The 57,671-nt window shown below is 64.4% G+C and carries 47 protein-coding genes and 1 riboswitch (1 of these 48 running past the window's edge); of the genes, 15 read left to right on the top strand and 32 right to left on the bottom strand.

Features of this window, described 5'->3' with window-relative positions; translation table 11 throughout:
• The 3 genes from AC1ECK_RS29375 to AC1ECK_RS29365 all read right to left on the bottom strand — a co-directional run.
• Positions 1-426, bottom strand: partial view of a phospholipase D-like domain-containing protein gene (locus tag AC1ECK_RS29375; RefSeq protein ID WP_480325505.1) — the beginning only. 1,620 nt of this gene lie to the left of the window's left edge; the window shows 426 of its 2,046 coding nt (coding positions 1-426); it begins with the start codon at positions 424-426; the stop codon falls past the left edge of the window.
• Positions 427-429: 3 nt separating this feature from the next.
• Positions 430-3,276 (bottom strand): type VI secretion system Vgr family protein, encoded by a 2,847-nt coding sequence (locus AC1ECK_RS29370; protein ID WP_480325503.1) that lies wholly within the window; start codon positions 3,274-3,276, stop codon positions 430-432.
• 165 nt (positions 3,277-3,441) lie between these two features.
• Positions 3,442-3,909 carry an Lrp/AsnC family transcriptional regulator gene (locus tag AC1ECK_RS29365; RefSeq protein ID WP_480325501.1) on the bottom strand — a complete coding sequence of 156 codons (468 nt, stop codon included), beginning with the start codon at positions 3,907-3,909 and terminating at the stop codon, positions 3,442-3,444.
• A gap of 193 nt (positions 3,910-4,102) precedes the next feature.
• On the opposite strand from AC1ECK_RS29365, the gene AC1ECK_RS29360 reads away from it, so the two are divergent.
• Positions 4,103-4,705: a cysteine dioxygenase family protein gene (locus tag AC1ECK_RS29360; RefSeq protein WP_480325499.1), complete on the top strand. Its 603-nt coding sequence runs from the start codon at positions 4,103-4,105 to the stop codon at positions 4,703-4,705.
• Here AC1ECK_RS29360 and AC1ECK_RS29355 read toward each other — a convergent pair.
• The 4 genes from AC1ECK_RS29355 to AC1ECK_RS29340 all read right to left on the bottom strand — a co-directional run bounded on the left by AC1ECK_RS29355 (position 4,702) and on the right by AC1ECK_RS29340 (position 9,302).
• A complete protein-coding gene (locus AC1ECK_RS29355; protein ID WP_480325497.1) occupies positions 4,702-7,323 on the bottom strand; it encodes a mechanosensitive ion channel family protein in 2,622 nt (873 codons plus the stop codon). The genes AC1ECK_RS29360 and AC1ECK_RS29355 overlap by 4 nt on opposite strands.
• A 105-nt stretch (positions 7,324-7,428) precedes the next feature.
• Positions 7,429-8,076 (bottom strand): NAD(P)-dependent oxidoreductase, encoded by a 648-nt coding sequence (locus AC1ECK_RS29350; protein ID WP_480325495.1) that lies wholly within the window; start codon positions 8,074-8,076, stop codon positions 7,429-7,431.
• Between the two features lie 190 nt (positions 8,077-8,266).
• Positions 8,267-8,722: an Rrf2 family transcriptional regulator gene (locus AC1ECK_RS29345; RefSeq protein ID WP_480325493.1), complete on the bottom strand. Its 456-nt coding sequence runs from the start codon at positions 8,720-8,722 to the stop codon at positions 8,267-8,269.
• A gap of 133 nt (positions 8,723-8,855) precedes the next feature.
• A complete protein-coding gene (locus AC1ECK_RS29340; protein WP_480325491.1) occupies positions 8,856-9,302 on the bottom strand; it encodes a BCAL1086 family glycoprotein in 447 nt (148 codons plus the stop codon).
• A gap of 214 nt (positions 9,303-9,516) precedes the next feature.
• Between AC1ECK_RS29340 and AC1ECK_RS29335 the strand changes: the two genes are divergently transcribed.
• The gene (locus tag AC1ECK_RS29335; RefSeq protein WP_480325489.1) at positions 9,517-10,098 is read left to right on the top strand and encodes a DJ-1/PfpI family protein; all 582 of its coding nucleotides are present in this window, start codon (positions 9,517-9,519) and stop codon (positions 10,096-10,098) included.
• 211 nt (positions 10,099-10,309) lie between these two features.
• Positions 10,310-10,633 carry a hypothetical protein gene (locus AC1ECK_RS29330; protein WP_480325487.1) on the top strand — a complete coding sequence of 108 codons (324 nt, stop codon included), beginning with the start codon at positions 10,310-10,312 and terminating at the stop codon, positions 10,631-10,633.
• Here the strand turns inward: AC1ECK_RS29330 and AC1ECK_RS29325 are convergent.
• The gene (locus AC1ECK_RS29325) at positions 10,623-12,266 is read right to left on the bottom strand and encodes a sensor histidine kinase (RefSeq protein WP_480325486.1); all 1,644 of its coding nucleotides are present in this window, start codon (positions 12,264-12,266) and stop codon (positions 10,623-10,625) included. The two genes, AC1ECK_RS29330 and AC1ECK_RS29325, sit on opposite strands and share 11 nt — an antisense overlap.
• A 328-nt stretch (positions 12,267-12,594) precedes the next feature.
• A riboswitch (Fluoride riboswitch) is annotated at positions 12,595-12,658 on the top strand.
• Between the two features lie 74 nt (positions 12,659-12,732).
• Between AC1ECK_RS29325 and crcB the strand changes: the two genes are divergently transcribed.
• The 5 genes from crcB to AC1ECK_RS29300 all read left to right on the top strand — a co-directional run bounded on the left by crcB (position 12,733) and on the right by AC1ECK_RS29300 (position 22,793).
• The gene (crcB, locus tag AC1ECK_RS29320) at positions 12,733-13,113 is read left to right on the top strand and encodes a fluoride efflux transporter CrcB (RefSeq protein WP_480325484.1); all 381 of its coding nucleotides are present in this window, start codon (positions 12,733-12,735) and stop codon (positions 13,111-13,113) included.
• Positions 13,114-13,665: 552 nt separating this feature from the next.
• Entirely contained in the window at positions 13,666-14,502 is an 837-nt protein-coding gene (locus AC1ECK_RS29315) for an IclR family transcriptional regulator (protein WP_480325620.1), read from the top strand.
• 510 nt (positions 14,503-15,012) lie between these two features.
• Complete coding sequence (locus AC1ECK_RS29310; protein WP_480325617.1) at positions 15,013-16,320, top strand: MdtA/MuxA family multidrug efflux RND transporter periplasmic adaptor subunit; 1,308 nt, start codon at positions 15,013-15,015, stop codon at positions 16,318-16,320.
• A 17-nt stretch (positions 16,321-16,337) separates the two neighbouring features.
• The gene (locus tag AC1ECK_RS29305; RefSeq protein WP_480325482.1) at positions 16,338-19,472 is read left to right on the top strand and encodes an MdtB/MuxB family multidrug efflux RND transporter permease subunit; all 3,135 of its coding nucleotides are present in this window, start codon (positions 16,338-16,340) and stop codon (positions 19,470-19,472) included.
• A gap of 3 nt (positions 19,473-19,475) precedes the next feature.
• The gene (locus AC1ECK_RS29300) at positions 19,476-22,793 is read left to right on the top strand and encodes an efflux RND transporter permease subunit (RefSeq protein ID WP_480325480.1); all 3,318 of its coding nucleotides are present in this window, start codon (positions 19,476-19,478) and stop codon (positions 22,791-22,793) included.
• A gap of 801 nt (positions 22,794-23,594) precedes the next feature.
• On the opposite strand, the gene AC1ECK_RS29295 is transcribed toward AC1ECK_RS29300, so the two are convergent.
• The 3 genes from AC1ECK_RS29295 to AC1ECK_RS29285 all read right to left on the bottom strand — a co-directional run bounded on the left by AC1ECK_RS29295 (position 23,595) and on the right by AC1ECK_RS29285 (position 26,280).
• Positions 23,595-24,059, bottom strand: coding sequence for a hypothetical protein (locus AC1ECK_RS29295; protein WP_480325478.1), 465 nt, complete (start codon positions 24,057-24,059; stop codon positions 23,595-23,597).
• 162 nt (positions 24,060-24,221) lie between these two features.
• Positions 24,222-24,785, bottom strand: coding sequence for a peroxiredoxin (locus AC1ECK_RS29290; protein ID WP_480325476.1), 564 nt, complete (start codon positions 24,783-24,785; stop codon positions 24,222-24,224).
• Positions 24,786-24,939: 154 nt separating this feature from the next.
• Positions 24,940-26,280, bottom strand: coding sequence for an EAL and HDOD domain-containing protein (locus AC1ECK_RS29285; RefSeq protein WP_480325474.1), 1,341 nt, complete (start codon positions 26,278-26,280; stop codon positions 24,940-24,942).
• 319 nt (positions 26,281-26,599) lie between these two features.
• Here AC1ECK_RS29285 and AC1ECK_RS29280 point away from each other — a divergent pair, with 319 nt between their 5' ends.
• Together AC1ECK_RS29280 and AC1ECK_RS29275 are read left to right on the top strand one after the other, a co-directional pair.
• Positions 26,600-28,414, top strand: coding sequence for a putative bifunctional diguanylate cyclase/phosphodiesterase (locus AC1ECK_RS29280; RefSeq protein WP_480325472.1), 1,815 nt, complete (start codon positions 26,600-26,602; stop codon positions 28,412-28,414).
• A 94-nt stretch (positions 28,415-28,508) separates the two neighbouring features.
• Complete coding sequence (locus tag AC1ECK_RS29275) at positions 28,509-29,966, top strand: HDOD domain-containing protein (protein ID WP_480325470.1); 1,458 nt, start codon at positions 28,509-28,511, stop codon at positions 29,964-29,966.
• Between the two features lie 80 nt (positions 29,967-30,046).
• Here AC1ECK_RS29275 and AC1ECK_RS29270 read toward each other — a convergent pair whose 3' ends face one another.
• Complete coding sequence (locus AC1ECK_RS29270) at positions 30,047-31,456, bottom strand: EAL and HDOD domain-containing protein (protein WP_480325469.1); 1,410 nt, start codon at positions 31,454-31,456, stop codon at positions 30,047-30,049.
• Between the two features lie 274 nt (positions 31,457-31,730).
• Between AC1ECK_RS29270 and AC1ECK_RS29265 the strand changes: the two genes are divergently transcribed.
• Positions 31,731-32,468, top strand: a complete 738-nt coding sequence (locus AC1ECK_RS29265; protein ID WP_480325467.1) for an acetoacetate decarboxylase — start codon at positions 31,731-31,733, stop codon at positions 32,466-32,468.
• A gap of 90 nt (positions 32,469-32,558) precedes the next feature.
• On the opposite strand, the gene AC1ECK_RS29260 is transcribed toward AC1ECK_RS29265, so the two are convergent.
• Positions 32,559-33,353, bottom strand: a complete 795-nt coding sequence (locus AC1ECK_RS29260) for an ABC transporter substrate-binding protein (protein WP_480325465.1) — start codon at positions 33,351-33,353, stop codon at positions 32,559-32,561.
• A gap of 454 nt (positions 33,354-33,807) precedes the next feature.
• On the opposite strand from AC1ECK_RS29260, the gene AC1ECK_RS29255 reads away from it, so the two are divergent.
• Positions 33,808-34,167, top strand: coding sequence for a hypothetical protein (locus AC1ECK_RS29255; protein ID WP_480325463.1), 360 nt, complete (start codon positions 33,808-33,810; stop codon positions 34,165-34,167).
• 13 nt (positions 34,168-34,180) lie between these two features.
• On the opposite strand, the gene astE is transcribed toward AC1ECK_RS29255, so the two are convergent.
• The 10 genes from astE to AC1ECK_RS29205 all read right to left on the bottom strand — a co-directional run bounded on the left by astE (position 34,181) and on the right by AC1ECK_RS29205 (position 44,921).
• On the bottom strand, positions 34,181-35,233 hold the full coding sequence (gene astE / locus AC1ECK_RS29250; protein ID WP_480325461.1) for a succinylglutamate desuccinylase: 1,053 nt from the start codon (positions 35,231-35,233) through the stop codon (positions 34,181-34,183).
• Positions 35,217-36,557 (bottom strand): N-succinylarginine dihydrolase, encoded by a 1,341-nt coding sequence (astB, locus tag AC1ECK_RS29245; RefSeq protein ID WP_480325459.1) that lies wholly within the window; start codon positions 36,555-36,557, stop codon positions 35,217-35,219. Before astB ends, astE begins: the two co-directional genes overlap by 17 nt.
• Before the next feature lie 9 nt (positions 36,558-36,566).
• Positions 36,567-38,030: a succinylglutamate-semialdehyde dehydrogenase gene (astD, locus tag AC1ECK_RS29240; RefSeq protein ID WP_480325457.1), complete on the bottom strand. Its 1,464-nt coding sequence runs from the start codon at positions 38,028-38,030 to the stop codon at positions 36,567-36,569.
• Between the two features lie 2 nt (positions 38,031-38,032).
• Complete coding sequence (astA, locus tag AC1ECK_RS29235) at positions 38,033-39,073, bottom strand: arginine N-succinyltransferase (RefSeq protein WP_480325455.1); 1,041 nt, start codon at positions 39,071-39,073, stop codon at positions 38,033-38,035.
• On the bottom strand, positions 39,070-40,134 hold the full coding sequence (gene aruF, locus AC1ECK_RS29230; RefSeq protein ID WP_480325453.1) for an arginine/ornithine succinyltransferase subunit alpha: 1,065 nt from the start codon (positions 40,132-40,134) through the stop codon (positions 39,070-39,072). The genes astA and aruF overlap by 4 nt, the downstream gene beginning before the upstream one ends.
• Before the next feature lie 45 nt (positions 40,135-40,179).
• Positions 40,180-41,415 carry an aspartate aminotransferase family protein gene (locus AC1ECK_RS29225; RefSeq protein ID WP_480325451.1) on the bottom strand — a complete coding sequence of 412 codons (1,236 nt, stop codon included), beginning with the start codon at positions 41,413-41,415 and terminating at the stop codon, positions 40,180-40,182.
• A gap of 130 nt (positions 41,416-41,545) precedes the next feature.
• Entirely contained in the window at positions 41,546-42,598 is a 1,053-nt protein-coding gene (locus AC1ECK_RS29220) for a GlxA family transcriptional regulator (protein ID WP_480325449.1), read from the bottom strand.
• A gap of 24 nt (positions 42,599-42,622) precedes the next feature.
• Positions 42,623-43,414 (bottom strand): ABC transporter ATP-binding protein, encoded by a 792-nt coding sequence (locus AC1ECK_RS29215; RefSeq protein ID WP_480325447.1) that lies wholly within the window; start codon positions 43,412-43,414, stop codon positions 42,623-42,625.
• 96 nt (positions 43,415-43,510) lie between these two features.
• The gene (locus AC1ECK_RS29210; protein ID WP_137959556.1) at positions 43,511-44,224 is read right to left on the bottom strand and encodes an ABC transporter permease; all 714 of its coding nucleotides are present in this window, start codon (positions 44,222-44,224) and stop codon (positions 43,511-43,513) included.
• Between the two features lie 7 nt (positions 44,225-44,231).
• On the bottom strand, positions 44,232-44,921 hold the full coding sequence (locus tag AC1ECK_RS29205; protein WP_480325615.1) for an ABC transporter permease: 690 nt from the start codon (positions 44,919-44,921) through the stop codon (positions 44,232-44,234).
• 369 nt (positions 44,922-45,290) lie between these two features.
• On the opposite strand from AC1ECK_RS29205, the gene AC1ECK_RS29200 reads away from it, so the two are divergent.
• Positions 45,291-45,911 carry a class I SAM-dependent methyltransferase gene (locus AC1ECK_RS29200; protein ID WP_480325445.1) on the top strand — a complete coding sequence of 207 codons (621 nt, stop codon included), beginning with the start codon at positions 45,291-45,293 and terminating at the stop codon, positions 45,909-45,911.
• Here AC1ECK_RS29200 and AC1ECK_RS29195 read toward each other — a convergent pair.
• The 4 genes from AC1ECK_RS29195 to AC1ECK_RS29180 form a co-directional block, all read right to left on the bottom strand.
• Positions 45,897-46,850: a patatin-like phospholipase family protein gene (locus AC1ECK_RS29195; protein ID WP_480325443.1), complete on the bottom strand. Its 954-nt coding sequence runs from the start codon at positions 46,848-46,850 to the stop codon at positions 45,897-45,899. The two genes, AC1ECK_RS29200 and AC1ECK_RS29195, sit on opposite strands and share 15 nt — an antisense overlap.
• Positions 46,851-46,860: 10 nt before the next feature.
• Positions 46,861-47,418 (bottom strand): hypothetical protein, encoded by a 558-nt coding sequence (locus tag AC1ECK_RS29190; RefSeq protein WP_480325441.1) that lies wholly within the window; start codon positions 47,416-47,418, stop codon positions 46,861-46,863.
• 478 nt (positions 47,419-47,896) lie between these two features.
• Complete coding sequence (locus AC1ECK_RS29185; protein ID WP_480325439.1) at positions 47,897-49,135, bottom strand: acyl-CoA dehydrogenase family protein; 1,239 nt, start codon at positions 49,133-49,135, stop codon at positions 47,897-47,899.
• 52 nt (positions 49,136-49,187) lie between these two features.
• Positions 49,188-50,168, bottom strand: a complete 981-nt coding sequence (locus AC1ECK_RS29180; protein WP_480325437.1) for an ABC transporter substrate-binding protein — start codon at positions 50,166-50,168, stop codon at positions 49,188-49,190.
• A 187-nt stretch (positions 50,169-50,355) separates the two neighbouring features.
• Here AC1ECK_RS29180 and AC1ECK_RS29175 point away from each other — a divergent pair, with 187 nt between their 5' ends.
• On the top strand, positions 50,356-51,363 hold the full coding sequence (locus AC1ECK_RS29175) for a LysR family transcriptional regulator (RefSeq protein WP_480325435.1): 1,008 nt from the start codon (positions 50,356-50,358) through the stop codon (positions 51,361-51,363).
• A gap of 42 nt (positions 51,364-51,405) precedes the next feature.
• On the opposite strand, the gene AC1ECK_RS29170 is transcribed toward AC1ECK_RS29175, so the two are convergent.
• The 5 genes from AC1ECK_RS29170 to AC1ECK_RS29150 form a co-directional block, all read right to left on the bottom strand.
• Positions 51,406-53,007: a rhodanese-related sulfurtransferase gene (locus tag AC1ECK_RS29170; RefSeq protein WP_480325433.1), complete on the bottom strand. Its 1,602-nt coding sequence runs from the start codon at positions 53,005-53,007 to the stop codon at positions 51,406-51,408.
• Positions 53,004-53,612: a cysteine dioxygenase family protein gene (locus tag AC1ECK_RS29165; RefSeq protein WP_480325431.1), complete on the bottom strand. Its 609-nt coding sequence runs from the start codon at positions 53,610-53,612 to the stop codon at positions 53,004-53,006. Before AC1ECK_RS29165 ends, AC1ECK_RS29170 begins: the two co-directional genes overlap by 4 nt.
• A 76-nt stretch (positions 53,613-53,688) precedes the next feature.
• Positions 53,689-53,856, bottom strand: coding sequence for a hypothetical protein (locus tag AC1ECK_RS29160; protein ID WP_480325429.1), 168 nt, complete (start codon positions 53,854-53,856; stop codon positions 53,689-53,691).
• 14 nt (positions 53,857-53,870) lie between these two features.
• Positions 53,871-54,698: a class II aldolase/adducin family protein gene (locus AC1ECK_RS29155; protein ID WP_480325427.1), complete on the bottom strand. Its 828-nt coding sequence runs from the start codon at positions 54,696-54,698 to the stop codon at positions 53,871-53,873.
• A gap of 11 nt (positions 54,699-54,709) precedes the next feature.
• Complete coding sequence (locus AC1ECK_RS29150) at positions 54,710-55,789, bottom strand: LLM class flavin-dependent oxidoreductase (protein ID WP_480325426.1); 1,080 nt, start codon at positions 55,787-55,789, stop codon at positions 54,710-54,712.
• A gap of 274 nt (positions 55,790-56,063) precedes the next feature.
• Here AC1ECK_RS29150 and AC1ECK_RS29145 point away from each other — a divergent pair, with 274 nt between their 5' ends.
• The gene (locus AC1ECK_RS29145) at positions 56,064-57,032 is read left to right on the top strand and encodes an ABC transporter substrate-binding protein (RefSeq protein WP_480325424.1); all 969 of its coding nucleotides are present in this window, start codon (positions 56,064-56,066) and stop codon (positions 57,030-57,032) included.
• Positions 57,033-57,671 lie beyond the last annotated feature (639 nt).

Below are 57,671 nucleotides of genomic sequence, written 5' to 3'. Positions count from 1 at the left end.
TGGGATCTTCTTGTAAAGCCAGTCAGGAATGACCGTCTTGAACCAAGTCTCAAAATTTTCGCCGGGCATGTTGGTCTCGCCCAACTGGGACAAATAAAAGTCGTCATGCCAGCACAACAGGCGAACCTTCACGTTCTGCTTGCCCATGTGCACAAGAAGACTGCCGATAGTCCTCGTACCACCAGTGCCACGCCTGAAATACATCGACGGCTGGAAACCCCAGCAGATTATATCGACGGAGTGCTTCGCCGCTAAGATCGCGTCGTATACGGCAGCAAATGCCTCTTCTCCGTTTACCAGTGGCCGGTACGTGCACCATGCAGGAAGGTATTCGGTCTTCTGCACAAACCAGGGCAGACTGGCATTGCATGTGTTCGTCTGGTTCAGCGCAATCGGTGTCGTAATCGTCGTGTTCGGTGTTGCCATGGCCTATACGTCCGAAGGAGGATTGAGAAGATCGCTGTAGTATTGCCGGTGCACGGCGCGGTCGGGGGCAGGAGTATCGCCACCGGGCAGACCCTCATGAAACGGGAACCCCTGATTTGCGAGCGCCCCATTGACCGGGTCCTTGTACTCTCCCGGCACCGGAATCTCATGCTTCACGCCGTTGGCCAGTTCAACCGTGTACTTCTGCGTCGTCACATGATGATCAATCGGCAACTGCCCCGTCTTGTCGAACACCCCCTGCTTCACCAGCGCACCGTCCGCAAACAGCTTGTACGGCATCCCCGCAGGAACGACATTGGTCGCAGATGGCGAAGCCATCGTATTCAGCATCAACCGCCGCGTCGGCATGTCCTTGAACGCGGGATTCGTGACATCCATCCGCGTCGGCCCGCTGAACGAATGTTGTGCACCTTTGATATCGATCTTCTCCGGCGCATGGATTTCGATGTTGCCATCCTTGATGCGGATATACCCGCCACCGGAAGTCAGCAGGATCTCCTGTTGCGCCGCCACCTGGATCTGCTCCGTCGCCGAGATCAGCAACACCGACTTCTGTGCAGTCAGCTCGACGTTGTCCGCATGCGCCTGTACCTCCACCTTCCCCTTCGCCGCGAACAGCTTCATGCCGGCGTTCTGCACGAACAGGCTCAACCGGTTCGTAATGCTCGCGATCAGCGACTTACCGGTCGCGATATGCGTGCTCTGCCCGCTCACCAGATTGATATGCTGGTCCGTCGAGATGTGCACTGACTTCTGCGTCGACAGCGCGATGCCCGCCGGCGCAGCAAACAGCATTACCGGTTGCGAAAACGCATTGGCATTGCCCGTGCCACCGCCGGCCGTTAAACCTCCCCCGCCCGTTGTCCCCGAGATACTGTGCTGTGTCGCATCGGTGAAGGTCTTCAGCGCATCCTGCCCGTCCTTCAGGCTTTCGGCCTGCGCGGCTTCGCTCGCCTGCGATGCCGCTTCGAGCACACCCTCCGAACTGACGAGCTGGTTGCTGGCCTCACGCGCATCGAGCGGCTGGCTGGCGACGGGATGCGTCGACACGAACAGCCCTCGGCCCGCGCGCAAGGCGCCATACGCATCCGAACTCAGGTCGAAGCCGCTGCCGAGATAGCCGCCGCGTGTATTACCGGTATGGTTGACCAGATACCCAAGATGCAATTGAGCATTCGTACTGGAACTGTATAGCTGGAGGCGATTCTGCGACGTCGAGTCGTCCATGACCATCTGATTGAAGCCATCGCCCGAGAACTCTTTCGATCGATAGCCCGAGAGCAGCCCGTTCGAATGCCACTGCGGTTGCGCCGCGCCGTTGTAGACACGGTGCAGGGCAATCGGCCTGTCGATGTCATTGCCGACGTAGCCGATCAGCAGTTCCTCGCCTGCGCGCGGCATGTGCACCGAACCGTAGCCGTCACCCGTATCCGACTGCACTACGCGCACCCAGCATGACGCGCGCTCATCGCCCGGATTGATCCGGTCCCATACGAACATCACCTTGATCCGGTTCAGTTCGTCGGTGTATGCCTCGGCCCCCTTGGGGCCAACCACGATTGCCGTTTCCAGCTTCGCGTCCGGCTTGTGATGTTCGAACGGGCTGCGGTACGGCACCGTGGTGCGCTGCGCCTCGATCCCGACCCGGTAGAAGCCCGTAGAGCCGTCGGCATGGGACACGTTGAACGTACCCGCATCGGCGGCCTGTGCCTGTTTCAGCTCGCTGGACAGGCTGTACGGAAAGTTGGCTTCATGCCCGGACAGCGGCAGGTTGTTCCCGATAGTCCACTCGACCTCGATGGCCGCGAATTCCCGCTGAGCTGCCGGATCACGATCATGTTCCGGATGGCCGGCAATCGTGAAGCGCAACCCTGCGTCGATCGCACGCAGCCCGCCTTCGCCGTGAAAGCGTTTGGCCCGCGATTCCCACTCCTCCATGCGGATTTTTGAAAGATGGTCGCCGCGTGCCTGCTCCGGATAGGTATAGCCGCCCGTGTATTCGTATACCTCCATCTGAGGCGGCAACGAGCCCTGGTTCGCTACGGTGGGAACGCTTGTCGCCTTCGGATTAAATGGCGTCGATGGGTTTTTATAATCGAAGGTGCGCGTCGACAGTAATGCCGATTGCAGCGTGCGAGTACCCGACCACTGCACCAGCGCATCCGTTTCGCTGCCAGTTCCGGCGCGATAGAAATTCACCTGCTCCGGCGACAGCGGCACCAGCGTTTCAAGACGGTCGGTAACCACGAGCGTGTGCGATTTACCATCTTCGGCCTGCTGCCAGAAGCCATAAAGTCCTTCGGACTCCATCAACCGGTGCACGAAGTTCCAGTCGGTTTCATTCTGGCGGCAATACGAGCGGGATGGCAGCGGCTGCGAGAGCACGAAGCGGAACATCCCCTGCGCCTGTGGATGCTGGTTGAAAACGTCCGAGATGATCTCGTCGGCTGCTTTGTCCTGCCAGTATTTCTGGTCACGGCGGAAACGCAGGAAATGCATCCACGACGAGTAGCCGAGCTGGTAAGAAGTCAGTCCGCCGTCCGCGCCGAGACGGCGGGCAGTATGCACGTAACCGTGATGCGGGTGATAGGAGCGATCCGACTGCTGGATCCACAGGGTCACCGGCTGGGCGATCAGCGTCTTCAGCGCGACATCGCCGGAAGTGGACACGACATCGATCGTCCACGTGAAGTCGCGCCCGATCCGTGACCGACCGATGGCCCGCTGCGGAAGCAGGACATTGTTTCCTGCCGGGGTGTCCAGTTTAAGCAGGCGGTCCTGCTGTGAAAGGCCGCCGCTTATCGCCCCGATTATGTTCTGGGTATCCATGCCGCCTGCCTCTCCCACACTTTATTTTCGGTCTGAATCCTTCGATTCTACAGACCATTTGTCGGCGGATAAATCAATCAACTCCAAATAAATGTCAAACGGATGAAGCCCAGAATATTTATATGCGCAACGAATCAGATAGGACCTTCCCCATAAAATCAGCGACTACCCCTTATCCCTCACCGGCAACGCCGTCGAATACTTGATCTGCTCCATCGCAAAACTCGAGCTCACGTCATAAAGCGGCACAGCAGCAATCAACAGCTTGTACACCCGATCGTAATCGTCGATATCCGACACCACCACGCGCAGCAGGTAATCGGTCTCGCCGCTCATCCGGTACACCTCGACCACCTCGGGAATGTCCAGCACGGCCCGCGTAAATGTCGCCGCCCACGCTTCGGTGTGCTGATTGGTCCGCACCGCGACGAACACGGTCGTGCCTACCCCGAGCTTGCGCGCATCGCACAGCGCCACCTGAGCCCGGATCACCCCCGCTTCCTTGAGCCGCTGCAGCCGTTTCCAGCACGGCGTCTGCGACAGGTTTACGCGCTCCGCCAGTTCGGCGATCGGCATGGTCGCGTCTTCCTGAAGCAGTTCGAGCAGCTTGCGATCGATGATATCCATTCTCATACCCACCTCAAGATAGAAAATTATTCTACTTTTACACGCCAGAGGGGAATTATATGAAAACTCTTTCTCCGCGCAAACCGGTATAAATATCCCTACCCGATAACCGAATTCAAGCGCTGCCACCGCCCTTATGAGCCACGAAACCTCCCTCTCGTCCCTCGACCGCTCCAGCGCCTCGCATCCGCCTTTTTCCATGCGAAGCGAAGCCCGGCCGCCGGCGCCGTCAGCGGCCTCGCCGGTGGTCCGTCTGTGCGAGGCGCTCGACGCCGCTTTCGAGCACGCATCCGGCGCAGCCGACCCGTCGCAACGCCCAGGTTTTGCGGTCCGCATCAGGACCGCGCTCGCCGAGGCCGCCGCGAATCCGGCGCTGCTCGCGCCGTCGCAGCGTGAAGGGTCACCCGAATCGTACCGGCGTCATCTGCTCGCCGCGGATCCCCACGGCCGCTATGCCATCGCCGCGCTGGTCTGGATGCCGGGACAGGCAAGCCCCGTCCACGGCCACCAGACGTGGTGCGGCTACGTCGTGCTGGACGGCAGCCTCTCGGAAACGGTATATGACTGGGATGAATCGCGGCAGCTTGCCAGCGAAATCCGCACGCACCCGCGCGCAAGCGGCGCCGTGTCGTTCGTGCGTGCCGGTCGCGGTGGCGTGCACCGGCTCGGCAACACGAGCGATGCACCTGCCATCTCGCTGCATATCTATGGCGTCGAAGGCTCGCAGATCGCCACCCACGTGAACGATCTGCTGCAGGTCGCCGAGCCCGCGCAGCCTGCATTGGAACAGGCTATCGTCTAGGTTTTCCCCGCCTCACCCGCGGTAGGAATCTGCGGCGGCACCGGCGCGGTGCCGGTTGACGGCGGTGCCGGCCGCGGCTCGTGGGAGACGTCACGCGCCGCCGCCAGATTCGCCGCACGCGCGCCGCCGGCAGCAGGCCCGCCGTGCGGCCCGGCATGGTGAGCGGCGTTCGGCGCCCCATGAGCCGGCTCGACGCTATGCGCATGCAGCGGCGCTTCATCCTCCGCCAGCGGCTGCCCCTCGTTATCCTTCGACGACGTATAGATCCGCATCTGCGGCACCGGAATCTCGATGCCCGCCTCGTCCATTTTGCGCTTCAGACGCAGGTTAAAAGCTCTCGCCACACTCCATTGCTGCAGCGGCCGCGTCTTGATCTGCCCTTTCACGACCATCCAGTTCGGGTCGAACCGGTCGAGCCCCCACACCTCGATCGGCCCCAGCATTTCACGCCGGTAGCGGAAATCGGCCATCAGCTCCGCGCCCACTTCGCGGATCAGTTGCGTCACCTGATCCACATCGGCAGAAAAACCCATGCGCACTTCGAACACCGCATAGGCAAAATCGCGCGACAGGTTCTTCACGATCTTGATCTGCGAAAACGGAATCGCATGGATCGCGCCCTGCCCGTCGCGCAGCCGCACGGTGCGAATCGACAGATGCTCGACCGTGCCCGCGTGGCCACCGTCGACATCGATCCAGTCGCCCACCGAGATGGTGTCCTCGATGATGATGAACAGGCCCGTGATCAGGTCGGTGACCAGCGACTGGGCGCCGAAGCCGATCGCGAGGCCAATCACGCCCGCGCCGGCGAGCAGCGGCGTCACGTTGATACCCAGATTCGCCGCCGTCACAATGCCGGCGATCGTCACGATGGTGACGAACAACGCATTGCGCACCAGCGGCAACATGGTGCGGGCACGCGTGCTGGCGTTGCGCGATTTGTTGCGCGGGCCGCCGGGGCTCAGTGCTTCGGTAATGGCCGTATCGATCAGGATCCACAACAGCCAGGCAATGAACAAGGTGGCGAAAATCGCCATCACGGCATGCGCGATGCCACGCGCCGCGACGTTCTCTTCGATGACGCTCGCAAGCGACACACCCCACAGCCGCGCCGCCAGTTCGAAGAACACTAGCCAGATAACCAGCGTCAGCAGCGTGCCCGCGAAACGCAGCATTCGCGACAGATACGGGGAGCGGCGGCGTCTACGGGGATCGTGCGGCCGCGTCATGCGCAACACGATGGCCGAGAGGAAGAACGCCAGCACCAGCAGCAGTGCGGTCACCACGGAGATCTGCAGCACGTTCTCATTCGTGCCCGCGCCGCCGATCACCGCGACCACCGACGCACTCGCGAGCACCAGCACCGGCACATGCCAGAGCGAAGCGAGCACATCGAATGCGTCGGTTGCGGCCTTATGGTCATGACGCGGCTCATAAGCCCGATTGCGGATCAGGTGCGCCACCGGCCGGCGAAACGCCAGCGCGAAATAGCCGGTCAGCACGGCCGCGGTCATGTTCGCCGCTGTCGACACCAGTTCGGCGAGATTCGTTCCGAGTTGATGGGCGACGTCGTAGTTCACCGCGGCATCGCCCAGTGCGCCACACACGCCGATCATAAACAGCAGGCGGCGCGCATGCTCGAGCAGCACGCGCACGGCGACGCGCCGGTGACCCGAGCCGAACAGCGAAAACATGATCAGACAGATCGCGGAAAACACCGCGCCGGCGACGATCGCATAGGCCACCACCATCCCCAGCGTGCGGCCGAGCGCATCGGGCATGGCCCGCGCGAACACCAGCGCCGCGACGAACGCGACGATCCACGGACCGACTCGCCGCAGCGTGAAGATCAGCAGTTCGCCGGTCGAGGGATTCGGCTTGAGGCTGGCATCCACGCCGTAGTGTGTATGCAGCCGGCGTTGCAGGTAGATCAGGAGCCACGCACAGGCGCCCCAGCCGGCCAGCATCGCCACCATGTCGAGCACGATTTTGCCGAGGCTCTCGTGGCCCTGGCTCGCAACGATCGCGTAGAACTCGTTGCCGGCAGCGTTGACGCGCCCAACCCAGTAACGCAAAGGCGTGCGCCCTTGATGCACGCCGGTCTCGAACGAAGCGATGCCGGAGGCGATTGCGCCCAGCAAGCCGGGGCTCGGCTGCGCCGCCGACGCGGGCGCGACGGTACGGCTGACGTCGCGCAGCTTCTTGAGCTGGGCGACAAGCGCGGTGCGCTGGCGATCGTTGTCGAGGGTCGAGATGACGCTATCGAGCGAGCGGGCCAGTTCGGCCTGGCTGGCCGGCGATGGCGCGGACGCGGCCTCGGCCGCCGAAGCCGACGAGGCAGGTGTGGCCGTCGCGCTGTTGATGAGACTCTGCAACGCCGGAATCACCGGTGCGGCGGCGGCCTGCGCAACTGCCGGCGCCCACGCGAAACAGGTGACGCATACGAGCAGGCACATCCACAGATAAAGCGGCCACGCGAACGACCGCGCCAACCCGGCGCAGCCACAGCGAGCGCGGAAATCCAGGCTGCGGGAAAAATAGGAGGCAGTGCGAAACGCCCGTTGCCCGCCGGTAAACAGCGCAGCCTCGGGCTCACACCGCTGTTGGCATGACTTCATGGCAATCCGTGACAAAACGGCAGACGCCAAGTGTAGCCTCAGTTGCCGCGGTAGCGCATTTGCATGCGTAACTGAATGTTAGGGCGCTTGCGCGCCCAGGTATTATCAATAAGCGACGGTCGCGATCTGGCGCACGAAACGGCCCTGCTCCAGCTCGTCCACAAACGCCACGGCATAGTCTTCCGCCGAGATGCGGCTGTTGCCTTCGGCGTCGACGATCAGCGTATTGGCGCCGGTGCGGAATGCGCCGGTCCGCTCGCCGGGGGCGATCAAGGCGGCCGGCGAGAAGAAGGTCCAGTCGAGATCGGTCAGCGTGCGGAGGTAATTGAACCCGTCGCGGTGCGCCAGCGCTACCGCCTTATAGGCGTCCGGAAAGCCTTCCGTGTCGACTAGCTGCTTGCCCGGCGCCACTTCCAGCGAACCCGCTCCGCCCACTATCACTAGACGCTTCAAACCTGCCGCACGCACGCCTTCGACGAGCACGTGAGTCGCCTTCGTGAGGGTCGCTGCGTCATCGCGCGGCGGCGCATAGGCGCTCGCCACCACGTCGTGTCCGCGCACCGCCGCCGCGACGCTTGCGGCGTCCAGCAGATCGACCTGCGCCGCCTTCAGATTGGCGACGCCAGCCGGCACCCGCTCCGGATTGCGCACGAGCGCCGTCACCTGATGGCCGCGGCGCGCCGCTTCCGCAGCGATCCGCGATCCGATCATGCCGGTTGCGCCAATCAGTGCGATCTTCAATGCCTTGCTCATGGATATTCTCCTGTAATTAGCTTATATGTAACTATATTGATTACATATAACGCCGAAAAAAGAGGGGCTCCGCCCCCGCTTGTATCTTGCCTGCAGCCTGTCACCGGCATTGCTGCCTTGTGTGCTTCCATCCGAAACGATCCGGCGCCTCTGCTCACGCAGCACGCGCCGGCTGTTCCGTTCCAAAGCCCTATCCTGCCGGCCGCCGCTTGCGTTCGCGCAGGCGTTCGGCCTTGACCAGGTCCGTGGACGCGTCCGCCAGCGTACGCGACGCCAGTGACGCCTCCATGGCCTGCTGCGCTTCGCTAATGATGCCGCGCAGCACAGTTTGAATATTGCGCCCCACCATGCAAGCCGGATTCGGCTCCTCGCGGTGCAGCGCGATCAATTGCCCGTCGTCAACCGCGCGGTAAACCTCCAGCAGCGTGATTTCCTCGGGCGGCCGCGCTAACAGCGCGCCGCCGCCCGCGCCGAGCTGTGAGGTGGTGAGTCCGGCGTCGGCCAGCATCGTCAGCAGACGCCGGATCAGCGCAGGATTGGTATTCACGCTGCCTGCGATCATGTCCGACGAAAGCGGCACGCCTTCCTGAAACGCCAACAGTGCGAGCACATGAACCGCAAAGGCAAACCGGCTACTCGTATTCAAAACGCACCTGCCTGGCTACGACAATGTGTAACCATAGTAATTACATTTAACCTCGCTGTCAAATCCAATCCTCCGGCCACCCGCAGCCACTTTGTCGCGACGCCCTTGCACGCCTGCTGCCGCCATCGCGTCGTCATTTGTCCATCTGCTTCTGCGCATCGTTGTTGCCGTTATTGCTCGACGCGGACGACGCCGCGGCGCTGTCGGACCACTGCTGCAGCTTGCGGCCGGCGTTCTGCAGACCGGCGCCGGTCAGCGAGGCCGCCTTGCTGAGTTCGGCGCTCGCCGCGCTGGCCGCGCCCTGCAAATTGGCCTGCGCGCCCGATGCGAGCGCCGACGGATCGACAGTGATGGTAGGCGCCGATGCGGACTCGAGGTTCTGTTTCGCCGTATCGACCTGCTGGCCGACATAGCTCGCGGCCTGATCGAGCTTCTGCCCGGCTTGCTGCGCGGCATCATCCATCTTGCCGGCGAGTTGCCCAGCCGAGGCGTCGTGTTTCTGGCATGCGGTTAATGCGCTGAGCATGCTCACGGCAAAGACCGCGCGGCACACCCGTGGATGGCGGAAGAATAAAGTCATTGTGGCGTCTGAGCCGCGGCAAGCGGCTTCGGCATACGGAAACGCATCAATCATACGCCCTGGCGTTGCCCACACTGCACTCCGCTCTCGCGACGGGCTGTGCCTTCGACACCGCAGGCGCACCGTCAGCGGCGTACGTCGCGGTTCTGTCAAAGACGATGGAGTAGACTGGTTGAAGATTCGATGTGTTCCGCAGTTCAACTGGAGGCATACGATGGCAGCAAAGAAGATTCTGTTCCTCACTGGCGATTTCGCCGAGGATTACGAAACAATGGTGCCGTTCCAGGCATTGCAGGCAGTCGGCCATGTGGTCGACGCCGTGTGCCCGGGCAAGTCGGCAGGCGACCGCATCAAGACGGCCATTCACGATTTCGAAGGCGACCAGACCTATACCGAGAAGCCGGGTCATCAGTTCACGCTGAACGCGAGCTTCGACGACGTCGATCCGGGCCAGTACGACGCGCTCGCCATTGCCGGCGGCCGCGCCCCCGAGTATCTGCGCCTGAACCAGAAAGTGATCGATATCGTCCGCCAGTTCGCGGAGCAGCGTAAGCCGATCGCCGCGATCTGCCACGCCGCGCAACTGCTGGCGGCCGCCGACGTGATCCGCGGCAAGCGGATCTCCGCCTATCCGGCCTGCGCGCCCGAAGTGAAACTGGCGGGCGCCGATTTCGCCGACATTCCGGTCGACGCAGCCATCACCGACGCCAACTTTGTCACGGCGCCCGCCTGGCCTGCGCATCCCGAATGGCTGGCGCAATTCCTCGTGCTGCTCGGCACGCGTATCGAACTCTGAGATCCGCCCCTGCGTCGGGTTGCCGCTAGCGGCGCCCGACGCCCTCCGTACAAGCATGCATGCTCGGGAACACGGCCGCATGCATGCAAACTCTCCTACGGCCGATTCCCCGCACCTCGCCTCACCCAGTATCGAAGCTTTTAAGACTTTTGCGATATTCCTCCGCGAAAGGGCTTCCTATAGTCGACGATTGACTTTGGAATGCCTTTCGATGGAATTGACAGAATGGATCGTCATGCTCGCGGTCGCCCTGATGGCGATCGTTTTCTTTTGTGGCCGGGCAACCGCGCACAGGTCGCTCGAGAACCGCACCCGCCGCATCACCGCGACCCGCTTGCTGGTGCAGGCCGCGCTCTCGCTGTGGGGCGCCCTGCTGCTTTTGGTACGCGGCCTGTTCGTGCTGGACGGCCTGCCGGGTATGGATGCGGCGCCGCACACAGTCATCGCGGGCGCCGCCGTGCTGGCGGCATTCGGCTGCTACTGGTCGATTCGTGGCAGCAGGCTGCTCAAGCCACGGCGGCTCTTCACCGCGTGAGCCCCTGCGCACCCGCCGCCAGCATCTCCGGCTCGGCGCGCGGCGTCTTTATCTCCGCTTCCGGCAGCGAAAGATAGAAGGTTGTCCCAGCGCCTTCGGTCGACTCCGCCCAGACACGGCCGCCATGCCGCTCCACCACCCGGCGCACCAGCGCCAGTCCGATCCCCTCGCCGGCGACCACGTTGCCGTGCAAACGCTGGAACGCGCTGAACAGGCGCGGCAAAGCCACGGCCGGAATGCCCAGCCCGTTGTCCTTCACATAGAAAATCCGCAGCGAGTGCACGCCGGGCGGCGCCGGCGTGATACCGATCTCGACCCGTCCTTCGCGCGCCGGATCGAGATAGTTGATGGCATTGCCGACGAGATTGGCGAACACCTGCTCGAGCGCGGTCGGATCGCCCCACACCGAGGGCAATTCCTGCACCACCACGCGCGCGCGGCGCGCGCGGATCGAGACCTGCATCGCATCGACGACGCGCTGCACGATATCGCGCACATGCACCTGCTGGCGCCGGTATTCGACCCGGCCGACACGCGAGAGCCGCAGCAGCGCGTCGATGATATGCGAGGCGCGCAACACCGCGGTCTGCAGGTAATGCAAGGCCTCGCCGATGTCTTCGTCGACGAGCTGTTCGATATGCTGGCGCCGCGCCGGTGTGAGGGACGACTGCTGCACCGCCGCGCGCAGATCGTCGCACGCATGGATCAATTCTTTTGAAAAGCCCTGCAGATTGACGAGCGGCGCGCGCAGATCGTGCGAGACGCTATAGATAAACATCTCGTTTTCCTGCGTCTGCTGCCGCAGCGTCTCGTTGATGGCCGCGAGCTCGTTGGCACGGCGCGCGAGATCGGCCTGGAAGCGCGCCTGGATGCGCTCGGCCTCGAGCAGGCGCCGGCCGGTTTCATGCAGCGTCTGATCGAGCCGGGCGATTTCATCGGAGCCGGGGTCGATCGGCGCGAGCGGCTCGTTGCTGGCGAGCCGCCCGGCATTGTCGGAGAGGAGCGCCAGCCGGCCCCGCACGCCGCGCGTGAAAAGCCACACGGCCAGCGCGACGAACAGGATCGAGCCGAACACCGCGGCGACCAGCAAAACCTGCTGGCGCTCGTGCGCGGCATCGGCTTCGATGGAGCGCTGCGCGTCGATACGGCGCTCCTCGTTCTGGAATGCCGTCACCTGAGCCCGGAAGCGGTCGAGCACATCGGTAGTCGAAAGCTGGTCGAAGCGCTCGACGACGTCGCGCCGCCGCCCCGAATGCAACAGATCCTGCACGCGGTCCGACCACTGCCGGTAAGCCTGCACCGACTGGCGAATCTGCACCGCACGCTCGACCTGCGCAGGGTTGTCGGCGACCAGATCGGCCAGTTGGTCGATGCGCCGGTCGACGTCCATCCACAGCGCCACCGGCGTGGTGACATCTGCGTTGTCACTGAGAACCGCGCCACGCAGGCGCACCGAGTCGAGCAACACGGGCTCCAGGATCGCCGTGGTCTGGCGCAGCACATCCTCGCTGTGGGTTGCCCAGCGCTCGGCGTCGGCAGCATCGACCTGCGCCTTCACGAGCCCCGACAGGAGCGCGAGCTCGAAGACCGCCGGAATCGCGATTAGCAGCAGCCCTTTGGTTGTCAGTCTCATGCGTACGCGAAATAGTTCGGGAGCCCGGCAGGCCACGCAGGGGGACGTTACATTATGTCGGCGTTTGCACAGGATGACAAAGGGCGTCGATAGTCTATGCGGACTGGTTGCGCCGCGGCGCGGCGGCGCTGCAGGCAGGCGTCGCATGCGCTATGCGCGCTGAATGGATAGCGTAGCGATCAGCTAGATGATTGCCATGCAAAGCGCATCCCTGTGCGCGAGCGGCACAGATCGCGCCATATTGTCATAGCACGCACATCCGGTGCCTGCCAACCTCGCCGCCCGCCCCGTGCCCACCTGTCCCCACATGTATGCGTCGATGATAAAATCGCCCGCTGGAGATGGCATTCTCCGTTAACCGCCCAAGTGGGGCTGATGATGCCTGATAGCCCGGCCGATTGCGGACGCAAGCTCGTCTGCGCTCAGTCCGGTTTGTCGATTTTGCGACTTTGCCAGGCGTCTTTCCATGTATCTATCTATTCTCGCAGTGGGTATCGGCGGTGCATTGGGTTCGTTGTTCCGCTGGTTTCTCGGTATCCGCCTGAACGCGTTGTTCCCCGCCCTGCCGCTCGGCACCCTTGCCGCCAACGTGATTGCCGGGTATGTAATCGGCGTCGCCGTAGCCTTCTTTGCCCGCTTGCCCGAACTGGCGCCCGAGTGGCGTCTGTTCGTCATTACGGGGTTGATGGGCGGCCTGTCCACCTTCTCGACCTTCTCCGCCGAAGTGGTGCAACGTCTGCAGGACGGCCGCTTCGGTTGGGCCGCCGGTGAAATCGCCATTCACGTCTCGACCTCGCTGGTGATGACTGTGCTCGGCATCGCAACCGTGTCGCTCGCGGCACGGTAAGCAAACCGATCTGCATCGGCTTCAAACTGTCGGCATCGCGCAAAGCGATGCAAAATACATAATCGCATCCAGATGCGGTAACGCTGCGGCGCTCTTTCCGCACGACATTTCCAGTTAATGAGCAAAAAGGACGAAAAAAAAGGCGTCACGTGACCGTGACGCCTTAAAAAGTTCTAGCCATTCCGAGGGCCGTGCTAGAACCTGAGAGAGGGGATTCGAAAGTTTCGCCTGATAACGCCGCTCGCATGATCTGTGCTGCTGGCGCCTTGCTGGTCCGGGCTTGGCAGCCTGCCGGACAGGGCTTAGGCCACCGTGCAGACTCACACGCAAGCCTTTCTTTCGAAATGAGATTCCATTTTTTACGGTTATGCTGACTAAGTCAAGCAAAATCTAATGGACGGATGCACTGTCGGCCAGCCCCTTCTACTACAATGAAATGTCATATGAAAAAGGGGCGGAATGCGTCATTATGGTGCGGGTTCGGCACTGCCGTTCCAGGTTCGGCGGAACAGCACAAATGCAGAAACTGAAATGAAGTTCCATAAAAACGAAATGAACCACGAATCCATGCCCCCTCGCAACACCGAACCTGTCAAGGAGAAAGACGGCTCCGGCGACGAAGTCACCGCGCTGGCGCGCGGCCTGACCGTGCTGCGATGTATCGCAGCGGCCGATGCGCCGCTCAGCAACCGCGAACTCACCGAACTGACCGGCATCCCGAAACCGACGGTCTCGCGCATCACCGCCACCCTCGTCAGCGCGGGCTTCCTGTTCCGTCTTCCGGACAGCGAACGGTTCGTGCTGACCTCGTCGGTGCTGGAACTGAGCAACGGTTTTCTGCGCAACTTCGACATTCGCGCCCGCGCCCGGCCGTTCCTGATCGAACTCGCCGAACGCACCTCGCTGTCGGTACATCTGGCCGTGCGCGACCGGCTCGACATGGTGGTCATCGACGCCATCAAACCCCGCTCCGCCGTGCTCGTGTCGCGGCTCGATGTCGGCTCGCGGATGAACCTGAGCCGCACGGCCGTCGGCCGCGCCTATCTGGCCGTCCTCGATGAACCCGAACGGCAGAAGCTGCTGCTCGGACTGCAGGCCGCCGAGGGCGACGACTGGGGCCACATCAGCAACCGGCTCGAGAGCGCGCTGCATGAAACCACCGCACAAGGTTTCGCAATCGCCACCAGCGAATGGCACGACGGCCTGAATGCCATCGCGGCGGGCTTCATCGGCCCCTCGGGTGAGCGCTACGCGGTCAATTGCGGCGGCTCGGCGCACCAGTGCCCGCGCGACTGGCTGATCACGCGCGCGGCGCCCCTGCTGCTCGAGTGCATCTCCCGCATCACGCTCGAAATCGGCGGCACACCAGGCCGGCGGCTCGACAACTAGGCGAGAGCGACATCTTATGCGCCCGCATCCGCAACCCGCTCAGAGGGTCGTGGCAGGCATGCACCTCACCGAGTGTAACGCGCGTAACTAACCGAAAAATACGCCACTGGACGTCAGCAAAGCCGGCGACGTACGATCATGCTTTCGCGCAGCTTGCTGTGCCTGACCGCACGTCAGGTTTGCGCCGCTCGCTTGCACCGCTTGCCTGCAACTTACAGTCAACCCGGGGCGAGTGAAAAGTGATCAGCCACGCAGTCGGCCCGACTGCGGCGCCGGCACTTTCCGTTAAGCTCCTTTTCCTGCGTCTCGCGTCGCCACGCGCTGAACATCTGCGCTGGGTACGCTGTCGAAGCGGCCGGCGCCTGCGCGTCGACCCGGCATTGCGCACGTCTCTTCCAATTCCAAGCCAGCCACCTGACCGAACCGATGGACGAACAACAACAGCACCCCGAAACCACACGCCCCCCCGCCCCGACTCAGGCCGGCCAACCGTCCAGCGGGACCACCCAGATGCGCAGCGGTGGCCAACGGCATCGGGGACGCACCATCGGCCTGATCGTAGCCGCGCTCGTGGTGGCGGGGGTCGTGCTATGGCGCTGGCACCCGTGGGGCAGCCCCGCGGCCGGCGCGAGCGCGCAAGCCCCGGGCGGCGAACGGCATGGCCGCGGCGGCCCGCCGGGGTTCGCCAACCTGCCGCAGCCGGTCCACGTGGCCACCGCGACGCAAGGCGACATGCCGATCGTGCTGACGGCGCTGGGCACCGTCACGCCGCTCGCTACCGTCACCGTGCAGAGCCAGTTGAGCGGCACGCTGCAGACGGTCGCGTTCCAGGAAGGCCAGATGGTCAAGAAGGGTGACCTGCTCGCGCAGATCGACCCGCGCCCGTATCAGATCTCGCTCGAAAACGCCGAGGGCGCGCTTGCGCGCGACAAGGCGCTGCTGCAGACCGCGCGTCTGGACCTGAAGCGCTATCAGACCCTGCTCGCCCAGGATTCGATCGCCAGCCAGCAGGTCGACACGCAGGCTTCGCTCGTCCAGCAGTACGAGGGCACCGTCAAGTCGGACCAGGCGAACATCGACACCTACAAGCTCGACCTGATCTACGCGCGCATCACTGCGCCGGTCGCCGGCCGCGTGGGTCTGCGCCAGGTCGATCCGGGCAACTATGTGACGCCCAGCCTGACCAACGGCATCGTCGTGATTACGCAATTGCAGCCCATCAGCGTGATCTTCACGACCTCCGAAGACAACCTGCCGCGGATCATGAAGCAGGTCCAAACGGGCGCGAAGCTCTCGGTCACCGCCTACGACCGCAGCAACACCACCTCGCTCGCCGGCGGCACGCTCGAAACGCTCGACAACCAGATCGACACGACCACCGGCACGCTCAAGCTGCGCGCCATGTTCAACAACGAGGACAACCTGCTGTTCCCGAATCAGTTCGTCAACGCGCGGCTTCTCGTGGATACGATTCACGACGCGGTGATCGTGCCGACCCCGGCGGTGCTGAACGGTTCGATGGGCCAGTTCGTGTATGTGGTGAAGCCCGACAACACGGTGACCGTGCGGCCCATCAAGATCGGCCCGGTGGACGGCGAGCGCACCAGCATCGCCTCCGGCCTGCAGGCGGGCGAACGGGTCGTGATCGACGGCTCCGACCGCCTGAAAGAAGGCGCGAAGATCACCATTCCGGCCGAGCATCCGGGCGGCGCCTCGGGTGCGCACGGTGGGCGCGGCGCATCCGGCGCATCGGGTCCGTGGGGCGCATCCGGCGCACGCCTGCACCACCACAAACCTCCGGCGCAAGCTTCGGAATAAAGGCTGACTGAACCCGCATGAATCCATCCCGCGCTTTTATTCTGCGCCCGGTCGGCACCGCCCTGCTGATGGCGGCGATCATGCTGGTCGGGCTCGTCGCGCTGCGCTTCCTGCCGCTCTCGGCGTTGCCCGAAGTCGACTACCCGACCATCCAGGTGCAGACCTTCTATCCGGGCGCGAGCCCGGACGTGATGACCTCGTCCGTCACCGCGCCGCTCGAGCGGCAGTTCGGCCAGATGCCGTCGTTGAACCAGATGTCGTCGCAAAGCTCGGCCGGCTCGTCGATCATCACGCTGCAGTTCAGCCTCGACCTGCCGCTCGATATCGCCGAGCAGGAAGTGCAGGCGGCCATCAACGCGGCGGGCAACCTTCTGCCTTCCGACTTGCCGGCCCCGCCGATCTACGCCAAGGTCAATCCGGCCGACGCGCCGATCCTCACGCTCGCGCTCACTTCGAAGACGATGCCGCTGACCGAGGTGCAGGACCTGGCCGATACGCGTCTCGCGCAGAAGATCTCGCAGGTGGCGGGCGTGGGCCTCGTCAGCCTCTCGGGAGGCCAACGCCCGGCCGTGCGGATTCAGGCCAATCCGCGCGCCTTGGCGGCATACGGCCTGAATCTGGACGACCTGCGCACCACCATCTCGAACCTGAACGTCAACACGCCGAAGGGTAACTTCGACGGCCCGACGCGCGCCTACACGATCAACGCGAACGACCAGTTGACCGATGCCGACGCGTACAAGAGCGCGGTGATCGCCTACAAGAACGGCCGGCCGGTGATGCTGACGGACGTCGCCAGCATCGTGCAGGGTGCGGAGAACACCAAGCTCGGCGCCTGGGTCGACTCAACCCCTGCCATCATCCTGAACGTGCAACGCCAGCCGGGCGCAAACGTGATTCAGGTGGTGGACAGTATCAAGGCCGTGCTGCCGCAACTGCAGCAGTCGCTGCCCGCCTCGCTGGATGTGCAGATCGTCACCGACCGGACCACCACGATCCGCGCCTCGGTGCGCGACGTGCAGTTCGAACTGCTGATGTCTGTGGTGCTGGTGGTGCTGGTGATGTACCTGTTCCTCGCCAATCTTTACGCGACCATCATTCCGAGCCTGTCGGTGCCGCTCTCGCTGATCGGCACGCTGGCCGTGATGTATCTGTGCGGCTTCTCGCTCGACAACCTTTCGCTGATGGCGCTGACCATCGCCACCGGTTTCGTGGTGGATGATGCGATCGTGATGATCGAGAACATCGCGCGCTACGTCGAAGACGGCGAGACGCCGCTCGAAGCGGCGCTCAAAGGCTCGAAGCAGATTGGCTTCACCATCATCTCGCTGACGGTCTCGCTGATCGCCGTGCTGATCCCGCTGCTCTTCATGGGCGACGTGGTGGGGCGCCTGTTCCACGAATTCGCGATCACGCTCGCCGTGACCATCGTGATTTCGGCGGTGGTCTCGCTCACGCTGGTGCCGATGATGTGCGCGAAGCTGCTGCGTCACACGCCGCCGAAGGAAGCGCATCGCTTCGAAACCAAAGCGCACGCGTTTATCGACTACGTCATCGCCCGTTATGCGGTCGCGCTAACCTGGGTGCTGAACCGCCAGCGCGCCACGCTGGTCGTCGCGATCCTGACGCTGGTGCTGACCGGCGTGCTATATGTGTTCATTCCGAAGGGCTTTTTCCCGGTGCAGGACACCGGCGTGATCCAGGCGATCACCCAGGCGCCGCAGTCGGTGTCGTATGCGTCGATGGCAGAGCGCCAGCAGGAACTGGCCGCGCAGATCCTGAAGAATCCGGATGTGGAGAGCCTGACCTCGTTCATCGGCGTGGACGGCAACAACATCACGCTGAACAGCGGCCGGATGCTGATCAACCTGAAACCGCGCGACGACCGCAGCAACACCGCGAGCGACGTGATCCGCCAACTGCAAAAGGACGTCGCCCACATTCCGGGCGCGTCGCTGTATATGCAGCCGGTGCAGGACTTGACGATCGATGCGACTGTCAGCCCGACGCAGTATCAGTTCATGCTGACCGATCCGAACATCACCGAATTCGCGACCTGGGTGCCCAAGCTGATCGAGCGTCTGAAGCAGGCGCCGGAACTGGCCGACGTCGCTACCGACCTGCAGGAAAACGGCCAGTCGGTCTATGTGGAAATCGACCGCGCCACCGCGTCGCGTTACGGCATCACGCCCGCCACCGTCGATAACGCGCTGTACGACGCATTCGGCCAGCGGATCGTCTCGACCATCTTCACGCAGTCGAACCAGTACCGCGTGATCCTCGAAGCGCAGCCGCAGGTGCAGCACTACACCGAGTCGTTGAACGCGATCTTCCTGCCCTCCTCCACCGCGTCGGGCGGCCAGGTGCCCCTGTCGTCGATTGCGAAGTTCGTCGAACAACCCGCGCCCTTGCTCGTCACCCACCTGAGCCAGTTCCCGGCCACCACGGTGTCGTTCAACCTTGCACCGGGTGCGTCGCTCGGCGCCGCGGTCAAGGCCATCAATCAGGCGGAGAAGGACATCGGCCTGCCGGCCTCGTTCCAGACCCGCTTCCAGGGTGCAGCGCTGGCGTTCCAGGCATCGCTGTCGAACGAACTGTTCCTGATCCTCGCCGCGATCGTCACGATGTATATCGTGCTCGGCGTGCTCTACGAGAGCTTCATTCACCCGATCACGATTCTCTCGACGCTGCCGTCGGCGGGCGTGGGCGCGTTGCTGGCGCTCCTGATCACCGGGCACGATCTCGACATCATCGGCATCATCGGCATCGTGCTGCTGATCGGTATTGTGAAGAAGAACGCGATCATGATGATCGACTTCGCGCTCGAAGCCGAACGCGACCAGGGCAAGCCGCCGCGCGAGGCGATTTACCAGGCGTGTCTGCTGCGCTTCAGGCCCATCCTGATGACCACCATGGCGGCGCTGCTCGGCGCGCTGCCGCTGATGCTCGGCACCGGCGCGGGTTCGGAATTGCGCCGCCCGCTCGGCATCGCGATTGCGGGCGGCCTGATCGTGAGCCAGTTGCTGACGCTGTTCACGACGCCGGTGATCTATCTGGCGTTCGATTCGGTGGCGCGGCGCGTGCGGGCGCGTTTTCACCGTGACGACCCGGGCCATGGTGTCCCGCCCCCGGCCACCGACGCGGGGAACTAGGCGATGAACCTGTCGCGTCCGTTTATTTCCCGGCCGGTTGCCACGACCCTGCTCGCCGTCGGCATTGCACTGTCCGGCGTGTTCGCCTTCACCAAGCTGCCGGTCGCGCCGCTGCCGCAGGTCGACTTCCCGACCATCTCGGTACAGGCCACGCTGCCGGGCGCCAGCCCCGAAACCGTGGCGACCAGCGTGGCGAGCCCGCTCGAGCGGCACCTCGGGTCGATCGCCGACGTCACCGAGATGACCTCGCAGAGCTCGGTCGGCTCGACGCGGATCACGCTGCAGTTCGGCCTGAACCGCGACATCGACGGCGCCGCGCGCGACGTGCAGGCCGCCATCAATGCCGCGCGCGCCGACCTGCCGGCGAGCCTGCGCAGCAATCCGACGTACCACAAGGTCAACCCGTCCGACGCGCCGATCCTGATTCTCGCGCTGACCTCGAACACGCTGACGGCCGGGCAACTGTACGACTCCGCGGCCACGGTGCTGCAGCAGTCGCTCTCGCAGGTGGATGGGATCGGCGAAGTCGACGTGAGCGGCTCGGCCAATCCGGCCGTGCGCGTCGAACTGGAGCCGCAGATGCTGTTTCACTACGGCATCGGCCTCGAGGACGTGCGCGCCGCGCTCGCCTCGGCCAACGCGAACAGCCCGAAAGGCTCGATCGAGTTCGGCGCGAACCATGTGCAGCTCTATACCAACGACCAGGCAAGCAAGGCGTCGCAGTACAAAGACCTGATCATCGCCTACCGCAACGGCGCGGCGGTGCATCTGTCGGACGTCGCGGAGATCGTCGACTCGGTGGAGGACCTGCGCAACCTCGGCCTTTACAACGGCAAGCGCTCGGTGCTGGTGATCCTGTACCGCCAGCCGGGCGCGAACATCATCGACACGGTCGACCGCGTCAAGGCGATGCTGCCGCAACTGAAGGCCTCCCTGCCGGCGGATGTCGAGGTGGTGCCGACGGTCGACCGCTCCACCACGATCCGCGCCTCGCTGAAGGACACCGAGCACACCCTGATGATCGCGGTGGCGCTGGTCGTGATGGTGGTCTTCCTGTTCCTGCGCAACTGGCGCGCAACGTTGATTCCGAGCGTGGCGGTGCCGATCTCGATCATCGGCACCTTCGCCGCCATGTACCTGATGGGTTTTTCGATCGACAACCTGTCGCTGATGGCGCTGACGATTGCGACCGGCTTCGTGGTCGACGACGCGATCGTGGTGCTCGAAAACATCTCGCGGCATATCGAGAACGGCGTACCGCGCATGAAGGCCGCGTTCCTCGGCGCCCGCGAAGTGGGCTTCACGGTGCTCTCGATCAGCATCTCGCTGGTGGCGGTGTTCCTGCCGATCCTGCTGATGGGCGGCATCGTCGGGCGGCTGTTCCGCGAATTTGCGCTGACGCTGTCGCTTGCGATCGGCGTGTCGCTGCTGGTCTCGCTGACGCTCACACCGATGATGTGCTCGCGCCTGCTCAACGAGCCGCACGAGCGCGCAGAAGAAGGACGCTTCGCGCGCTGGCTCGAACGCGGCTTCCAGTCGATGCAGCGCGGCTACGAGCACACGCTCGGCTGGTCGCTGCGGCATCCGCTGCTGATCCTGCTGGTGCTGATCGCGACCATCGGTGTGAACGTATGGCTGTACGTGATCATCCCGAAGGGCTTCTTTCCGCAGCAGGACACCGGGCGGATGGTCGGCGGCATCATGGCCGACCAGTCCACCTCCTTCCAGGCGATGAAGGGCAAGTTTGCCGAGATGATGAAAATCGTCGGCGAGAACCCGGCCGTGGACGGCGTCGTCGGCTTCACCGGCGGACGTCAGACCAACTCCGGCTTCATGTTCGTGCAGTTGAAGCCGAAGCCCGGCCGCCACGTCTCGGCTGACCAGGTGATCCAGCAACTGCGCGGACCGCTGTCGGACGTCGCCGGCGTGCGGACCTTCCTGCAGGCGGTGCAGGATATTCGCGTGGGCGGCCGGCAATCGAATGCGCAGTATCAGTTCACGCTGCTGGCCGACTCGACGACCGACCTGTACACGTGGGGTCCCAAACTGACGGAAGCGCTGCAGGCGCGGCCCGAACTGGCGGACGTGAATTCCGACCAGCAACAGGGCGGCCTGGAATCGATGGTGACGATCGACCGTGCGAGCGCGGCACGCCTGAACATCGAGCCGGCGCAGATCGACAACACGCTGTACGACGCATTTGGCCAGCGCCAGGTATCGACGATTTACAACCCGCTGAACCAGTACCACGTGGTGATGGAAGTGGCGCCGAAATACTGGCAAAGCCCGGACATGCTGACGCAGATTTACGTCAGCACGTCGGGGGGCAGCGCGAGCGGCTCGCAGACCACCAACGCGACGGCGGGCACGGTGACCGCGCCGGTGGCGAACACCAGCAGCACTAGCGCGAGCAGCGGCGGCACGGCCGGCACGACGGCCTCGAGCGCGGCGGCCATCGCCTCGGACTCGGCGCGCAACCTGGCGATCAATTCGCTTGCGGCGAGCGGCAAGTCGAGCGCGTCGTCGGGGGCGGCGGTGTCGACCTCGAAGGAGACGATGATTCCGCTGTCGGCGATAGCGAGCTTCGGGCCGGGCAATACGCCGTTGTCGGTGAATCACCAGAGCCAGTTCGTGGCGTCGACGATCTCGTTCAACCTGCCGCCCGGCAAGTCGTTGTCGGACGCGACGAAGGCGATTTACGACACGATGGCGGAGATCGGCATGCCGGCGACGATTCACGGCAGCTTCCAGGGGACGGCACAGGCGTTTCAGCAGTCGCTGTCGGACATGCCGATATTGATTCTAGCCGCGTTGGCGGCGGTGTATATCGTGCTGGGGATACTGTATGAGAGCTATATCCACCCGTTGACGATTTTGTCGACGCTGCCTTCGGCGGGGGTGGGGGCTTTGCTGGCGCTGCTGCTGTTTCAAACCGAGTTCAGCATCATTGCGTTGATTGCGGTGATTCTTTTGATTGGCATCGTCAAGAAAAACGCGATCATGATGATTGATTTTGCTATTGAGGCTTCGCGGCAGGGGATGTCATCTTATGATGCGATTCATCAGGCTTGTTTGTTGCGGTTTCGGCCGATCATGATGACTACTTGCGCGGCGTTGCTTGGGGCTTTGCCGTTGGCGTTCGGGAATGGGGATGGGGCTGAGCTGCGGGCTCCTTTGGGGATCGCTATTGTCGGTGGGCTTATTGTTAGTCAGATGCTCACGCTCTATACCACGCCTGTGGTTTATCTTTATATGGATCGGATTCGGGTTCGGTGGGAGGCGCGGCGGGGGCGCGCGGGGGCCGTTCAGGGGAATAGTTAGTGTTTTTTGCCTGCGCGGCGCTTTGGTGGTTGTTCTTGTGGTGTTGGCCTTTCCTTGCTTTCTTATTGGTCTATTGGCGTTGCCCCTGTGCGGGGCGGCACCTACTTTTCTTTGCCGCCGCAAAGAAAAGTAGGCAAAAGAAAGCGGGCTCACAACCGCCAGCCCGTAGGTGTCCACCACTTAAACCACCACGAAGTGGTCCGCACGAAGACCTGCCCTCGCACCACCCGCGTTAGTGACACAGGGCTCATCCACCCCACTCCGCACTATGTGCGTCGCGGATGGGTCTGCTTGGGAAGGCGGGTCTGCCAGGGTTTGCGGCAAACGGCCCGGCCGCGCAGCGGCACCAGGAACAATGGGATGGACTCCGCCTCACCCGGCTAGCGCACGACGCATGAGCAATTGCGCAACGCGCAATTGGCGATGTGCCCGGCACGCCGCCGATGCCAGCGCACCGATAGCGGGCAAGCCAGAGATAGTTAGAATACCGATGGAGTGTACAGAAGAGGTTATGCCCGACGGCGGGGCGCGCAGCGCAACGCCGGAACGGATGACGGCCTTGTCACTAACGCGTTCGGTGCAAGGGCCGGTCTTCGTGCGGACCATTCCGTGAAGGCCTACGTGGTGGACACCTACGGGCTAGCGGTTGTCAGCCCGCTTTCTTTTGCCTACTTTTCTTTGCGGCGGCAAAGAAAAGTAGGTGCCGCCCCGCACAGGGGCAACGCTAATAGACCGATAACAAAACAAGGAAAGGCCAACAAACCAGGAACAACCACCAAAGCGCCGCGCAGGCAAAAAAAATCAAAGCCTCTGCTCTATGGCCAACCCAAAAACCCGCTTCCACTGCCTGGCCTGCCGCCCATCCCGCATGGGCAAATTCCACCGCGGACACCTGGCATCCCGCACCTTAAGCACAAGCTGCCATTGATCCCCAATCTGCTCGACATCAGCCCCTTGCAGATCTGCAAAAATATACTCCCCCTGCAAGCCCTCAAGCCGCACCGAACATAACCGCTTCCCGGCGGCCAACCGGACCCCACCCCATTGGCCCGTCAACTCGTGCGTCCAATCGCCATCGCGAATATTCGCTGCTACTTCCCGCCGGCGGCGCAGCCAATAAACCACAGCAGCCACCACCAAACCCGCCGCAACAACCGCCACCCCAATGGCAACGCCAAGCCCAAAATGCGCCGACAAAGCTTCAAACGACCACACCGCGCCATAAATCAACGCGACCAGCACCGCCAGCAAAACAACGATAGGCATCTCGAACCACCCCGCAAAACAAACCGGCCATCAGCGTAGCACGGTGCCCCCGCGGAAAAGGCAGCAAGAACCCATTGCGTTATACGACAAGCAGGATGCTCATCGCGGCAGCAAAAAAAGCGCAAGGCAGCCATCAAGCCGCCCGCATGGCAAAACCACCCCTTACTGCGCCTTATGCGTCGCCGCCCATTGCTTCACCGCCTCCAGCGTATTCTCGACATGCTTATCCGGCGACAGGCTCGTGTATTCATAAATGATCTTGCCATCCGGCGCAATCACATACGACACCCGATTCGCCATCGAGTTATGCATCGGCATCCCCGCGTCGTACGCGCCAATCACCTTGGCATCCGCATCAGCCGCCACGGGGAACTTGCTGCGGCATTCGCTTACCGAAAATTTCGTCAACGTCTCGATGTTGTCGTGCGAGACGCCAATCACGGTCGCGCCGTACTTCTTGTATTCGTCGACGGCATCCGCGAATTCGTGCGCCTCGATCGTGCAGCCCTTCGTGAAAGCGGCCGGGTAGAAATACAGCACCACCGGCCCCTTCTTCAACGCGTCAGCCAGCGTGTACGTGTAGGTCTTGCCGCCCAGCGAAGCCTGCGTCGTGAAATCCGGCGCCGTGTCACCCGGCTTGAGCGTCGCCGACGCCGTCAGCGAATGCAGCGCAAACCCCGCCGACAATGCAACAGCCGCCAATACCGGCATGAACTTTCGTTTCATCTCGAACCCCTTCAAGCGTTGACGCACGTGGTCCGTGCATTGAATAACGTCACACCGTGCCCGGCCCCGCCTAGGGCGTCAAGGCACGACTCATCCGCTATTGGATCACGTCCCGGCAAAGCACGCTGAAAGACCTGCCGCGCATCGACGGCGTCTATTCCATCCCCGCGTGGGCGCCGAACCACGCCGCCGCCGACAGATTCAGCTCCGCCAGCACCGCCGGCGTCAGCGCCGCAAAGGCATCCTGCGCGTCGGCGTCGGCCGCGATCGCGGTACCGTCGATGCCCTGCTCCGCGCCCCGGTCGGCGGCTTCCGCGATGCGCAGCAGCGTGCCGAGCGCGCCGCTATGCTCGACGATCGCATCGCGGATCAGCGGCGCGAGACCCAGCTTGTCGAGCGTCTCGGCAGGCGTCGTGCCGAGCACCACATGCACCAGCGAAAAGATCCCGGTCATGAACGCGGCATCCGCGAAGTCCTCGTCGGACGGACGCAGCCATTGTGCCGCCAGTTCCATGAAGCGTGAGCGCGTGCCGGCCAGTTGCACCAGCGGGTCGGAGCGCCACGGCAGATCGCCGCCGTCGGCATACAGCAGCAGTTGCGCCCAGCGCGCAATCTGCCGCGTGCCGGTGGCGATGATCGCCTCGCGCAGCGAAGCGATATTGCGGCCGAGGCCAAACGCGCTCGAATTGACGAGGCGTAGCAACTGCACCACGAGGTTCGGGTTGAGTTTCAACTCGGCCTCGAGTTCGACGATGCCGGCATCGCGCGCCAGCAGCGCGAGCAGTCGCAGCAGCGCCGGGCGCGACGAGCGGTTGCGCGGCGCCGTCAGCACCTGCGGCCGGGCGAAGAAGTATCCCTGGAACAGGTGGAAGCCGAGGTTGCGGGCCAGCGCGAAGTCTTCGCGCGTCTCGACCTTCTCGGCGATCAGGGTCTTGCCCTCGGCCAGCACCGCCGCCGCCAGCTTCGGCAGCGCGGCGCGGGGCGTGAGAAGAAAGTCGATCTTGACGATGTCGGTATGCGGCAACACCGTGCGCAATCCTTCGCTCAGCTCGCTCACGTCGTCGAGCGCCACCTGAAAGCCGGCGCGGCGCAGTTCGCCCAGCCGGCGCACCAGTTGCGCGTCGAAGGCGACGGTCTCGAGAATCTCGAGCACAAAACGGTCGGGCGACATCAGATGGACTATGTCGTCGAACAACAGCTCGCGGCCGATGTTCACATAGCCACGATGGTTGCCGAGCACGGCGGAAACGCCGATGCCGCCGATCGTGCGGGCCACGACCTGGGCGGTCGCCTGGGCGTCGTCGCTGACTTCGGCATAATTGTGCGCCCCCGCCCGGAACAGCAGCTCGTAAGCGTTCAACGCGCCATTGCGATCGAGAATCGGCTGGCGGCCCAGATAGACAAAGGGCGCCTCCGCCGCCGCAGCGGTCTCGGCGGGCTGTGTTAGCACCTCGACGTGCCTGGGCTTGGCCCTGACAGAGAACGGTTCAGACATGGCTCATCGGTGCATGAATTCGGAAAACTGAGCAGCGGACGCCAATTCCCGCGTCCGCTGCGAGCGTCGGGCTTGCTCCTGCTTACTTCCGATAACGGACAGTAATCCGCGCCACTTTAACCGAATCCGCCGCACATCGCTAAACCTGCGGGAAGCGGGCATCATTACCATCAATTTTTGCAGCGGCCGCTAAAGATTTCGGCGCGCGAGTCGATATCTTGTTCTGATGGGCGGCTTAATACCTCTCGACGACCCGCGCCGGACAGGCCGGAGCGAGCCGTGCCGCCTGCAGACGAAAAACCGGTTGCCAGCGAGAAACATGGAAGCGAACAGGATCACCGCGCCCCGCCGGGGCTCCTTGCGCACGGTCATCGACCGCGTCCGTGCGTTCGGCCGGCGCGCGGACGGCTTACCCCAACCGGGCGCCAGCCGCTCGCCCCTCGAGCAGGCCGTCGGTGCGGTCGACCTGCTCGCCCACGTGGACCGGGAGCTACGCTTCCTGTACGTGTCCGAGGCAAGCCTGCGCTTTATCGGCTACCACCGCGAATACTTACAAACCATTACCTTGCACGACCTCGTCGCGCCCGCCGACGCCGCCCAGCTCGACACGCTGCTGGCCCGCGCCTCGGCCACCGGCGGCATCGAAAAAGCCACGCTCAGCCTGATCAAGTCGCTCACCTATCCGGTCACGGTGGAGTTGCGCGTGGTGCGCAGCAGCCACAACGGCATCGACGGCTTCGCGATTGCCGGCTTCGACGTGTCGGCCTGGCGCGCCACCGAAGAGCGCCTGACGCACGCCTTGCATCACGACCGCCTGACCGGTCTTGCGAATCAGTCCGCACTGCTCTCGGCGCTGCTCGACGCCCAGCAGCAGGCCGACGCGCACGGCACGCCGGCCGCCCTGCTGCTGCTCGATATCGACGACTATCAGCGCGTGAATCGCGCACTCGGCTACGACGCAGGCGACGACATGCTGCGCGACACGGCGCGGCGCCTGTCCAACACCGCCACCCAGGGCGAGCAGATCGCCCGGGTCGCGAGCGACGAATTCGCCATCCTCGTGCCGGCCGCGGCCACCCGCACCGACGCCGTGGCCGCCGCCGAGGCGCTGGCGCGGCGCCTGCTTACCGCGATCCAGCAGCCGTATGTCTTCAACGGCCAGCAGGTGCACCTGTCGGCGAGCATCGGCATTGCGCTGTACCCGGATGTGCGGCACGCCAACGACACCGCGGCGCGCGACAACCATCTGCTGCGCTGGGCCGACCACGCGCTGCTGCAAGCCAAGGCCGCCGGCGGCAACACGCTCGCCTTCTATGTACCGGACGACGACCCGGCCGACGCCGAACGCCTGAAACTCGAGGCCGACCTCTACGACGGCGTGCGCAACGGCGAGTTCTCGCTGCACTTCCAGCCGATCACCAGCAGCCAGAGCCACGGCGTGGTGGGCGTCGAAGCGCTGATCCGCTGGCTGCATCCGGTGCATGGCCTGGTGCCGCCGTCGATGTTCATCCCGCTCGCCGAATCGGTCGGGCTCATCAACTTCCTTGGCAACTGGGTGCTCAAGGTTGCCTGCATGCAGTTGATCCAGTGGGATTCGCGCGGCATCAGGATGCAGTACGTGGCGGTCAACGTCTCGCCACAGCAGTTCCGCGACCCGCGCTTCAAGGACAGCGTGCGCGAGGCCATCGAGCTGACCGGGATCGACCCGCGCCGCCTGGTATTTGAGATCACCGAAAGCCTGCTGATGCACGACCCGGCGCACGCCAAGGGACTGCTCGAAGAACTGACCGCGATGGGCATCCGCTTTGCGGTCGACGACTTCGGCACCGGCTACTCGAGTCTGGCATATCTGCAACGTTTTCCCCTTGCCAAACTCAAGATCGACCGGAGTTTCGTCGAGAATCTGCTAACCTCCCGGAACGATCAGGCAATCGTTAGCGCGGTAGTGGGTCTCGCGCAGACGCTTGACCTGGAACTGGTCGCAGAAGGCGTGGAAACCGAGGAACAACGCACGCTGCTGACCGAGATGGGATGTGATCACATTCAGGGTTGGCTCGTCTGCAAGGCGTTGCCATCCGAGGAACTAGCGCAGCGTTTCGAGGCGCGCACCCTGCACCTGCACGAGCCGGCCTGATGCGGGCCCGGCAGAACAGGCGCACGCGCATCGAACACCGGCTTGCTACCGGTCTGCCACTCACTGGAATACGTATGGCTTTAGCGGGAATCACATGGTAAAGGCAGCGGTGCTCGACAGGCTCTGGTCTCGAATGAGCGAGCGCGGCGATTTCCCCATGCTGTCGCAGTCGCTGCGCACAACCATGGCTGCAATGAACAACGACGACCTCGACTTCTCGGGTCTCGTGCAGGTCGTGCTGTCGGATTTCGCACTGACCCAGAAGGTGCTGCGCCTCGCCAATTCGGCGATGTACATGGCCTTCGGCGGCAATATCACCACCGTGTCGCGCGCCCTGATGGTGCTGGGCATGGACGCGGTCGGTCACCTCGTGGTCGGCCTGAAGATCGTCGACCACTTCCATCACAGCGTGCCGCGCCGCATCGACGCGAAACTCGAGCTGAACCGCACCTTGCTGTCCGGCTGCGTGGCGCGCAAGCTGACGGAGCGCGGCGATCTGCGCGCCGGCGAAGAGGCGGTGGTCTGCACGCTGATGCGCCAGATCGGCAAGCTGCTGGTGGTGTTCTATCTCGACGCCGAATGGGATCAGATCCGCCGCCAGATCGAAACCAACGTCGATGAAGCCGAAGCCTGCAGCGCCGTGCTCGGCGTGACCTTCGACGAGATCGGCGCCGAAGCCGCGGTGCGCTGGCGCCTGCCGGACATGATCCGCGCCGGCATGGGCGAGTTCGATCCGCTCGCCACCGACGAGCCGCGCCAGGTGCAGTGGCTGCGCGCCATCACTAATTACTCGACCGACGTCGCCAGCGTCCTGACCACGCCGAACATGCCGGACTGGCAGCGCGAAGCCCGCATCGCCGAGCTCGCACACCGCTACGGCCGGGCGCTGAACACCGACCCCGACGTGCTGATGGACATGAGCGTGGCGCTCGCCCGCGAAGAAGACGGCGAAGGCGTGATGCGCGAGATCGTCGAACTGCGCGCCAACGCCGATGCGATCGCCCGCGAAGCGCTCGCCCCCGAGGCGCGGATCGGCGCAGGGGTCGAGGACCTGAAAGCGCTGCAAACGGGCAGCGCGCTCGGCCCGGCGCTGGCGCTGGCTTCCGAAACGGTCCACGCGGGACTCGGCTTTGCCCGCACCGTCATGTTCGTGCGCCACAGCAGCGGCATGTTCAAGGCGCGCATGGGCTTCGGCCCGAACATCGAAGCCGCCCTGCCCGGCCTGTCGTTCAACACCGCGTTCGAGCCCGACGTGTTTCATCTCGCGATTGCGAATTCGGTGGGCATCTTTATAGAAAATGCGCGCGACCCAAAGATGGTGGCGCGGCTGCCCGAATGGTTCCGGCGCAGCTTCGCCGATACCCGCTCGTTCGTGCTGCTGCCGGTGGTCGGCGAGAATCAGTCGACTGTCGCACTGCTGTATGGCGACTGGTGCCAAGCCGACGAAGCGCGGCGCATTTCGCAAGGCGAGATGGCGGTCCTGAATGAACTGGCGCGGGAGTTAGGGCGTTTTTTTTCCCAAGCGCCGATGCGGGAGATGGAAATGCTGTGAAGGGGTAAGCAGTCCGGCGTCCCGCCGGGCTGCCACGCCGCGCAGAAGGATGGCGCGGCCCCCTCACCGGCCGCTCGAGCCTAGTCCTCGATGCGCTCCAACCCTTTCGCTTCGGCGCTGCGATCCGCCACCCCGGCCCATGCCGCTGCCGCCAGTCCGAGTTCCGCCACCTCGCCGACCGTGAGCGGCGCAAGCTGCGCACAGGCGGCTTCGATTTCCGTCCATGCGGCGCGCTCGAGCGCATCGACCGCCGACAACAGCAGGCCCAGCACGCCTTCACGGTGCAAGATCGCCGCCTGAATCGGCTTCGACAAGGTCAGCACGTTGAGCGTGTTTTCCAGCGAACCGCCGAACACCGCATCCACGAACGAAAACACGCCGGTCAGAAACGCCGCGTCGGCCTCGTCGCGGCCCGCTTCCGGCAAGCGCAGCACCGCCAGTTCCATGAAGCGCGCGCGGGCGGCGGCAAGTTGCAGCAAGGGGTCGTCTTCGAGCGCCACCTTACGGCCATCCGCGTAGAGAAGCAGTTGCGTCCAGCGGGCGATCCGGTTGGTGCCGGTCGCGTTGATCGCCTCGCGCAGCGTCGTCACCTTGTGGCCGACGGCGAGACCGCTCGAATTCGCCAGCTTCATCAGGTGCATCACCAGCACCGGGTTTAGCTTCAGCTCCGCTTCGAGCTGGGCGACCGTCGGGTCGCCTGCCAGCAATTGCAGCAGGTTCAACAAGGCATGGCGCGGCGCGCTCACCCGCCGCAGGGTCGTGGTATGGGCGCGGGCAAAGTAATAGCCCTGAAATTTGTCGAAGCCGAGGTTCTGCGCGGTATCGAAATCCTCCTGCGTGTCGATGCCCGCGGCGATCAACAGTTTGCCCGCCGATTTGAGCACAGTGGCCAGCTTCGGCAACAGGACGCGCGAGATCTGCGGAAAATCGATCTTCACACCCTCGGCGTACGGCAGCAGATGTGCAAAGGTGTCGTTGGGCACGACCACGGCGTCGAGCACGAAGCGGTAGCGCCGCGCGTGCAGCACGACGATGCGCGCAATCAGCGCCTCGTCCACTTCGATATCCGGCTGGAGCTCGAACATGAAGCGTTCGGCCGGCACTAGTTCGAGCGCCTCGTCGAACAGCATTTCGCGGCTGACGTCCAGATAACCCGGGTGGCCAGCGAGCGCGCCGCGCACTCCCGGCTGCATCAAGGCCTGGACGAGGGTCTGCGTGAAAGTCGGGACAAGCTGCGCGCGTGGTCGAGCGCCCTCGGCATCCGCAGCTTCGGGGGCCGCATGCGCCTCTGTAGCGCTAGCGCCCGTGGCCCGATCGGCTGGATCGGCCGGCGCTTTGTCGACACAATGAAGCTTGAGTTCGAAACCGCATAGCATGCCGTCGCGATTGAGGATCGGCTGGCGGGCAAAACAGGCCTTGACTGATGCGCTGTCGGTCTGGCCCGGTTCCTCGCTGGCCCGGCTCGGATCGTCGACTTCGATGCTGGTCATTCCACTCCCCCGATAAGCGCCCTGGCGCTTCCTGCTGTTTTCTGGTTCTGGCATGGCGCACGATCGGGCCCGAAATCGAGCTGTGAGCGCCGCGTGGCGCCGCTTTGCGAGCGCTTAACAATTTTATCGCAGGCCGCCCGGCTCCGGCGTGACAAGCCGCCATTTTCAGAAAATATTCAATTCTCAATTCGACAATGCCAGCAGGCGCCGAATCGACGATACTCTTGTGCAATGCAGAAGCGTTCCAACCCGCGTTTAACCACCAAGGAAAACCATGGACGTCAAAAGCGTGCTGTCTAATGCCTTCGCCATGCCGATTACGAGCCCGGCATTCCCCATCGGTCCCTACCGGTTCATCAACCGCGAATTTCTGATCATCACCTACCGCACCGACCCGGACAAATTGCGCGCCGTGGTGCCCGAACCGCTGGAAGTCGGCGAGCCGCTCGTGCACTACGAGTTCATCCGCATGCCGGATTCGACCGGGTTCGGCGACTACACGGAAAGTGGCCAGGTGATTCCGGTGTCCTATAACGGCGTAGCCGGCGGCTACACGCTGGCGATGTATCTCGACGACCATCCGCCGATCGCCGGCGGCCGCGAGCTGTGGGGCTTTCCGAAGAAGCTGGCCAAGCCGGTGCTGGAAGTGCATACCGATACGCTCGTCGGCACGCTCGACTACGGCCCGGTGCGCATCGCCACCGGCACGATGGGCTACAAGCATCGCCAGCTCGATCTGGCGCAGCAGAAAAAGCGCCTCGAAGCGCCGAACTTCCTGCTGAAGGTCGTGCCGCACGTCGACGGTTCCGCGCGGGTCTGCGAACTGGTGCGCTATGCCCTGCAGGATATCGATCTGAAGGGGGCGTGGACCGGCCCCGCTTCGCTGCAGCTTGCACCGCACGCGCTCGCGCCGGTGGCCGAGCTGCCGGTGCTGGAGATTGTCGAGGCGCGCCATCTGCTGGCGGACCTGACGCTCGGTCTCGGCGAAGTGGTGTTCGACTACATGAAGTAGTCCCGGCCGCAGGTTTGCGGCGTTCTTAACCGCATCAGCAACAACGGCCGCGCGTGCGGCCGTTGTGCTGTGGGCGGATGCCGGTACGGCTTACTTCAGGACGACCTTGACGTCGAAGTATTTGGCCGCAAAGCGGTCAATCGTACCGTCGGCCTTCAGTTCCTTGAGCGCCTGGTTGAGCGCGTCCTTGAGCTGCTTGTCGCCCTTGCGGATGCCGAAGCCCACGCCGCCGCCCAGCAGCTTCGCGTCGCTGACCGGCGGGCCCGCGAACTCGAAGCCCGCGCCTTGCGGACGGGTCAGGAAACCCTTCGATGCCGCTTCAGCGTCCTGGAACGCGGCGTCGAGGCGGCCCGACGACAGGTCGGCGTAGATCTGGTCCTGGGTCTGATACGGCACGACGTCGACGCCGGCCGGCGCCCACACGGCCTTTGCGTAGGTCTCCTGAATCGTGCCCTGCAGCACGCCGACATGCTTGCTCTTCAGCGACGCGGCGGTAGGCAGCAGGCCGCTGCCCTTCTTCGCGATCATCTGGTTGGGGATGGTGTAGATCGGATCCGTAAAGTCGATCGCCTGACGACGCTGCTCGGTGATCGTCATGTCCGAGTTGATCGCGTTGAACTTACGCGCCTCGAGTGCCGGGATCAGGCCGTCGAACGAGTTTTCGACCCATACGCACTTCGCCTTCAGTTTGGCGCACACCGCATTGCCGATATCGATGTCGAAACCCTGCAGATCGCCGGCCGGCGACTTCGATTCGAACGGAGCATACGACGCTTCGACGCCAAAGCGGATTTCCTTGATGTCGGCTGCCGACGCGTTGCCCGCTGCTGCAGTTGCCGACGCAAAAACTGCGAGCGCGGCCATGTTTCGCCAATTCATTTTCATTCGGAGTCTTCCTCTACTGGTATGGAATCAAACAGAGCTTGAAGCTGCGCTGCATGATTGCTGCGCCAAAAATGCGCTTCAAACTCACGCGGCCGGGATGCTGCGACGCACCAGCCGCGAGGGCGCGATTGTACAGGGTGAGCGGGCCGCGGCTGCGGGGATGGGGGAATGGAGGGGCTCGCGCGAGGGGCGCGGCACGTCCGGAAAATCTGTAACTTCGTGTCGCGAATAAACAAGCCAGTCACGCTCTGAATGCGACAGAACATGGATCTGTGGCGAGTCCAATCGAACGCTTGTGATCTATTTTGACAACTCGCTTCTCGTACCAGGTTAGCTTTTCCGCCAGCATCATTTTCTGCGAGGAGCACCATGGGAACAGAAATAAAAACCGACGCATGGCACCGGTACAGGTTTTACCGGAATTCAGCCCGTGGCGACCTTAACAGGAAACAACATGCAAACGTTCCATGACTGGTTTTTGATCGCGGTATCGGCAGAGCCAACCGGAGAGCGAGTGATCGTCGAAATGCTCAACGACAACAAGCTCGACCGTGCGACGTTGGTGTTCGACGGCGCACCCCGCTGCCTGGTCAATGGCTTCGCGGCTCAGAACATCGTGTATGAAATGACAGTGATCGACGATTTCAGTTCGACCGAGTACCAATCCGCCATAGAGGCGCTTGAGGAAGCGCACCCTTGGGGACGAGACTGGCCCAAGCGAAAGATCGCCTGCGTGACCAGTTCGCTTGGCGCAGAAATGCTGGTCGAATATGAAAGTCTGCGTATCACGTACGGAAAAATCGAGGCAACGTAGCGAACGCGAGGAATCAATCCAGCGCCGCCAGCGTTTCCTGCGTCGTCTCGACCACCAGCAAACCGGCGCGCAAACCTGGCTTCACAGTGGGATTCGGGAACACGATGCGCTCTTCCACGTGACGCACCGTATAACGATAGTCGCCATCACGCGCCAACAAGGTGTCCCGTTCGAACGGCGTGAAGTTCGGCACATCTGCCGCAACCAGCAGTTCAAACGCGTCGCTTTGCTTCGTGATCTGGTCGATCACGGTGAACACACGCGGCAACGGCGCATCGGCAGCGCCTTCGACACCCGCCAGCAGATGCCGCAGCGCCTTGTCGGCGCCGGCGAAACGCGCGAGGTCGTTCTGGCCGAACGGCTGCACTTTGCCGAGTTCAAGCGTGCATGCCTCGGCGCCGCACATCTGCGCAGTGAAATGCGAATACGTTACGCCCTTCGTGGTATGCAACAGCACCGCGGAAATCGTCGCATCGCGCAGCCATTCGAACATCGCACGCGAGAGCGGCGCACCGGTGTGCGGCAACAGCGCGAACTGCTCGAAGACAGACGCGCGGATCGCCGTATGCATGTCGATGTGCCAGCGTGCGTGAGGCGTATCCGGTGCAGCGGCGAAGAACTGCACCGCCGCGCGCTCCAATGCAGCGGCGCGCGGCGCTTCGTGACTCTGCGGCACTTGAGCGTGCCGGCCGCTAAAGAGGCGATTCAGGTCGTCGTCGAGATAGCGGCAACCGGCGCGCATCGCGTCGACGTTGCCGAGAATGACCAGCAGACGGCACGTCAGCGCAGCACGCCCTTGCGCGATATCGCGCACCAGCAGCGAGAGCAATTCGATCGGCGCCGTCTCGTCGCCATGCACGCCCGCGGAAGCCAGCACGCTGCGCACATCAGAAGAAGCCGCGGCGGGTTCGAGTTGCAGGATGCCTTCGTCGAGCCACGCCCAGCGCACGCCGTTGGCGCAGACGCCCTGCCGATCGGCCGCTGAAGGACGCGCGCCCTTCAGCGTATAGCCGAGAAAATCGCCGAGCAGCGCCTCGCTCACGCCCTGCTCAGCGCTGGAAGTCATACAGCGAACCCAGACCGAGAATCTGCGTCAGTTCGTCGAGCGCCGTGCGCGATTCGCGCAACAGGCTCGGATCGGTCAAATCAGCCGGAGCGAGCCGGTCGCGATAATGCTTTTCGATCCACGCATCGAGACGCCCGAACAGCGTGTCGTCGATCCACACGCCCGGTGTCACGGCCGCGCGTTCCGCCTCGTTCAACACCACCCGCAGGCGCAGGCAAGCCGGGCCGCCGCCGTTCTTCATGCTCTCGCGCAGGTCGAACACCAGCACGTCGTCGATCGGGCCGCTATGCGAAGTCAGTCCATCCAGATAGGCGGCCACGCGCTCGTTCTCGCGGCATTCCTGCGGCACCACCAGCACCTGCTTGCCGTCCGGGCGCGTCAGCAACTGGCTGTTGAACAGATACGAGGTCACGGCGTCGGACACGCTCACTTGCGCGTCCGGCACTTCGATCACGTCGAACTTCGCATCGAGCTTACCGAGCTTGGCGCGCAGATCGTCGTACACCGCTTTCTGCTCGACAAACGCGAGTTCATGGCAAAACAGCGTGCTGCGATTGCCGACCGCGATCACGTCGTTGTGGAACACGCCCGCGTCGATCACATCGGGATTCTGCTGTGCATAGACGGTGGCCGCTTCGGCCAAGCCATGACGGTGCGCGACCGCACGGCTCGCCTCGAAGGTCTGCCGTGCCGGATAGCGCTTCGGCTCCGCTCCGCGGCGATATTCGCTGCGTCCGTAGACGAAGAATTCGACGCCGCGTGCGCCATATTCCGCGCAGAAACGCGTGTGATTCGCCGCGCCTTCGTCGCCGAGCGCCGGCGTGCCGGGCAGCGCTTCATGCACCGCGAAACGGTCCTGCTCCGCAAAGATGGCGCGCAGCGTGCGGCGTGTCGATTCATGCTCGATGGCGCGGTGCAGCTTGCTGCACAGATTGGCCGGCGTGAAATGCACGCGGCCGTCGTGCGTATCCGCGGACGGGCTCACGGTGGCGGCATTCGCGGTCCACATCGCCGAGGCGGAACTTGCCGCGGCCAGCAACTCGGGCGCGTCCTTCGCCACGCGTGCGATGACCGTCGCGTCGTCGCCGGAAAAACCGAGTTCGCGCAACAGCCGCATCGACGGCCGCTCCTGCGGCGGCAGCACGCCTTGATGAAAGCCGAGGTCGGCCAGTTGCTTCATCTTGCGCAGGCCCTGTTTGGCAGCGGCCTTCGGATTGGCGACGGACTTCTCGTTGTTCTGCGACGCGACGTTGCCGAACGACAAGCCGGCGTAGTTGTGCGTCGGGCCGACGAGCCCGTCGAAATTGGCTTCAGTGGCTTGCATCGTCGATCCTCAGAAATGAAGGCCCGGCGACACGCTCGCGGGCATTTGCAGTTGCGCGCTTTCGACGGAGGCCATCGGATAGGCGCAGTAGTCGGCAGCGTAATACGCGCTCGGACGGTTGTTGCCCGAACGTCCTGTGCCGCCGAACGGCGCCGCGGACGAGGCGCCATTGGTCGGCCGGTTCCAGTTGACGATGCCGGCGCGTATCGAGCGCTGGAAATGCGTCCACAGGGTTTCGTCGTCGGCCAGCAGTCCGGCGGACAAACCGAATTCCGTATCGTTGGCACGCTCGATCGCGTCGTCGAAGTTCGCATAACGAACGATCTGCGCGAGCGGGCCGAAGTGCTCTTCGTCGGGCAGATCCTGCACGCCGGTCACATCGAGAAGCGCCGGCGTGACGAAACCGAGTTGCGGGTCGCGCTGCTCCATCGTCAGCAAGGATCTGGCGCCGGCTTCGAGCAGCTGCGCTTGTGCCGCGACCAGACGCTGCGCGGCGCGCGCCGAGATCACCGCGCCCATGAACGGCTGCGGCTCGGCGTTGTATTCGCCTACCGCGATGCGCGAGGTCACCTCGGTCAGACGTTCGATAAAGCGGTCGCCGAATGCGTCGTTCGGCACGAAGATGCGCCGCGCGCAGGTGCAGCGCTGCCCCGCCGAGAGGAACGCCGATTGAATCGTGTGATGCACCGCTGCATCGAGATCCGCCACGGGGCCGATGACAAGCGGATTGTTGCCGCCCATCTCCAGCGCCAGCACGATCTCCGGACGGCCGCCGAACTGCTTGTGCAGCAGCGTGCCCGTATCCGAGCTGCCGGTGAAGAACAGACCGTCGATCTGGCGATGATTGGCCAGCGCAATGCCGGTGTCCTTCTCGCCTTGCACGAGATTCAGCACGCCGGCCGGCAAGCCGGCTTCGCGCCACACTTCGACGGTCGCACGGGCGACGCCCGGCGCGAGTTCGGACGGCTTGAACACCACCGCGTTGCCGGCAATCAGCGCCGGTACGATATGCCCGTTCGGCAAATGACCCGGGAAGTTATACGGCCCGAAGACCGCGACCACACCGTGCGGGCGATGCCGCAGCACAGCGGTGCCGTCGGCCATCGCCGCGCGCTTTTCACCGGTGCGTTCGTTGTAGGCCTGGATCGAGATCTCGACCTTGGCCGCCATCGACGCGACTTCCGTGCGGGCTTCCCAAAGCGGCTTGCCGGTTTCGCGGCCAATCGCTTCGGCGAGTGCTTCCTTGCGCTCGGTCAGCAAAGCCGCGAAGCGGCGCACGATGGCGCAGCGCTCATCGAGGCTCAACGCCGACCACATCGCAAACGCACGGCGCGCGCTGCGCACGGCGCGATCCACATCGTCAGCCGAGGCGCTATGGCCTTCCCATACCGTCGCACCCGTTCCCGGATTGCGCGAAGCGAAAACGTGTCCTGTGCCGGCGGCCCATTCGCCGTCGATGAAAAGCTCGGTCATGATCATCCTTGTTTGTGTTTCAGCGGCAGCACCCGCACCGGCTCGCCGGCCTTCACGTCGAGTGCCGCGGCTTCTTCGGCCGTCAGACGGAAGACGCCGTCCTGCGGCACGCCCGCCGCCACGCCGACGCGGAAATCGCCCAGCGAGGTATTCGACACCAGCGACTTCGGCCCATCCTGCGGCGCGGGCGCAGCGCCTGGCGAAACGATTTCGACCGGCACCACCACGCTCTCGCGCACCGTGCGCAAGTCGGCGATATGGCATTCGAGCACCGGACCCGCATCGAAAATATCGACGTGGTTCTCGTAGCGCAGCCCTTCGGATTCGAGCATGCGGCGCGCCGGAATCGTGTCGTTATGGGTGAGGCCGACGCAATCCTGCGCCTCCTGCGGCAACAGTTCGACGTACACCGGGTAGCGCGGCATCAGCTCGGCGAGAAACGCCTTGCGGCCGTGCGAGCTCAGATAGTCCGCGGCATTGAAATCGATCTGGTAGAAGTGCGAACCCACCGCGCGCCAGAACGGCGATGTGCCGTCCGCATCGAAGTGGCCGCGCAACTCGGCACACAGGCGCTGTGGGAAGCGTTCGCGGAACTGCGCGAGAAACATGAAGCGCGAGCGCGACAGCAGGCCGCCCACCCCGCTCGTGCGGTAACGCGGGCTGAGAAACAGCGAGCACACTTCCGCGTAGCCGGTCAGGTCGTGCGAGATGTTGAGCGCCCGCATGCGGGTCCAGATGCCGAGATCCTGGCTCGCATGCACCACTGTGCTCACGCGGTAGTTGTAGAACGGCTGCTCGAGACCCACCGAGGTCTCGATGCCGCACACGCCTGCCACATCACCCGTGGCCGTGTCTTCCATCACGAAGAAGTAACCGGCCTCATGCGGCGCGGCCTTGTCTTCCATCGTGCGGCGTGCACGCGCGATGCGTGCGGCGAGCGCGTCACGGTCCGGCTTGAAGGTGGTGAGACCGGGGCCGGTCTCCTGAGCGAGCGCGACGAGCGCGTCCACATCGCCCGTCTGCACGACGCGAACGACGATCATTGTGCTTCTCCCGAAAGTTCATCCGGCTGTTCTTGCGGCTGCTGATGCAACGGCACGCAGCGCACCGCATCGCCGTCCTGCACACCGAGCGCCGCACGCACCGCTTGCGGCAACGGCGCGCCCGCCTGCTTTCCGGCCGGCAGTTCGGCCAGCACGCAGCGGAACTCGCCCGCGCGGTTGCTGGCGATCAGCCAGGTGGCGCCGGGCTCGCCCACGGCAGCCTCGCGCACTGCGCGCGTCTCGTTGCGCGTGATGCAGGCGCTGCGATCGACCTGCGCGGTCAGCACCGGACCCGCGTCGAAGATATCGACGAAGCGATCCGTCTCGAAGCCTTCTTCGAGGTGAATCTCATACGCGAGCAGGGCCTTCTCGTCCGGCTCGCCCAGCACGCGCTGCGCCGATTCAGGCAGCAGCGGCACATAGACCGGATAGCTCGGCATCACTTCGGCGATAAAGGTGCGGCTGCGGCCGCCCGATTCGATTTCGATGTCGGCAAAGTTGCGGCCGAAGAACTTGCGGCCCACCGCCTCCCAGAATGGCGAGACGCCCTGATCGTCGGTCACGCCGAGCAGCAGCGAGAAGACTTCGCCCGTGAAGCGCTTGCGGTTGGCGGCGATGTACATCATCCGCGAGCGCGACATCAGATGCGCGGCGGCGTCGCCACGCAGCGACGGGTCGATATAGAAACCCGCCAGCCGGCTCTTGCCGGTCAACTCATGCGACATCGTCAGCGCGTGAATCTTGCGATTCACATGCAGCTCGCGCGAGGCGTGAATCAGCGCATCGTTGCGAAACGCGTAGAACGGTTCGGAGTAACCGGCGGCCGCGACGATGCTGGCCGTGCCCAGCAGCTTGCCGGTCTCGCTGTCCTCGAGCACGAACAGGTAAAACTCCTCGCCCGGAAAATCGACTTCCGCGCGAAACGAGTCTTCCGAGAGCGCGACGCGCGCTTCGAGCGCACGGCGGTCATGCGGCAGCGAGTGCAGCACGGGCTGAGCCGTGCGCGCCATGTGTTCGAGCGCATCGAGATCGGCGAGGCGGCCGGGGCGTACGAAGAGCATCGTCGTTCCAGTGGCTAAGGGTGGCCAGATAAGTGTGACGCGAGATTAACGAACCGGCGCTTCAGCGCTCGCGCCGACCACCTCTTCGATCGCCTTCGCAAGACGGACGAAACCTTCGTACATGTCGTCGAGCGGCATGATCAGCGACGGCACGAAGCGCAGCACGTCGGGGCCCGCCATCAGCATGATCACGCCATGCTGGCCGGCCGCGGTGACGAAATCTTTCGCCCGGCCCTTGAACGCATCGGTCAGCTCCGCGCCGATCAAGAGCCCCTTGCCGCGCACTTCCTTGAAGATGCCGAAGCGCTCGTGAAGCTTCGCCAGTTGCCCTTTCAGCGCCTCGCTGCGCGTGCGCACGCCGGCGAGCACCTTCGGATCGCTGATCAGCTCGACCACCTTCTCCGCAACCGCGGCGGCGAGCGGATTGCCGCCGTAGGTCGTGCCGTGCACGCCCACCTTGAAGTGCGCAGCCAGCTCTTTGGTGGTCAGCATCGCGCCGATCGGGAAACCGTTGCCGAGCGCCTTCGCCGTGGTCAGGATGTCCGGCGTCACGCCCGTATCCTCGTACGCGTAGAAATAGCCGCTGCGGCCGACACCCGTTTGTACCTCGTCAAAAATCAGCAGTGCGCCGTGCTGGTCGCACGCTTCGCGCAGCGCCTGCAGGAACGCCGGATCGGCCGGGATCACGCCGCCTTCGCCCTGGATCGGTTCGACGATCACCGCACACGTTTTTGCGCCGATCGCCTGGCGGGCGGCTTCGATATCGTTGTACGGCAGGTGGACGATGCCTTCCGGCACCGGACCGAAGCCTTCCGAGTACTTCGGCTGGCCGCCGACGCTCACGGTAAAGAACGTACGGCCATGAAACGACTGCGTAAACGAGATGATTTCGTACTTGTCGGCGCCGTGACGCTCGAACGCCACGCGGCGCGCCAGCTTCAGCGCCGCTTCGTTCGCTTCCGCACCTGAGTTCGCGAAAAATGCGCGATCGGCGAAGGTCAGCGCCTCGAGGCGCGTGGCCAGACGCAGCACAGGTTCGTTGGTGTAACCGTTACCAATGTGCCACAGCTTGCTGCCCTGCTCGTTCAACACCTTCAGCAGTTCCGGATGGCCGTGGCCGAGCGCCGTGACGGCGATGCCGCCGGCGAAGTCGACATAGTCGCGGCCCTGCGTATCCCAGACGCGCGACCCGAGACCGCGGTCCGGCACGAAGGCGGCGGGCGAGAACACCGGAACCATCACTTCGTCGAAGGTCTGGCGTGTCACAGTCAGGTCGTTCATGGCAAATCCTCGTTACAGGTAGTAGCGTTAAGCGTTAGTGTAGGAAACCGCGTGCGAAACGTCTTGCGCATACGCGACGCGTTCTATCGGGCTTGTCGCCATCGCGGGCCGAATGCATGGCCGCGGGCGCCTAGCGCTCTGTGTCATCGGGACGTTCGATCAGCGCAGCCGGGCGCGGCTCGCTCGCCGCCGTGCCGCTCGCACCGGTCTGTTTTTCGATCCAGTTGCGGCGATCTTCACGCGGCGTCACCCCGAAACGCTCGCGATACGCGTTCGAAAAGTGCGCCGCCGACGAAAACCCGCACGCCAGACTGATCTGCACCACGGATTTGCTGGTGCGCTGCAACTGCGTGCGCGCCTTCGACAGACGCAACCCCAGGTAGTATTTGGACGGCATCGAGCCGAGATACTGCCGGAACAACCGTTCTAGCTGCCGGCGCGACACGCCGACCAGTCCCGCGATTTCATCGCTGGTGAGCGGATCTTCGATATTCGCCTCCATCAGCAACAGCGCGTCGTTCAGGCGCGGATGACGCTCGCCGGGCGCGGTCACGAACGGAATCCGCTGGCGCTCCTCGCCGGCCCGCAAGGCCCCGACGCCGAGCGTATCGGCAATGCGCTCGGCCAGTTCGGGGCCGTGTTCACGCGCGATCATCGCCAGCATGAAGTCGACCGTCGCCTGGCCGCCCGCACAGGTGGCGCGATCGCGGTCGATTTCGAAGATCTGCTGGGTGACGATCGAGCGTTCGAACTGCTCGGAGAACTGCTGATAGGTTTCCCAGTTGACGCTCACGCGATAGCCGGACAATTGCCCCGCCATCGCGAGCCACCAGACGCCATGATGAATCCCGGTGACGAGCGGCGTGCGCTGGCCGACCCGCGAGAGGCTGGCGAGAAACAGCCGGTAATCGGCAAACTGCTGAAAGCGTTCGCTGACGATGATCAGCCAGTCGCATGAGACGGCATCGCCGAAGGCCGCATCCGCCGGCCATTGCGCACCGCCCGCAAGCGGCACCGGCCGGCCATCCCACGAGCACACCTGCCAGCGGTACAGCGCGCGGCCGTCGATCTCGTTGGCGAGATTGAGCGCATCGACAATCGGCCCGACGCCCGACATCGACACCGGCGGCAACGCAACGATTGCCACCTGGGTGGTGCGGGTCGGACTGGACGGTCGGGCCATCGACGGGGCCGGCGCGCGAGCGCGTTACTTGAGGCTGCCGGAGAGGAACTGCTTCAGGCGTTCGCTGCGCGGCGCGCTGAGCACCTCGGCGGGCACGCCCTCTTCCTCGGTGCGTCCCTGATGCAGGAACATCACATGATTCGACACGTTGCGCGCAAAGCCCATTTCGTGCGTCACGACGATCATCGTGCGGCCTTCTTCGGCAAGCTTCTGCATGACCTTCAGCACTTCGCCCACCAGTTCCGGGTCGAGCGCGGAGGTCGGTTCGTCGAACAGCATCACGTCCGGATTCATCGCCAGCGCGCGGGCGATCGCCACGCGCTGCTGCTGGCCACCCGACAGATGCGACGGATACTGCTTTTCGAGCCGCGGCGCGAGCCCGACCTTCTCCAGATACTCGCGGGCGCGCTCCTCGGCTTCGCGGCGCGGCAGACCGAGCACGTGAATCGGCGCCTCGACGATGTTCTCGATCACGTTCATGTGCGCCCACAGGTTGAAGTGCTGGAACACCATTGCGAGCTTGGTGCGAATGCGCTGCAACTGCTTGTGATCGGCCACTTCGAGGTTGCCGCTGCGATCGGTCTTCGTGCGCACCGCTTCGCCGTCGACGACGATCTGCCCCGCGTTCGGCCGTTCCAGAAAGTTGATGCAGCGCAGGAAGGTGCTCTTGCCCGACCCGCTCGCGCCGATGATGCTGATCACGTCGCCCTTGTTCGCGTTCAGCGACACGCCCTTGAGCACTTCGTTATCGCCATAGCGCTTGTGGATGTCCTGCACGGCGAGCTTGCAGGCTTCAGTTTGAGTCGTGTGGAGCAAGTCGCTCTCCCAAGATGAATACAGATCCGTCTACCGGGCCACCCTCTAACGGCGGTTGACGGCGGTGACGGCGTGAACCGCGCCAGGGCCCGCCGCTCAATGCGGCCGGACCGCCAGATACGCGAGCCAGTGCCGCTCGGCTCGCCGGAACAAGGCCACCAGCGCGAACGATACCGCAAGATAGATCAGCGCCGCGATCCCGAAGGCGCTAAACGAGTCGTAGGTGGCCGAATTGGCGTCGCGCGCCACCTTCAGGATATCCGGCACGGTCGCGGTGAAGGCCACGGTAGTGGCGTGCAGCATCAGGATCACTTCGTTGCTGTACAGCGGCAAAGCCCGCCGCAGCGCCGACGGCAGCACGATGCGGCGGTACATGGTGAACCAGCTCATGCCGTAGGCCCGCGCCGCTTCCACTTCGCCGTGCGAAGTGGAACGGATCGCCCCGGCGAAGATCTCCGTCGTATAGGCGCAGGTGTTCAACGCGAACGCGAGAATAGCGCAATGGAAACCGCTGCGGAAGAACGCGTCGAGCAGTTGATGCGAGCGCACGAATTCGAGGCTGTACATGCCCGTGTAGATCAGCAGCAATTGTACGTACAGGGGCGTGCCGCGAAACACATAGGTATAGAAGCGCACCGGCAGCGACAGCCAGCGCTTTTTCGACACCCGCGCCACCGCCAGCGGAATCGCACACACAAAGCCGATGCCGATCGACGCCAGCAGCAGCCACAAGGTGACCGCCAGGCCGGAGAGGCGCTGGCCGTCCCAGTAGAGGAAGGCCCGGCCGAATTGGGAAAGGATCTCGATCATGATCTGTTCAAAGCTCCGCGTGCCGCACGCCGATCGAATAGCGCTTTTCCAGCCAGATCAGCACGAGGTTCGACACCGTGGTAATGGCAAGGTAGATCAGCGCGGCGATGAGGATGAAGAAAAACATGTTGAACGTGCTCTTGCCGGCGTCCTGGGCGGCCTTGACGACGTCGGCGAGACCGATGATCGACACCAGCGCGGTGGCCTTCACCAGCACCTGCCAGTTGTTGCCGATGCCCGGCAGCGCGAAACGCATCATCTGCGGAAACAGGATGCGGGTGAACACGCGCACGCCGCTCATGCCGTAGGCCGCGCCCGCTTCGAGCTGGCCGCGCGGCACCGCGAGGAAAGCGCCGCGAAACGTCTCGGTGAAGTACGCGCCGTAGATAAAGCCGAGCGTAATGACGCCGGCCACGAACGGGTCGATGTCGAACTGCGGCAGATTGAGCGCGTCGGTCAGATCGTTGACCGCGATCTGGATGCTGTAGAACAGCAGCAGCATCAGCACCAGATCGGGCACCGAGCGGATCAGCGTCGTATAGCCCGTGCCGAGCATGCGCAGCGGGCGGTTCAAGGAGAGCTTCGCCGCGGCGCCGGCCAGCCCGAGCAGCACCGCGGCCGCGAGCGACAGGACCGACAACTCGATCGTCTGGATCGTACCGGCGAGCAGCACCGGACCAAAGCCGTAAAGGAACACGTTTGTCTCCATCCAGGTTTCCGGGGAATCAGGCGTCGCGGTCACAACGTGGCCGCCGCGAGCCATTCGGCATGGCGCGGATACTCGCAAGCGAAAATGATTTGCTCAAACAGGCGGTCGGTTTCATGCTGCGACGCAGCAACAGGTCAATCAGCCCGACGACGGCGCGAGACGCCTGTTTTAGCGGGCGATATATGTTTGTAAGCCTCCTGCCGCGCAAGCTTGCCCGCCGCGATTTAGCAAGTTTCGGGTCGCTTTTTCGATAGACGGCGCAGCGCGCGCTTCGGCGCACCGAGCCGTCGCAATCAGGGCAAACCCCGCTACACTGCGGTGAGCCGAATCGTCAAACCTTGCCCGAGGACCACGCGCATGCCCTCCCGTTTCGATGCCGCCACGCTCGACGCCTACTCGAAGGACGCTGCCCGCTACAGCCAGGAATGGCTCGACCAGCCGCCGCCCAACGACCTCTACGCGCTACTCGAAACGCATCTGGTGCCGCAGGGCAAGACCGCCGAGATCGGCTGCGGCAACGGCCGCGACGCGGCGTGGCTGGCCGCGCACGACTACCGGGTGTGCGGTTTCGATGCATCGGCGGGCCTGCTCGAACAGGCGCGGCGCCTCTATCCGCAGATCGCGTTTCGCGAAGCCACGCTGCCGGCGCTCGCGGAGATCGACGAGGGCTTCGACAATGTGGTCTGCGAGACCGTCATCATGCATTTGCCGGCCGAGTCGATTCCGTTCGCCGTCGATAGCCTGCGGCGTATCTTGCGGCCCAACGGCGTGCTGTATCTGTCGTGGCGCGTGACCGAAGGCGCGGACAAGCGCCAGCCCGACGGCCGGCTCTATGCCGCCTTCGAACCCAGGCTCGTGGTGGACGCGTTGATCGACTGCACGATCCTGCTGTTCGAAGACGTGACGAGCGAGAGTTCCGGCAAGCGGATTTACCGGGTCATCGCGTCGAAGAACGCGGGCGGCTCAATCGATCCCTAGCCGGGCGCGAATCGCCGGCAGCATATGTTCGACCGCGGCGCGCCCTTCCTCGATCGCGGGCGCCGCGCGGTGAAAATCGAAAATCCCCATGCCGCCGAGACGCGGCTGAATCAGGATGTCGGCAGGCTCCCCCGCCAGACGGCTGCGCGTAATGCGCACCTGCATGATGTCGATGCTCTGCGCCACCGAACTCAGCATCGAGGGCACCCGCGCGCTCGGCTCGGGCGCGACGCGCACGTCGTTCGCCACCTGGTCCTCGGAGGGCGCGAGCCAGCGCGGCCACGGCTTGCCGTTCTTGCGCAGCGAGCCGGGCGGCGGCGCATCCGGATCGAGCTGCGGCGTCGCGGCCGCCGTGATGCCGCCGAAGTCGCGGCCGTTGAGGATGTCGTTGTTCAGGTCCACGGCGATCACGCAGTCGGCCCGCATGCCGCGCGCCACCGAGACCGGCACCGGATTGCTCAGGCCGCCGTCCACGAGCCACACGCCGTTGTGCCACACCGGCGTGAAAATGCCCGGAATCGCAATCGACGCCCGCACCGCATCCACCACGCTACCGTCCTGCAGCCAGATTTCGCGGCCCGTATCGAGTTCGGTCGCGACCGCCGCAAAGGGCATCTGCAATGCGCCGATCTCGCAACCGTTGAACTGGTTGGCGAACACCTGGATCACCTTGCGCCCGCCCAGCAGGCCGCCGGAGATACGCAGATCGAGCAGGCGCACCACCGTCTGCCAGGTCAGGCGCGAAACCCATTCTTCGAGCCAGTCGAGATCGCCGTTTGCGTAGACCGCCGCGACCAGCGCGCCGATCGAGGTGCCGCACACCACGTCCGGCTTGATGCCGGCGTCATGCAGCGCACGGATCGCGCCGATATGCGCCCAGCCCCGCGCGGCGCCGCCGCCGAGCACGAGACCAATGCGTGAAGGAGTTCGCCTCAGCATCGTGTTCCCCTTATCGCCCGCGCATGACGTCGGAACGCGAGGTCGTGTACACCTTGTGAAACTGGTCGAAGTGCACGTTGAAGAAACCCTCTTCGGTCACCCCGCCTTCGCGCCACTTCCAGCTCCAGACGGTTTCCGGCTTGAGCGGATAGACGGCGACCTGCCCCGGCTTGCCGAGCAGGCGCCGCACCTCGTCTTCGCTCATGCCCGGCTGGACCTTGGCGAAATTGGCGGCGGTCAGCACCTGGGTGATGGCCTGCAGCTTGCCGTCGCGGTCGATGTCGACCATGTAGGTGTTGAGTCCTTGCGGGCCGCGCGGATATTCGAGGCGCTTCGAACCGTCGGTGAAGGTGCGCTCGGTTTCGGGCTCGCCCATCTGGTTGCGCACCTGCGCTTCCGTGGTGATGCCCGGGGTCAGGTCTTTCAGCAGCAGCGCGTCAGGTTTGACGGCATTGAAGAACGCCTTGAGTTTTTGCACGGCACGTTGGCCCTGTTGGTCGTCGCACCCCGTCAGCGCGAGCGACATGGTCAGCGCGGCGGCGGTCAGCAGTCTGAAGCTCGAAGCCATCTGTGGGTGGGGAGACAGTTGCTTTGTGAAGGTTGTACGACAGCATAGCAAACCGCGCACCCACGCGCAGAGGGACGGCCCGCGCGGCGCGCATGGGCCATGTGAACAAACGGAGGATGCGGGCAGATCGAACGGAGCCGGACGGCGCAAGCGAGAACGGCGCAGTGCAATGCGCCGTTGGTGCTGCTGGGGGGAAGCTACGGGGAAATCGAAGAGCACGTCCGCGCTATCTGGAAAGCGCGGCGAGACTGCGGAGAACCTCAGCAAATCCAGCGGAAACCGCGTTGGACACCTGTCGAACCATGAGAAGAGACGACACGCAGCGGTCCGGCTCCGGACGAAGCAATCAGCCGCGGTTCGCCGCTGATCCTACGCTTTCATCCGTGACAGACCGCTGCACACGGCCGTCTGGTCCCTCGACTATCTTGCCCAGGTGGCGATAATTTAGACGCTTTGCATCGATTAGGCGAGCCAGCGTTTACACCGAATTGGCTGAGGATTCTGCGCGGCTCAGGCCCGTCGTGCATATCCCCGCGAATCCCGCCCGCCCCGCCGCCTGCAGCACCGAATCGTTCTGCGGCGTATGGATGCGCGCGCACAGCACGTCGCGGTAGTGACGCTCCAGCGGGTTATCGCGGCTCAGGCCCGGATTGCCGCTGGCCTCGACGGCCAGTTGCACCGCTTCGATCGCCTGATTGGTCACCGTGTATTTGACGAGCGGCGCCTCGTCCAGCGCGACCCGCTCCGCGTGCGCGGCCGCGTCGAGCAGCACGCGGTTGCTGAACAGCAGCGCATCGATACGACCGAGTGTTTGCTGAAACGACGCAAGGCTCGCGAGCGGCGCGCCGAGATTGGCGGGCGCGCGGTTCGCGGCCCACTGCGCGAACCAGTCGCGCGCCGCTCGCGCCACGCCGTCATAGACCGCCGAAAGTAAAACGCTCATCCATGCCACGCCGAGCGGGTCGAGTCCCGCGCCCGGTTCGCCGGGAAGCTGCACGTCGACCGCATGCGAGAGCGGCACCAGCACGTTGTCGAAGACGATTTCATGGCTGCCGGTCGCACGCATGCCGAGATGATTCCACGGCGTACCGACACGTATGCCGGGCGCGTCGCGCGGCACCAGCCAGACGCCGACGCGCGGCGGCGTCTCGTCGCTGCGCGCCCATACCGCGAGCCACGTCAAACCCGGGCTGCCGGTCGAATAGAGCTTGCTGCCGTTGATCCGCCAGCCGTCGCCGCTGCGCGTGGCGATGGTGGCGGGCAGCCCGCCGCGCGCCGGTGTGCCGAGCTCGGGTTCGACGCGCAGCGAGTTGATCAGCGCGCCGTCGCGCACCGCTTCCCGTGCGACCTGTTCACGCAGCGCGTGCGGCCAGCGCCGATTGCCCTGCAGGCGGTGGTGAAACAGATACTGCATGACCAGCACCAGCGCGCTCGACGGCTCGCCGCGCGCCACCGCGCGCACCACCTGCAAGGCCTGCGGCAAGCTCGCGCCGGCGCCGCCCAGCTCGGCGGGTACGGTCAGCGACAACAGATCGTATTCATGCAGCCGCGCGAGGTTGCGATGCGGAAATTCGCCGCTGCGGTCGTAGTCGGCGGCATCGGCGGCAAACTCGGCGCTCAGTTGCGCGAGCAAGGCGCCGAACGCATCGCTATCGAGCGGCGGATGGCGCCGCGCCGCCGCGCGTGCGCGGCCGGCTTCGAAATCAGGGGCGTTCATCGAGGCTCCGGGTACGCCGGGTTCAGGGGGTTTTGCATGCTCTCAGGCTGACCTACTGCGGCAAGGGGAAACTGCGGTCGAAACTGGCCCGCACATCGAGGTGCGCGGGGATCACACGGGCCGCTTCATAGGTATCGGCGGTGCGCTGCTGCGCGGCAATCACGCTATCGTCGATCGTCACCGGATGCACCTGGCCGCGCTGATAGACGGTCTTCAGCACGTCGGGCGGCAAGCCCGTCACGCGCGATTGCATCGCGGCGACCTGCTCCGGATGCGACAACGCCCAGCGCTGGCCGAGCGCCACCCGGCGCAGGAAGTCCGCCAGTTGCGCACGCTTGTCGGCAATCGCGCGTTCGGTGGCGACCTGATAGCTGAGGCCCTCGGAGAGACCCACGCCATTGGCGAGAATGCGGTCGTGATCGCGCGACTCGCCCAGCGCGGTGTACGGATCCCACACCGACCAGGCGTCCACGCTGCCCGAGGCGAGCGCCGCCTTGGCATCGGCCGGGGCGAGAAACACCAGCGTCACTTCGGAGAGCGGCACGTGCTCTTTCTGCAGCGCCGCGAGCGCGAGAAAATGGCCGATCGAGCCGCGCGTGGTGGCGATACGCTTGCCCTTGAGGCTCGCCACATCGGTGAGGGGCGAATGCGCCCCGACGACGATCGCCAGATCGACCGGTTGCGAGCGCGTCGCCGCCACGGCCCGCAACCGCGCACCTGCGGCAAGCGCGAACACCAGCGGCGCATCGCCGAGGCCGCCTACGTCGACGGCGCCCGCATTCAATGCCTCGCCAAGCGGCTGCGCGGCCGGAAAGTTGAACCACTCGATGCGATACGGCAAGTCCTTCAGTTGCCCCGAGGCTTCGAGAATGCCGCGCGTCTGCAAGGACTGGTCGCCGACTTTCAGCACCGGCAGGTCGGCGGCGCTCGTCATGCCCGACCACGAGGCGAACGCGGCAAACGCGGCCGGTGCGACCAGCCGGCGCGCGAGCGTTGTGAAAGACGGAAGGGAGAAACGGCGTGTCGTCGTCATAGAGTTCGTTACGGGTTTGTTCGGACTGCGGCGTAAATACGGCATGAAGCAGGTGGCATGAAGCGCGGCGAGAACCACGCGATGCGCAACAGCCTCAGCATGCGCACTGCACGCGGAATACCACCATCGACAACGACGATACGGCACGTCTCTGTATAAGACAAACGCATTATTCTGCTAAGCAAATATGCATGAATTTCCACGCAAGCCAGGATACGGAAAGCGCATTGCAGGTATCATCGAGCGCACGCTGACCCGCTCTCTCACCTTACCGCTCAACATGAAGATCGACGATATCGACGCGTTCGTCGCCGTCCTGCGCGCGCAATCGCTGCAAGAGGCCGCCCAGAGCCTCGGCCTCACCCAACCCGCCATCACGCGGCGCTTGCAGAATTTCGAGGAGGCCCTGGGCGTCGAACTGCTCGACCGCAATACTCGGCCGCTGAAAGCCACCGCGACGGGCCGCGTCGTGTACGAGCAATGTCGCGTGATCCAGCGCGAGCTCGACGTGCTGCGCGAACTGGTGGCGAACGATACGCCGCCGGTCGGCGCCTTGCGTCTCGGCGTCGCGCAGACGATCGCCGATATCGCGCTGACCGAAGCCATGCGCGAACTGCGTGCCGCCTACCCCGAGCTGCGGGCGCGCGCTTCGACCGGCTGGGGCAGCCAGTTGCTGCAACGCGTGGAAGCGGGCGAACTCGACGCCGCCGCGATCCTGCTGCCGGCCAACAAGGCCTTCGGCGAGACGCTGGCGGCACGCTCGCTCGGCCGTATCAAGCTGGCGGTGGTCGGTCCGAAAGGCGCGCTGAAAAAGCGCCCTCACACGCTGGCGGAATGCCAGGCGATCGGTTGGGTGCTCAATCCGGACGGCTGCGGCTTTCGCGAGGGTCTGCAACGGGCGCTGAGCGGACTCGGTCTCGCGCTGAAGCTGAATCTGGAAACCCTCGGCACGGAACTGCAGTTGCAGCTCGTCGCCGACGGCAACGGCCTCGGGCTGGTGCCGCTGCCCTTGCTGCAGACGAGCCGCCATGCGGCGGAACTGGACGTGATCGCGGTCAGCGACTTCAAGCCGCTGATCGATATCTGGCTGGTGCACCCGCGCGTGCTGGGCAAGCTGCAGCAGCCGGTGGAACGCTTCGGCGCCGCCGTGGAGCGGCAGTTCAAGGCAGCGCGCCCACAGACGCGCGCAGCCTGAAACGCGCGGCCGCGGGCGCTGCTGCGCACTGCCCTGCACGGCTCAAATCACGTGGAACCCGTGGGTGCCGTCGCGCGCGAGTTGCGCCACGAGCCCATACTCCCATTCCAGATACGCCTGCATCGCTTCGCGTGCGTTATCCGTGCCCTCGTAGGGACGCCGGTAACGATCGATGCGCGGTGACGCGAGGCGCGTCTCGCCGTGCTCGAGCGGCAGGCCCGCCGCAATCCACGCGTTGGTGCCTCCCGCCAGCACCTGCACCGGCTTGCCCGTCAACGCGGCCAGCTCCGGCGCCGCGAAGCGCGCCAGCGCACTGCTCGCGCAGGTCACCACATAGCGCAGCGCCTCCGGCAATTTATGCAGCGCATCGGCAAGCTGCCCGCGCAATGCAAACCACGCACCCGGGATATGCTGCTTCACGTAGTTCGCACTGGCGGTGAAATCGAGCAATACGGTCCCGGGCAAATGCAGCAGCTTCGCGAGCTGCGCCGGGGCGATCTCGTCGACTTTCGGCGGCGGCACGGCATTGCGCACCACCGGCGTCGCGCCCTCCTCGGTGAAATCGGCCGCCGTCAGGCCGTCGATCACGTACACCTCGACATTCATCTGCGCGAGCCAGGAAGCCGTCATGTTGGCGCGCACGCCGTCGCTATCGGCGAGAATCACGCGCGCGCCGCGCACCGGAGCGAACATATCGGTCTCCTGCACAAGCTGACCGCCCGGCGCACTGCGAAAGCCCGGCACATGGCTCGACTGATACTCCTGCGGCGAGCGCACATCGAAGCGATAGACGGTGCGCACCGCTTCCTCGGACCAGCGGCGCGCTTCGTCGCGCGAGGTACGGCCCACTTCGGCGCGATCGGCCACCGCCCGCGCGGCAGCGGCGGCTTTGACCCGCACCGCGTCGTCGGTCGCCAGTTCGAAACGGCGGGTGCTGCCATGCGCGAGCGCCTGCCCCGCCAGGGTCCAGCCGATCGTGCCGTTGCGCAGCGCGGCAACCGGATTCGGCACGCCCGCATTGATGAGCGACTGCGCACCGATGATGCTGCGCGTGCGGCCCGCGCAATTGACGACGATCTGCGTCGACGGGTTCGGCGCCAGTTGCCGCGCGCGCAACACCAGCTCCGCACCGGGCACGCTGATGCTGCCCGGAATGTTCATCGTCTGGTACTCGTCGAAGCGCCGCGCGTCGAGCACCACCACGTCGGCCTCGCCATCGAGCAGCGCCTGCACCTGCTGCGCTTCGAGCGACGGCGTATGCCGCTCGCTTTCCACCAGTTCGCCAAACGCCTTGCTCGGCGCGTTGACATCCTGGAACAGCTCGCCGCCCGCCTCGGCCCAGCCGCGCAGACCGCCGGCGAGCAGCGTCACATCGGTATAACCCAATTCGGTGAAACGGCGCGCCGCGCGCGCGGCAAGACCCTCGCCGTCGTCGAACACGACGATCGGCACGGTGCGGCGCGGCAGGCGCACGGGAGCCTCCAGCTCGAGCTTCGAGAGCGGCAGGTTGGCGGCAAACAGCGGATGGCTGCGTGCGTGCGGATCTTCCCCGCGTACGTCGAGTAGTGCAATTTCGCGGCGCTCGAGCAGTGCACGGCGCACGTCTTCGAAAGTACGGGTACGGAACTCAGTCTCAAGTGTCATGGAATAGCCATCTCCTTCGATACATTCCAGATGTTCGGCAACACGTCATTCGAGTAGCCGGAAATAAATGCCTTGCGGCCGCCCTGCTGCGGATACACCGAGCGCGACACCGCACCGATATTTGCACCATAAACGTGAATGCTGATCGACACGCGGTCGAGGTACGCATTGCTGACACGATGAATGTCGCCTATGCGTGGCGATACGGCATCGACGGCGCCGGTTTCGAGCCGCCTCGCGGTACCGGAAGCAATCACCGTGCCTCTTTCGTCGAGACGGTACGGTTGGGCGATTTCAGCACCGCGCAGGACACCGATCAGTCCCCATACGGTGTGATCGTGAACCGGCGTCGACTGTCCCGGCCCCCATACAAAACTCACCACGGAAAAGCGCTGGCGCGAATCCGCATGCAGTAGATACTGCTGATAACGCTCGGGGTCAGGTCGCGCGAACGTCTCGGGCAGCCAGTCGTCGTGCGCGATCAGATCGCGCAGATAGACGCCGCCGGTATCGAGCAGCTCGGCTTCGGGAGTTGCTCTGTCTACCAGAATAGCGAATTGTTCGACGAACGTGCGCAGGCGGTCATGCCGCACTAATGGGCTCATAAACGGCTCATCAAGGGATGAAGGAATCGGGAGATGCGGGTGGTTTAAAGGCCAGTGCCGGAAAACCTTGGTGTGTTCAGCCCGTACATCGCGGGCGGGTGAAGATCGGTGGGATTGCGCTGCCGCAGGCGACATCGAGCGAGCCGCCGTTCATTGCCGGAGCGACGCCGACGCCGGCAAGGCCAGGAGCGAGCAGCGGCAGGCGGCGCCGGTACGAAACCGGCGTATCGGAAAGCACAGTCATGATGAGCGCTCAGCTCAGTCGAACACATCGGGCTCGGCGGCGACCAGCCCCTCGAGCAGGCTCTGGAAGGCGAACAGCGCGCCGCCCGGCCGCCCCACCTGCTCATGCGTCAACGACGCGATCTCATGCGGGATGGGCTGCGGTTTGCCCGCGGCCTCGGCAAGCAATTGCGCGTGGCAGGCGTTGTCGAGCGCGATGTACCACCACGCCGCCGCTTCGACGCTCGGCCCCGCCGTCAGGATGCCATGATTCTTCAGGATCACGGCCTTATGCTCGCCAAGCGCGGCGGCGAGACGCGCACCTTCTTCGGTGTCGAGCACGACGCCGCGAAAGTCGTCGAATAGTGCGTGGTCCTGATAGAACGCGCACGAATCCTGGGTCAGCGGATCGAGCGTGCGCCCAAGCGTCGACCATGCCTTGCCGTACAGCGAATGCGTATGCGCGGCCGCCACCACGTCGGGGCGCGCTTCATGAATCGCGGCGTGAATCGCAAAGGCCGCCTGGTTCACCGGCCCCTCGCCCACCACGATCTCACCCTGGGCGTTCACCAGCAGCAGATCGGAGACGCGAATGCGGCTGAAATGCTTGCCGAACGGATTGACCCAGAAGTGATCGGGCCATTCTGGGTCGCGTGCGGTGATATGGCCGGCGAGCCCCTGATCGAAGCCGTAGCGCGCAAACAGGCGAAACGCGACGGCGAGGCGCTCCTGCCGGTAGCGGCGCTCTTCGGCCACAGTTGCGCGCGGCGGCACCTCGTCGAACCAGAATTTGCGCAGCGGCGCATGACGTTGCGGCGTCGACGCGTCTGCAGAAACAGGAGTGGCGACAGCAAGACCGGTCATCGCGCCTCCACTCAAGCTGCCACGCGTTCGCTACGAGCGATGCGCTCGCGCGTGGCGGGAATCAGCGTACGGCCATAGTCGATTGCGTCCTCGAGCGGATCGAAGCCGCGGATCAGGAAGGTCGTCACGCCGAGCGCGTAGTACTCGGCGAGCGTATCGGCAACCTGCTCCGGCGTGCCGACCAGCGCGGTCGAATTCGAACGGCCGCCGATTTCTCTCGCGACCGCGGTCCACAGACGCTCGTCGGCACGGTCGGCCGTGCCCGCGGCCGCCAGCAGGCGGCGCGCGCCTTCGCTCTGCGCGGGGCCGCCCACGCCAAGCCCCTGGGCGGCGCGCAGCCGCCGCGTCTCGTCGAGAATCCGGTCGGCCCGTTGCCACGCCGCTGCTTCGGTATCCGCAAGAATCGGCCGGAACGACACCGAGAAGCGCACGGTACGCCCGTGCTTCGCAGCCTCCGCCCGCACGCGCGCCACCTGTTCCCGCACCTGCGCCTTCGATTCGCCCCACAGCGCATAGACATCCGCATGACGGCCGGCAATCTCGAGCGCGGGCGCCGACGCTCCGCCGAAGTACACCGGCAGATGCGGCTGCTGCAGCGGCTTGACTTCCGAGAAGCCCCGCTCGAAACGGTAGTACTTGCCGGCGTGATCGAACGGCGTGTCCGAGGTCCAGATGCGCCGCAAGATCGAGACATACTCGTCGGTGCGCGCATAACGCTCGTCATGCGAGAGGAAGTCGCCGTCGCGGCGCTGCTCCGCATCGTCGCCGCCGGAGATGATGTGCACCGCGAGACGGCCGCCCGAATAGTGATCGAGCGTGGCGAGCTGGCGGGCCGCGAGCGTGGGCGCCACGAAACCGGGGCGGTGGGCCAGCATGAAATGCACCCGTTGCGTGACGCCGGCGGCGTGCGCGACGGTCAGCAGCGCATCGGGACTCGTCGAATGATGCGGCACGAGGACGCGGTCGAAACCGGCCTCTTCATGCGCCCGCGCAAACTGCTCCACGTACCCGATATCTATCGCCGGACCTTGCGGCGCGTACGTTTCCGAGACCTTGCGGGTCTGGATCATGCCGATGAATTCGACTGCCACGATACGTCTCCCAGATGATCGACAGAATGCCGGGCGCACACTGCGCAGACCGGCGGCGACACCCCGAACGGGGCGCCAGGCGAGCATCAAAGGTAGCACCGCAACATGCGTTCGTTAAATATTGATAGTCGATAAAGATATCGTAATTGCATGTTTGTGATGACCCGGGGCGGTTGCTAACCTCGCTTCGCCACGGCGCATTCCGGCGGTTACGCGGGCGGCGCTGTCCTTTTCGATCTCCTCTTCGATCCCCCCTCTTCATGGAACCATGCCGATGACCGCCTTTCGCCCCGAGCGCCGCCTGATCCTGCAGACCCTCGCCGCCTTCGGCATTGCTCCCGTTACGGGCTGGCTTGGTACTGCGAAGGCACTGGCCGCGACGCAGGAACTCGTCTTTGGCGATCAGGCTGGTGGCTTGCGCGCGCTCGCCGAAGCGGCCCATGTGCTCGATGGCGCACCGTATGCATATCGCTGGGCCAACTTCCAGGGGGCCGCGCCGCTCTTCGAAGCGCAACGCGCGAATGCGGTGGATCTGGCGCCGGCCGGCGACCTGCCTGTGCTGGCGGCGGCGATCGGCGACCCGTCATTGAAGATCGTGGCGACGCGGGTGGGGACGCCGACCTCGCTGGGCATCGTGGTGCCGGCGGATTCACCGTTGCGGCATGTGGCCGACCTGAAGGGCAAGACCGTGGTGGTATCGTCGGCACGCGGCAGCATTTCGCAGTATCAGCTATACGGCGCGCTGGCTGAGGCGGGACTCACGCGTGACGACGTGAACGTGCGCTTTGTGCTGCCCGTCGACGCCTTCGCTGCGTTCGAGGCACGCCAACTGGACGTATGGGCGACCTTCGATCCGTACTACGGCACTGCGGTGCAGCGCGGCGCACGAGTGTTGCGCGACGGCACGGGGATCAATACGGGTCTCGCGTTTATTACTGCGTCGGGCGCAGCGGCGGCGGATCAGGCGAAGCGGCCGGCGCTGGCGGATGCATTACGGCGTTTTCAGCGCGCGGGCGCGTGGGCTTTGGAGCATCCGGAAGCGTATGCGCAGGTTTATGCCACGGTGACGCGGTTGCCTATCGAGGCGTCGAGGGTGATCACTGCTCGTGCGGCTTTGTTGCAGCGTCCCGTTAGTGATGCGGATATCGATGCGTTGCAGCGGGTCGCGGATCGCGCGGTTGAGCAACGGATGTTGCCCGCCAAGGTAGATGTTCGTGCTATTACTGCGGAAGGGATTGGTTAGGGACCTTGGTTTGCCTACGGCGTTGGATCGTGGTTTGCCTGCGGCGCCTTGGTTTTATTTGGTGTTCCTACGGTGTTGGCCTTTCCTTGCTTTGTTATCGGTCTATTAGTGTTGCCCCTGTGCGGGGCGGCACCTACTTTTCTTTGCCGCCGCAAAGAAAAGTAGGCAAAAGAAAGCGGGCTGACAACCGCTAGCTTTTAGGTGTCTACCACTCAGGCCACCACGGAATGGTCCGCACGAAGACCGGCCCTCGCACCACCCGCGTTAGTGACAAGGCAATCATCCGTTCCAGCGTTGCGCTGCGCGCCCCGCCGAGGGGCATAACTCCTTCTCCAGACGTCGTAGGTGAGTATGCCCGGGAAGGCGGGGCTGCCAGGGTTCGCGGCCAATGGCCCGGCCGCGCAGCAATACCAGGAACAATGGGATGGACGCCTCCTCGCCCGGCTAGCGCACGGCGCATGAGCAATTGCGCAACGCGCAATTAGCGATATGGTCAACATGCCACCGGCGCCAGCGCACCGATAGCGGGCAGGCCAGAGATAGTTAGAATCCCTATTGAGTATGCAGAAGGCGTTCTGCCCGACGGCGGGGCGCGCAGCGCAACGCTGGAACGGATGACGGCCTTGTCACTACCGTGGA

It is taken from the genome of Paraburkholderia sp. SSBN10T (assembly GCF_056619545.1).
Note: the sequence above shows the minus strand (reverse complement) of the source record. Positions and strands in the feature narration are given on the sequence as shown.

Coding starts and splice junctions, on each gene's coding strand:
- AC1ECK_RS29300 (WP_480325480.1), top strand. CDS start 19,476: ATGAACCTGTCGCGTCCGTTTATTTCCCGGCCGGTTGCCACGACCCTG.
- astD (WP_480325457.1), bottom strand. CDS start 38,030: ATGACCGAGCTTTTCATCGACGGCGAATGGGCCGCCGGCACAGGACAC.
- AC1ECK_RS29175 (WP_480325435.1), top strand. CDS start 50,356: ATGCATGAATTTCCACGCAAGCCAGGATACGGAAAGCGCATTGCAGGT.
- AC1ECK_RS29365 (WP_480325501.1), bottom strand. CDS start 3,909: ATGAGAATGGATATCATCGATCGCAAGCTGCTCGAACTGCTTCAGGAA.
- AC1ECK_RS29330 (WP_480325487.1), top strand. CDS start 10,310: ATGGAATTGACAGAATGGATCGTCATGCTCGCGGTCGCCCTGATGGCG.
- astE (WP_480325461.1), bottom strand. CDS start 35,233: ATGACTTCCAGCGCTGAGCAGGGCGTGAGCGAGGCGCTGCTCGGCGAT.
- AC1ECK_RS29295 (WP_480325478.1), bottom strand. CDS start 24,059: ATGCCTATCGTTGTTTTGCTGGCGGTGCTGGTCGCGTTGATTTATGGC.
- AC1ECK_RS29270 (WP_480325469.1), bottom strand. CDS start 31,456: ATGACCAGCATCGAAGTCGACGATCCGAGCCGGGCCAGCGAGGAACCG.
- AC1ECK_RS29220 (WP_480325449.1), bottom strand. CDS start 42,598: ATGGCCCGACCGTCCAGTCCGACCCGCACCACCCAGGTGGCAATCGTT.
- crcB (WP_480325484.1), top strand. CDS start 12,733: ATGTATCTATCTATTCTCGCAGTGGGTATCGGCGGTGCATTGGGTTCG.
- AC1ECK_RS29255 (WP_480325463.1), top strand. CDS start 33,808: ATGCAAACGTTCCATGACTGGTTTTTGATCGCGGTATCGGCAGAGCCA.
- AC1ECK_RS29355 (WP_480325497.1), bottom strand. CDS start 7,323: ATGAAGTCATGCCAACAGCGGTGTGAGCCCGAGGCTGCGCTGTTTACC.
- AC1ECK_RS29260 (WP_480325465.1), bottom strand. CDS start 33,353: ATGAAAATGAATTGGCGAAACATGGCCGCGCTCGCAGTTTTTGCGTCG.
- AC1ECK_RS29350 (WP_480325495.1), bottom strand. CDS start 8,076: ATGAGCAAGGCATTGAAGATCGCACTGATTGGCGCAACCGGCATGATC.
- AC1ECK_RS29285 (WP_480325474.1), bottom strand. CDS start 26,280: ATGTCTGAACCGTTCTCTGTCAGGGCCAAGCCCAGGCACGTCGAGGTG.
- AC1ECK_RS29160 (WP_480325429.1), bottom strand. CDS start 53,856: ATGACTGTGCTTTCCGATACGCCGGTTTCGTACCGGCGCCGCCTGCCG.
- AC1ECK_RS29340 (WP_480325491.1), bottom strand. CDS start 9,302: ATGACTTTATTCTTCCGCCATCCACGGGTGTGCCGCGCGGTCTTTGCC.
- AC1ECK_RS29180 (WP_480325437.1), bottom strand. CDS start 50,168: ATGACGACGACACGCCGTTTCTCCCTTCCGTCTTTCACAACGCTCGCG.
- AC1ECK_RS29310 (WP_480325617.1), top strand. CDS start 15,013: ATGCGCAGCGGTGGCCAACGGCATCGGGGACGCACCATCGGCCTGATC.
- AC1ECK_RS29360 (WP_480325499.1), top strand. CDS start 4,103: ATGCGAAGCGAAGCCCGGCCGCCGGCGCCGTCAGCGGCCTCGCCGGTG.
- AC1ECK_RS29305 (WP_480325482.1), top strand. CDS start 16,338: ATGAATCCATCCCGCGCTTTTATTCTGCGCCCGGTCGGCACCGCCCTG.
- AC1ECK_RS29275 (WP_480325470.1), top strand. CDS start 28,509: ATGGTAAAGGCAGCGGTGCTCGACAGGCTCTGGTCTCGAATGAGCGAG.
- AC1ECK_RS29325 (WP_480325486.1), bottom strand. CDS start 12,266: ATGAGACTGACAACCAAAGGGCTGCTGCTAATCGCGATTCCGGCGGTC.
- aruF (WP_480325453.1), bottom strand. CDS start 40,134: ATGCTCTTCGTACGCCCCGGCCGCCTCGCCGATCTCGATGCGCTCGAA.
- AC1ECK_RS29185 (WP_480325439.1), bottom strand. CDS start 49,135: ATGAACGCCCCTGATTTCGAAGCCGGCCGCGCACGCGCGGCGGCGCGG.
- AC1ECK_RS29265 (WP_480325467.1), top strand. CDS start 31,731: ATGGACGTCAAAAGCGTGCTGTCTAATGCCTTCGCCATGCCGATTACG.
- AC1ECK_RS29165 (WP_480325431.1), bottom strand. CDS start 53,612: ATGAGCCCATTAGTGCGGCATGACCGCCTGCGCACGTTCGTCGAACAA.
- astB (WP_480325459.1), bottom strand. CDS start 36,557: ATGCAAGCCACTGAAGCCAATTTCGACGGGCTCGTCGGCCCGACGCAC.
- AC1ECK_RS29195 (WP_480325443.1), bottom strand. CDS start 46,850: ATGCTGAGGCGAACTCCTTCACGCATTGGTCTCGTGCTCGGCGGCGGC.
- AC1ECK_RS29210 (WP_137959556.1), bottom strand. CDS start 44,224: ATGATCGAGATCCTTTCCCAATTCGGCCGGGCCTTCCTCTACTGGGAC.
- AC1ECK_RS29145 (WP_480325424.1), top strand. CDS start 56,064: ATGACCGCCTTTCGCCCCGAGCGCCGCCTGATCCTGCAGACCCTCGCC.
- AC1ECK_RS29280 (WP_480325472.1), top strand. CDS start 26,600: ATGGAAGCGAACAGGATCACCGCGCCCCGCCGGGGCTCCTTGCGCACG.
- AC1ECK_RS29315 (WP_480325620.1), top strand. CDS start 13,666: ATGAACCACGAATCCATGCCCCCTCGCAACACCGAACCTGTCAAGGAG.
- AC1ECK_RS29190 (WP_480325441.1), bottom strand. CDS start 47,418: ATGGCTTCGAGCTTCAGACTGCTGACCGCCGCCGCGCTGACCATGTCG.
- AC1ECK_RS29200 (WP_480325445.1), top strand. CDS start 45,291: ATGCCCTCCCGTTTCGATGCCGCCACGCTCGACGCCTACTCGAAGGAC.
- AC1ECK_RS29370 (WP_480325503.1), bottom strand. CDS start 3,276: ATGGATACCCAGAACATAATCGGGGCGATAAGCGGCGGCCTTTCACAG.
- AC1ECK_RS29170 (WP_480325433.1), bottom strand. CDS start 53,007: ATGACACTTGAGACTGAGTTCCGTACCCGTACTTTCGAAGACGTGCGC.
- AC1ECK_RS29335 (WP_480325489.1), top strand. CDS start 9,517: ATGGCAGCAAAGAAGATTCTGTTCCTCACTGGCGATTTCGCCGAGGAT.
- astA (WP_480325455.1), bottom strand. CDS start 39,073: ATGATCGTCGTTCGCGTCGTGCAGACGGGCGATGTGGACGCGCTCGTC.
- AC1ECK_RS29155 (WP_480325427.1), bottom strand. CDS start 54,698: ATGACCGGTCTTGCTGTCGCCACTCCTGTTTCTGCAGACGCGTCGACG.
- AC1ECK_RS29290 (WP_480325476.1), bottom strand. CDS start 24,785: ATGAAACGAAAGTTCATGCCGGTATTGGCGGCTGTTGCATTGTCGGCG.
- AC1ECK_RS29225 (WP_480325451.1), bottom strand. CDS start 41,415: ATGAACGACCTGACTGTGACACGCCAGACCTTCGACGAAGTGATGGTT.